Annotated in this window: 51 protein-coding genes and 1 pseudogene (2 of these 52 cut by a window edge); 31 read left to right on the top strand and 21 right to left on the bottom strand. The window is 61.8% G+C overall.

Annotated features, from left to right (window positions below):
* Positions 1–552, top strand: the 3' end of a protein-coding gene (locus tag AC6I6U_RS29770) for a glutamine synthetase family protein (RefSeq protein ID WP_497883134.1). It extends 690 nt beyond the left edge of the window; only the last 552 of its 1242 coding nucleotides appear in the window; its start codon lies off the left edge, out of view; it ends in the stop codon at positions 550–552.
* 70 nt (positions 553–622) lie between these two features.
* Entirely contained in the window at positions 623–1987 is a 1365-nt protein-coding gene (locus AC6I6U_RS29765) for an MFS transporter (protein ID WP_497879527.1), read from the top strand.
* Positions 1988–2056: 69 nt separating this feature from the next.
* Here AC6I6U_RS29765 and AC6I6U_RS29760 read toward each other — a convergent pair whose 3' ends face one another.
* From AC6I6U_RS29760 to flgA, 4 genes are all read right to left on the bottom strand, one after another.
* Positions 2057–2800, bottom strand: coding sequence for a flagellar brake protein (locus tag AC6I6U_RS29760; protein ID WP_497879526.1), 744 nt, complete (start codon positions 2798–2800; stop codon positions 2057–2059).
* 95 nt (positions 2801–2895) lie between these two features.
* Positions 2896–3363: a flagella synthesis protein FlgN gene (locus tag AC6I6U_RS29755; protein ID WP_497879525.1), complete on the bottom strand. Its 468-nt coding sequence runs from the start codon at positions 3361–3363 to the stop codon at positions 2896–2898.
* Positions 3364–3411: 48 nt separating this feature from the next.
* On the bottom strand, positions 3412–3732 hold the full coding sequence (gene flgM, locus AC6I6U_RS29750) for a flagellar biosynthesis anti-sigma factor FlgM (RefSeq protein WP_497883133.1): 321 nt from the start codon (positions 3730–3732) through the stop codon (positions 3412–3414).
* Positions 3733–3899: 167 nt separating this feature from the next.
* On the bottom strand, positions 3900–4661 hold the full coding sequence (gene flgA / locus AC6I6U_RS29745) for a flagellar basal body P-ring formation chaperone FlgA (RefSeq protein WP_497879524.1): 762 nt from the start codon (positions 4659–4661) through the stop codon (positions 3900–3902).
* An 80-nt stretch (positions 4662–4741) separates the two neighbouring features.
* Between flgA and AC6I6U_RS29740 the strand changes: the two genes are divergently transcribed.
* From AC6I6U_RS29740 to AC6I6U_RS29700, 9 genes are all read left to right on the top strand, one after another.
* Entirely contained in the window at positions 4742–5668 is a 927-nt protein-coding gene (locus tag AC6I6U_RS29740) for a chemotaxis protein CheV (RefSeq protein WP_497879523.1), read from the top strand.
* Between the two features lie 53 nt (positions 5669–5721).
* Positions 5722–6549: a protein-glutamate O-methyltransferase CheR gene (cheR, locus tag AC6I6U_RS29735; RefSeq protein ID WP_497879522.1), complete on the top strand. Its 828-nt coding sequence runs from the start codon at positions 5722–5724 to the stop codon at positions 6547–6549.
* Positions 6550–6786: 237 nt separating this feature from the next.
* On the top strand, positions 6787–7197 hold the full coding sequence (gene flgB / locus AC6I6U_RS29730) for a flagellar basal body rod protein FlgB (RefSeq protein WP_497879521.1): 411 nt from the start codon (positions 6787–6789) through the stop codon (positions 7195–7197).
* Between the two features lie 3 nt (positions 7198–7200).
* On the top strand, positions 7201–7644 hold the full coding sequence (gene flgC / locus AC6I6U_RS29725) for a flagellar basal body rod protein FlgC (RefSeq protein WP_186685104.1): 444 nt from the start codon (positions 7201–7203) through the stop codon (positions 7642–7644).
* Positions 7645–7659: 15 nt separating this feature from the next.
* Positions 7660–8397 (top strand): flagellar hook assembly protein FlgD, encoded by a 738-nt coding sequence (flgD, locus tag AC6I6U_RS29720; RefSeq protein ID WP_497879520.1) that lies wholly within the window; start codon positions 7660–7662, stop codon positions 8395–8397.
* Positions 8398–8429: 32 nt separating this feature from the next.
* On the top strand, positions 8430–9758 hold the full coding sequence (gene flgE, locus AC6I6U_RS29715; protein WP_497879519.1) for a flagellar hook protein FlgE: 1329 nt from the start codon (positions 8430–8432) through the stop codon (positions 9756–9758).
* Positions 9759–10001: 243 nt separating this feature from the next.
* Positions 10002–11741: a type I secretion system permease/ATPase gene (locus AC6I6U_RS29710; RefSeq protein ID WP_497879518.1), complete on the top strand. Its 1740-nt coding sequence runs from the start codon at positions 10002–10004 to the stop codon at positions 11739–11741.
* Positions 11738–13051: an HlyD family type I secretion periplasmic adaptor subunit gene (locus AC6I6U_RS29705; protein WP_497879517.1), complete on the top strand. Its 1314-nt coding sequence runs from the start codon at positions 11738–11740 to the stop codon at positions 13049–13051. The genes AC6I6U_RS29710 and AC6I6U_RS29705 overlap by 4 nt, the downstream gene beginning before the upstream one ends.
* 55 nt (positions 13052–13106) lie before the next feature.
* Entirely contained in the window at positions 13107–17318 is a 4212-nt protein-coding gene (locus AC6I6U_RS29700) for a beta strand repeat-containing protein (RefSeq protein ID WP_497879516.1), read from the top strand.
* Between the two features lie 191 nt (positions 17319–17509).
* On the opposite strand, the gene AC6I6U_RS29695 is transcribed toward AC6I6U_RS29700, so the two are convergent.
* Positions 17510–20416 (bottom strand): ribonucleoside-diphosphate reductase subunit alpha, encoded by a 2907-nt coding sequence (locus tag AC6I6U_RS29695; RefSeq protein ID WP_497879515.1) that lies wholly within the window; start codon positions 20414–20416, stop codon positions 17510–17512.
* Between the two features lie 737 nt (positions 20417–21153).
* Between AC6I6U_RS29695 and AC6I6U_RS29690 the strand changes: the two genes are divergently transcribed.
* Entirely contained in the window at positions 21154–21876 is a 723-nt protein-coding gene (locus tag AC6I6U_RS29690; protein ID WP_497879514.1) for a response regulator, read from the top strand.
* Entirely contained in the window at positions 21873–23483 is a 1611-nt protein-coding gene (locus AC6I6U_RS29685) for an ATP-binding protein (RefSeq protein WP_497879513.1), read from the top strand. The genes AC6I6U_RS29690 and AC6I6U_RS29685 overlap by 4 nt, the downstream gene beginning before the upstream one ends.
* Before the next feature lie 31 nt (positions 23484–23514).
* Here AC6I6U_RS29685 and AC6I6U_RS29680 read toward each other — a convergent pair whose 3' ends face one another.
* The gene (locus AC6I6U_RS29680) at positions 23515–24240 is read right to left on the bottom strand and encodes a 4'-phosphopantetheinyl transferase family protein (protein WP_497879512.1); all 726 of its coding nucleotides are present in this window, start codon (positions 24238–24240) and stop codon (positions 23515–23517) included.
* A gap of 212 nt (positions 24241–24452) precedes the next feature.
* Between AC6I6U_RS29680 and AC6I6U_RS29675 the strand changes: the two genes are divergently transcribed.
* Entirely contained in the window at positions 24453–25130 is a 678-nt protein-coding gene (locus tag AC6I6U_RS29675) for a response regulator (protein ID WP_497879511.1), read from the top strand.
* On the top strand, positions 25127–26473 hold the full coding sequence (locus tag AC6I6U_RS29670) for an ATP-binding protein (RefSeq protein ID WP_497879510.1): 1347 nt from the start codon (positions 25127–25129) through the stop codon (positions 26471–26473). The genes AC6I6U_RS29675 and AC6I6U_RS29670 overlap by 4 nt, the downstream gene beginning before the upstream one ends.
* Here AC6I6U_RS29670 and AC6I6U_RS29665 read toward each other — a convergent pair.
* Positions 26470–27468 carry an AraC family transcriptional regulator gene (locus tag AC6I6U_RS29665; protein WP_497879509.1) on the bottom strand — a complete coding sequence of 333 codons (999 nt, stop codon included), beginning with the start codon at positions 27466–27468 and terminating at the stop codon, positions 26470–26472. The two genes, AC6I6U_RS29670 and AC6I6U_RS29665, sit on opposite strands and share 4 nt — an antisense overlap.
* 333 nt (positions 27469–27801) lie before the next feature.
* Here AC6I6U_RS29665 and AC6I6U_RS29660 point away from each other — a divergent pair, with 333 nt between their 5' ends.
* The gene (locus tag AC6I6U_RS29660) at positions 27802–29133 is read left to right on the top strand and encodes a dicarboxylate/amino acid:cation symporter (protein WP_497879508.1); all 1332 of its coding nucleotides are present in this window, start codon (positions 27802–27804) and stop codon (positions 29131–29133) included.
* A 153-nt stretch (positions 29134–29286) separates the two neighbouring features.
* Complete coding sequence (locus tag AC6I6U_RS29655) at positions 29287–30492, top strand: CaiB/BaiF CoA transferase family protein (protein ID WP_497879507.1); 1206 nt, start codon at positions 29287–29289, stop codon at positions 30490–30492.
* A gap of 55 nt (positions 30493–30547) precedes the next feature.
* On the opposite strand, the gene AC6I6U_RS29650 is transcribed toward AC6I6U_RS29655, so the two are convergent.
* Positions 30548–31042, bottom strand: a complete 495-nt coding sequence (locus AC6I6U_RS29650) for a SprT family zinc-dependent metalloprotease (RefSeq protein WP_497879506.1) — start codon at positions 31040–31042, stop codon at positions 30548–30550.
* Positions 31043–31173: 131 nt separating this feature from the next.
* Positions 31174–31776 (bottom strand): Yip1 family protein, encoded by a 603-nt coding sequence (locus tag AC6I6U_RS29645; protein ID WP_497879505.1) that lies wholly within the window; start codon positions 31774–31776, stop codon positions 31174–31176.
* A gap of 310 nt (positions 31777–32086) precedes the next feature.
* Here AC6I6U_RS29645 and ttcA point away from each other — a divergent pair, with 310 nt between their 5' ends.
* A complete protein-coding gene (gene ttcA, locus AC6I6U_RS29640; RefSeq protein ID WP_497879504.1) occupies positions 32087–32911 on the top strand; it encodes a tRNA 2-thiocytidine(32) synthetase TtcA in 825 nt (274 codons plus the stop codon).
* A gap of 10 nt (positions 32912–32921) precedes the next feature.
* Positions 32922–33593, top strand: coding sequence for a DNA-3-methyladenine glycosylase I (locus tag AC6I6U_RS29635; protein ID WP_497879503.1), 672 nt, complete (start codon positions 32922–32924; stop codon positions 33591–33593).
* Between the two features lie 84 nt (positions 33594–33677).
* On the opposite strand, the gene AC6I6U_RS29630 is transcribed toward AC6I6U_RS29635, so the two are convergent.
* The 3 genes from AC6I6U_RS29630 to arsC are packed head-to-tail and all read right to left on the bottom strand — an operon-like array spanning position 33678 to position 35051.
* On the bottom strand, positions 33678–34103 hold the full coding sequence (locus AC6I6U_RS29630; protein ID WP_497879502.1) for a DUF2069 domain-containing protein: 426 nt from the start codon (positions 34101–34103) through the stop codon (positions 33678–33680).
* Complete coding sequence (wrbA, locus tag AC6I6U_RS29625; RefSeq protein WP_497879501.1) at positions 34096–34701, bottom strand: NAD(P)H:quinone oxidoreductase; 606 nt, start codon at positions 34699–34701, stop codon at positions 34096–34098. The genes AC6I6U_RS29630 and wrbA overlap by 8 nt, the downstream gene beginning before the upstream one ends.
* Positions 34698–35051 (bottom strand): arsenate reductase (glutaredoxin), encoded by a 354-nt coding sequence (gene arsC / locus AC6I6U_RS29620; protein ID WP_497879500.1) that lies wholly within the window; start codon positions 35049–35051, stop codon positions 34698–34700. The genes wrbA and arsC overlap by 4 nt, the downstream gene beginning before the upstream one ends.
* Positions 35052–35166: 115 nt before the next feature.
* Here arsC and AC6I6U_RS29615 point away from each other — a divergent pair, with 115 nt between their 5' ends.
* On the top strand, positions 35167–35628 hold the full coding sequence (locus tag AC6I6U_RS29615; protein ID WP_497879499.1) for a TlpA disulfide reductase family protein: 462 nt from the start codon (positions 35167–35169) through the stop codon (positions 35626–35628).
* 56 nt (positions 35629–35684) lie between these two features.
* On the opposite strand, the gene AC6I6U_RS29610 is transcribed toward AC6I6U_RS29615, so the two are convergent.
* The 4 genes and pseudogenes from AC6I6U_RS29610 to AC6I6U_RS29595 form a co-directional block, all read right to left on the bottom strand.
* The gene (locus AC6I6U_RS29610; RefSeq protein ID WP_497879498.1) at positions 35685–36089 is read right to left on the bottom strand and encodes an META domain-containing protein; all 405 of its coding nucleotides are present in this window, start codon (positions 36087–36089) and stop codon (positions 35685–35687) included.
* The gene (locus AC6I6U_RS29605) at positions 36086–36523 is read right to left on the bottom strand and encodes a hypothetical protein (RefSeq protein ID WP_497879497.1); all 438 of its coding nucleotides are present in this window, start codon (positions 36521–36523) and stop codon (positions 36086–36088) included. Before AC6I6U_RS29605 ends, AC6I6U_RS29610 begins: the two co-directional genes overlap by 4 nt.
* 98 nt (positions 36524–36621) lie before the next feature.
* Positions 36622–37611 carry a 2-hydroxyacid dehydrogenase gene (locus tag AC6I6U_RS29600; protein ID WP_497879496.1) on the bottom strand — a complete coding sequence of 330 codons (990 nt, stop codon included), beginning with the start codon at positions 37609–37611 and terminating at the stop codon, positions 36622–36624.
* Between the two features lie 67 nt (positions 37612–37678).
* Positions 37679–40432, bottom strand: a pseudogene (locus tag AC6I6U_RS29595) (response regulator).
* A 279-nt stretch (positions 40433–40711) separates the two neighbouring features.
* Here AC6I6U_RS29595 and cysM point away from each other — a divergent pair.
* The 5 genes from cysM to AC6I6U_RS29570 all read left to right on the top strand — a co-directional run bounded on the left by cysM (position 40712) and on the right by AC6I6U_RS29570 (position 46873).
* Positions 40712–41614, top strand: a complete 903-nt coding sequence (gene cysM / locus AC6I6U_RS29590; protein ID WP_497883132.1) for a cysteine synthase CysM — start codon at positions 40712–40714, stop codon at positions 41612–41614.
* Positions 41614–42984 carry a 23S rRNA (uracil(1939)-C(5))-methyltransferase RlmD gene (gene rlmD, locus AC6I6U_RS29585; RefSeq protein ID WP_497879495.1) on the top strand — a complete coding sequence of 457 codons (1371 nt, stop codon included), beginning with the start codon at positions 41614–41616 and terminating at the stop codon, positions 42982–42984. Before cysM ends, rlmD begins: the two co-directional genes overlap by 1 nt.
* 103 nt (positions 42985–43087) lie before the next feature.
* A complete protein-coding gene (gene relA / locus AC6I6U_RS29580) occupies positions 43088–45328 on the top strand; it encodes a GTP diphosphokinase (RefSeq protein ID WP_497879494.1) in 2241 nt (746 codons plus the stop codon).
* A 139-nt stretch (positions 45329–45467) separates the two neighbouring features.
* Complete coding sequence (mazG, locus tag AC6I6U_RS29575; protein WP_497879493.1) at positions 45468–46301, top strand: nucleoside triphosphate pyrophosphohydrolase; 834 nt, start codon at positions 45468–45470, stop codon at positions 46299–46301.
* A 26-nt stretch (positions 46302–46327) separates the two neighbouring features.
* A complete protein-coding gene (locus AC6I6U_RS29570; RefSeq protein WP_497879492.1) occupies positions 46328–46873 on the top strand; it encodes a DUF2058 domain-containing protein in 546 nt (181 codons plus the stop codon).
* 101 nt (positions 46874–46974) lie between these two features.
* Here the strand turns inward: AC6I6U_RS29570 and AC6I6U_RS29565 are convergent, their stop codons facing one another.
* The 4 genes from AC6I6U_RS29565 to purM form a co-directional block, all read right to left on the bottom strand.
* Entirely contained in the window at positions 46975–47163 is a 189-nt protein-coding gene (locus AC6I6U_RS29565) for a hypothetical protein (RefSeq protein WP_186685163.1), read from the bottom strand.
* Between the two features lie 267 nt (positions 47164–47430).
* Positions 47431–48144: a DUF3108 domain-containing protein gene (locus AC6I6U_RS29560; RefSeq protein WP_497879491.1), complete on the bottom strand. Its 714-nt coding sequence runs from the start codon at positions 48142–48144 to the stop codon at positions 47431–47433.
* Between the two features lie 8 nt (positions 48145–48152).
* Positions 48153–48815 carry a phosphoribosylglycinamide formyltransferase gene (gene purN / locus AC6I6U_RS29555; RefSeq protein ID WP_497879490.1) on the bottom strand — a complete coding sequence of 221 codons (663 nt, stop codon included), beginning with the start codon at positions 48813–48815 and terminating at the stop codon, positions 48153–48155.
* On the bottom strand, positions 48815–49873 hold the full coding sequence (purM, locus tag AC6I6U_RS29550; RefSeq protein WP_497879489.1) for a phosphoribosylformylglycinamidine cyclo-ligase: 1059 nt from the start codon (positions 49871–49873) through the stop codon (positions 48815–48817). The genes purN and purM overlap by 1 nt, the downstream gene beginning before the upstream one ends.
* A gap of 375 nt (positions 49874–50248) precedes the next feature.
* On the opposite strand from purM, the gene AC6I6U_RS29545 reads away from it, so the two are divergent.
* The 6 genes from AC6I6U_RS29545 (at position 50249) to AC6I6U_RS29520 (ending at position 55713) form a co-directional block, all read left to right on the top strand.
* Positions 50249–51307 (top strand): DUF2066 domain-containing protein, encoded by a 1059-nt coding sequence (locus tag AC6I6U_RS29545; protein WP_497879488.1) that lies wholly within the window; start codon positions 50249–50251, stop codon positions 51305–51307.
* A gap of 37 nt (positions 51308–51344) precedes the next feature.
* Positions 51345–52418 carry an AI-2E family transporter gene (locus AC6I6U_RS29540; protein ID WP_497879487.1) on the top strand — a complete coding sequence of 358 codons (1074 nt, stop codon included), beginning with the start codon at positions 51345–51347 and terminating at the stop codon, positions 52416–52418.
* Between the two features lie 266 nt (positions 52419–52684).
* A complete protein-coding gene (gene hda, locus AC6I6U_RS29535; protein WP_054060433.1) occupies positions 52685–53389 on the top strand; it encodes a DnaA regulatory inactivator Hda in 705 nt (234 codons plus the stop codon).
* A 232-nt stretch (positions 53390–53621) separates the two neighbouring features.
* The gene (locus AC6I6U_RS29530; protein WP_497879486.1) at positions 53622–54257 is read left to right on the top strand and encodes a C40 family peptidase; all 636 of its coding nucleotides are present in this window, start codon (positions 53622–53624) and stop codon (positions 54255–54257) included.
* A gap of 234 nt (positions 54258–54491) precedes the next feature.
* Positions 54492–55028, top strand: a complete 537-nt coding sequence (locus tag AC6I6U_RS29525; RefSeq protein WP_497879485.1) for a C40 family peptidase — start codon at positions 54492–54494, stop codon at positions 55026–55028.
* 22 nt (positions 55029–55050) lie between these two features.
* Positions 55051–55713, top strand: a complete 663-nt coding sequence (locus tag AC6I6U_RS29520) for a class I SAM-dependent methyltransferase (protein ID WP_497879484.1) — start codon at positions 55051–55053, stop codon at positions 55711–55713.
* Positions 55714–55725: 12 nt separating this feature from the next.
* Here the strand turns inward: AC6I6U_RS29520 and AC6I6U_RS29515 are convergent, their stop codons facing one another.
* Positions 55726–56379, bottom strand: the 3' portion of a protein-coding gene (locus AC6I6U_RS29515) for a PQQ-dependent sugar dehydrogenase (RefSeq protein ID WP_497879483.1). It continues 660 nt past the right edge of the window; the window shows 654 of its 1314 coding nt (coding positions 661–1314); its start codon lies beyond the right edge, outside the window — the gene reads right to left on this strand; the stop codon is at positions 55726–55728.

Here is a 56379-nt window from a genome sequence, read left to right as displayed (position 1 = left end):
GGCAGCGGCAAAAACGTCTTCAGTGATGCCGCTGGCGAGCCGACCGCAATGTTCCGTCATTTCATCGGTGGTCAGCAGGCGTGCATGGCGGACTTCACCGCGTTGTTTGCGCCGAACGTCAACTCCTACCAGCGTCTATGCCATCCGTACGCGTCGCCGAACAATGCCTGCTGGTCCCACGACAACCGGGCTGCCGGCCTGCGTATCCCGGCCAGCTCGCCGGTGGCACGGCGCGTGGAGAACCGCCTGCCGGGAGCGGATGCCAACCCTTACCTGGCGATTGCCGCCAGCCTGGCCGCAGGCCTGCACGGTATCGAGCAGCAACTGGAGCCGACACCGGCGATCCAGGGCGAGTTCGAAGTAGCGGATGAGTTGTCACTGCCCTGCACCCTGCATGCGGCCCTGGAGCGGCTCAAGCGCAGCCACTTGGCCAAGGAACTGTTCGGCACCGAGTTCATCGAAGGCTACGTGGCTTCGAAGACCATGGAGTTGACCAGCTACCTCGATGAGATCAGCCCCTGGGAGCGCCGTGTTCTGGCCGCCCAGGCTTAGACGTAACGTCCGCATCGGGCTATCTTCCGGGTAGCCCGACATCTTATTCAAAGAGCCGCCAGGAACGTCAATGCGCCAAATCTGGAAATCCTTTAGAGCGCTGTATTTCGCCTCGCTGATGATGCTGATCGGCTCGGGCCTTCTGAGTACCTACCTTGCCCTGCGCCTGGCAGCCGACCATGTCGATGGCCTGTGGGTAGGCGCCTTGATGGCGGCCAACTACTTCGGTCTGGTGCTGGGCGGCAAGATCGGCCACCGGCTGATTGCCCGCGTCGGACATATCCGGGCCTATGCCACTTGTGCCGGGATCGTCGGTGCCGCCGTACTGGGCCATGGCCTGATCAATTGGCTGCCGGCCTGGCTGTTGCTGAGGATGATCGTTGGCCTTGGCATGATGTGCCAGTACATGGTTATCGAGAGCTGGCTCAACGAGCAGGCCGAGGCCAAGCAACGCGGTTTGGTCTTCAGTGGCTACATGATCGCTTCCTATCTGGGCCTGGTGCTCGGGCAACTGATCCTGGTCATGCACCCGGCCCTCGGGCCCGAATTGCTGATGCTGGTCGCACTGTGCTTTGCGTTGTGCCTGGTACCGGTGGCCATGACCCGGCGGATTCACCCGGCACCCCTGCATCCGGCTCCGCTGGAACCACGCTTCTTCATGAAGCGCGTACCGCAATCGCTGACCACCGTATTGGGTGCGGGGCTGATCGTCGGCTCGTTCTATGGCCTGGCGCCGCTCTATGCTGCTCAACAGGGGCTTTCCACCGAGCTGGTCGGTCTGTTCATGGGCTGCTGCATCTTTGCCGGCTTCCTGGTGCAGTGGCCGCTGGGATGGTTGTCTGATCGCTACGATCGGGCCGTGCTGATCCGCAGCGTCGCCCTGCTGCTGATGCTGGCGTCCTTGCCGCTGGCGATCTTCTCCTCGGCGCCGATGGAGGTGCTGTTTGCCTCCGGATTCGTGGTTTCGCTGCTGCAGTTCTGCCTGTATCCGCTGGCGGTAGCATTTTCCAATGACCATATCGAGGGCGATCGCCGTGTTTCGCTGACCGCCATGTTGCTGATGACCTACGGCATTGGTGCGAGCATCGGGCCGCTGGCGGCCGGGGTGCTGATGAAGCTGTTCGGCAGCCATATGCTCTACGCGTTCTTCAGCTTCTTCGCATTGGTCCTGGTATTGCGTATCCGGCCAAAGGCCGTGACCAACCTGCACCAGGTCGAGGATGCGCCGCTGCAGCACGTGGTCATGCCGGAAGCCATGTCGCCCCTTGGCGCGGCGCTCGATCCGCGGGTCGACGAGCAGGTGGTACTGGACCAGATGTGCGACACCTCTGTGACACCGCCGCCAGCCGATATTCAGCCCTCCGAGACGCAGGCAGGGGCTGCTACCCAGGTCGATGAATCGGATCCGGAACCGGCAAACAAGTCGAGCAATTGAGAGAGCGAATAAAAAACGGGCCACCTGATGAGAGTGGCCCGTTTTTCTTGGGTGAAGGCAGCGTCTGACTCAGTAGTCGTCGTCCTTGTCGAAACGCCGTGCTTCACGTTGCAGTTGGTAGACGAAGCGCTCGACCTGGCGTTGTACCAGCCCGCTCATATTGTGGAAGCGTACCCCGGCGAAGGTGGTGTTGATCCTTTCTTCGAAGTGCAGGTGGCGCAACTCCACCGGAGCAGTCATCGGGCCGAAGGGCAGGGCAGCGATAAAGCGTTCGTAGACTTGGCCCAATTGCAGGCGGTCGGAGATATCGCCTTCGAAACGCAGCTTGCAACCGCTGGCGGAGATGTCCAGCAGTTTGCCGTTGACCGGTGCCTTGAGCTTGTCGCCACCCATTTCGATGTTCACCAGGGCGGTGAGTTTCAGGGCAGCGCGAAACGCGTTACGGCGCTGGTGGTAGACCACTTCCTCGGGAATCGCCCCGCGGTAGCATCCGTTGGTCTCGTCCACGGTCATCGGCTGGGGTTGTTCCCAGGTGATGCGTACGCCGTCATGGAAACCTTCGACACGGAACGGTTCGCCTGCCGCCAGGAAACGTTCGCCGTCGCGCGGCATCATTTCGTCCAGGGCCAGAGTACCAGCGTCTCGGTCGATATCGATGACGAAACTCTGGAAGCGCTGGCTACGTTCGTGGAACGTGATGATCAACGGGTCATGGCTATCCTGCAGCATCCGCAGGTTGGCGGAAATTTCCAGAGGCGTGGTTAGCACCTTAGGTGGCTGCGGAGCATCGTCCGCGCTTGGGGCATTGGACACGGTTCATCAATCTCCAGACAAAATACGACTACACGCAAAGCCAGCATTTTGCCAGCATGATACGCGCCTTGGATAGAGCGCGCAGCAGTTCGGGGTCAAGCCTGACTCAGAGGGCGCGGCTTCGCAAGCCTCGCCGTCGAGCCGCGGGCATCATACAGTGCGGGTGGCTCGCCGCCGGTCAGGATCTTCAACTGATTTGCGGTAGTTGCTTGCTGAACCTGGATATTGCGCCCATTGAGTTCATTGGCAGCCTGGCAGTCGGCCAGGAGACGGGTGAGTTCTTCGCTCTGGCTCAGCAACTCGGCACCCACGCTCGACTGCGCGGCCAGTTGTTCCAGGCCGGAGTGGTTGAGGGGCAGGTTGAGGCTGGCGAGAATCTGGCTGCGCTTGCGGCCATGTTGTTCCAACAGGATGATCAACGCTTGCTTGCGCGCCAGAATGTCTTCGAGCTCGACCATGTTGCGACCATGCAGCGCCAGCGATTCGGCGCGCAACAGCTCAAGCAGATCTTGAGCTGGAGCAAAATCTTCGGTGATCAGTTGCAGTAAATTGGTGTCGTGCATGGCTGGCCTTGGGTTTTAAGCGTCCAAAAGCCTCGCGCCGGCAGATGCCTAGCGCTGGGCTTCGAAGTTGAGCAGTTTGCTTGCGACTCGGTTGCTATCGACCTTGTAGCTGCCATCGGCGATTGCCTGTTTCAACTCGGCCACGCGGGCGCTGTTGACTACAGGCTGCTGCTGCAGCTTGTCAGTGATCTTTTGCAACTGCTGAGCCTCATTGCTGAGGTGTACCGATTCCCCGCTCTGGCCGACTGAATCGGCCTGGCTGTTCACGGCGGCAGACTTGCCGGCGCCGTCGGCTTCCTTGTTGGCGCTGGTGCGCGTACTGCCTGTCAGTGACGGGGCGTTATTCAAACGACTGAAATCGATGACCATGATAAAAACCTCTGGGTATTTGGACGCTTGCCTTGTTTTCGGCCATACCCGGAAAAACTTTAGGCTCATCTGAAAATGAGTCTGCATTTCGGCTGTAGCCCTGTCTGGGCCACAGTTTAGGAAAAGTGTTGGCTCGGCGCCAGTTATCTACAGAGTGGTTTTTTTCTCTATAAGGCCACTTCCACCTGACCAGGGGCAGTGACCCGGGCCTTGATGACCCGCTGCGAGTTGAGGTTCTTGATGCGGATCTGCTCGTTCAGGCCGCCATCGGAGAGCGCTTCGCCGGGCATCTTGACCACCAGGCCACCGCTCGTCGCGCTGATGACCACCTGATCACCCTTGCGCACCACTTCTGCCTGCTCCAGGTGAACCAGGGTGATGACCTGGTCCATGACCATTGGTCGGACAAGTTTCTGCCCGATCGCCTGGTCGGGCGAGGTCAGGAACCCCTGGTTGATCAGACTGATATCCCGTTCACGCAGGGCCACGTCTTCTGGCTCGATGATTCCGGCGCGCTTGAGTGGGCGAGTAGTGACGACCACGTCGCGGAACAGCTTGACCTGGGCTGGTACGAACACCGTCCAGGGCGAACTGCCTTCGCAGCGGATCTTCACGGTGACTCGGCCGATCGGGGTTGCCGGGCTCTCGAGGCTGGCTGTCAATTCCTTGTCGCAGGCAGCCATGCGCAGGCGCGGGTCTAGTTGGTTGACCTGGATTTCGTAGCGACCTTCGGTTTGACTGGTAGCCAGATAGTCTTCTACCGTGAATTCAAGAAAGCCTTGGGTCACGCCGATAAGCTGATCAGGCAGGGTCGCCGATTCCGCAAAAGCAGGGTTGCTTGGGTTCAGGCAGCATAAAACCGACACTACCGCGAGTAATCTGCGGTACTGTGATGTAAGGCGTCGAAAAAATGTCGTTTGTGCTTTCATAACGGTATAAAAAGCAAGGCTCGTGCCGTTTGCGCCTGAACGGGCGTCGAATCGTGAAGCTTTGATCAGAGAGGGCAGTCATGGCTGGTGTGATGGATTCGGTGAACCAGCGTACGCAACTGGTGGGGCAGAACCGCCTCGAGTTGCTGTTGTTCCGTCTCGACGGACAGCAGCTCTACGGGATCAACGTGTTCAAGGTACGCGAGGTGCTGCAATGCCCCAAGCTGACCCTGATGCCCAAGTCCAATCCGGTAGTGTGCGGTGTAGCGAACATTCGTGGAGCAACCATTCCGATCCTCGATCTGGCAATGGCCACCGGTTCCGGTGCACTCAAGGATCAGAGTAATCCGTTCGTGATCATTACGGAGTACAACACCAAGACCCAGGGGTTCCTGGTCAAGTCGGTGGAGCGCATCGTCAACATGAACTGGGAAGAGATCCATCCGCCACCCAAGGGGACCGGACGTGATCACTACCTGACGGCGGTGACGCGGATTGACAACCAGTTGGTGGAAATCATCGACGTGGAGAAGATCCTCGCCGAGGTTTCGCCCATGTCCGAGTCGGTTTCCCTGGGCGTGGTGGATGTCGAGACGCAAACCAAGGCGGTGTCCCTGCGTGTGCTCACCGTCGACGATTCGTCGGTGGCGCGCAAGCAGGTCACGCGTTGCCTGCAGACGGTCGGTGTCGAGGTGGTGGCGCTGAACGACGGCCGGCAGGCACTGGATTACCTGCGCAAGCTGGTCGACGAGGGCAAGAAGCCGGAGGAGGAATTCCTCATGATGATCTCCGACATTGAAATGCCCGAGATGGACGGCTATACCCTCACTGCTGAGATTCGCAGCGATCCGCGCATGCAAAAGCTGCACATCACTCTGCATACTTCCTTGTCAGGGGTTTTCAACCAGGCGATGGTGAAGAAGGTCGGCGCCGATGACTTCCTTGCCAAGTTCCGACCTGATGACCTGGCGGCCCGGGTGGTTGACCGGATCAAGGCTGCAGGATAACAGCCGGGGACCGATGGTCCCTGGCGCTACAGACGATTTAAGAGGCGGCACCATTGTCTACGGGTAATTTGGATTTCGAACAGTTCCGGGTCTTCCTGGAAAAGGCCTGTGGCATTCTGCTCGGTGAAAACAAGCAATATCTGGTTTCCAGCCGTCTCAACAAGCTGATGGAGCAGAATGGCATCAAATCCCTGGGCGAGCTGGTCCAGCGGATCCAGACCCAGCCACGCAGCGGCTTGCGTGAGCAGGTGGTGGATGCCATGACGACCAACGAAACCCTGTGGTTTCGTGACACCTATCCGTTTGAGGTGCTCAAGAGCAAGGTATTGCCGGAAGCGATCAAGGCCAGTCCCGGGCAACGCCTGCGGATCTGGTCGGCCGCTTGTTCATCGGGGCAGGAGCCTTACTCGATCTCGATGTCGATCGACGAGTTCGAGCGGACCAACATTGGCCAGTTGAAGGCCGGTGCGCAGATCGTCGCCACCGACCTGTCGGGTCTTATGCTGAACAACTGCAAGACCGGCGAGTACGACAGCCTGGCGATTGGTCGCGGCCTGTCGCCCGATCGCCTGCAGCGCTACTTCGATACCAAGGGGCCGGGGCGCTGGGCGGTCAAGGCGCCAATCCGCAACCGGGTCGAATTCCGCTCGTTCAACCTGCTCGACAGTTATGCCAGCCTGGGCAAGTTCGACATCGTGTTTTGCCGCAACGTGCTGATCTACTTCTCCGCGGAGGTGAAGAAGGACATCCTCATGCGCATCCACGGCAGTCTCAAACCAGGCGGTTATCTGTTCCTGGGGGCATCCGAGGCCCTCAACGGCCTGCCGGACCACTACCAGATGGTGCAATGCAGTCCGGGCATCATCTACAAGGCCAAATAGCCAACAGTTCGACACCCAGCGGGAGCCCACAAGGCTCCCGCTTTTTTTTGCCGCCGGTGTTGCCGCTTTGCTGGCGCTTAGCGGAAATGCCTTGCCGCTTTTCTGGCATTGCCAGCGGCAGCCACCTGGCAAAGCCTTGAATTACGGGGGGTGAGGAAATTGGCATGGGGCTTGCTATGGCTCTGTCAACGAAAAACCTGTTCCGACGATCAGGTCAACTCTCGAAGGTTTCCCGACATGAGCATCAGTTTCGACAAAGCGCTCGGCATCCACGAACAGGCCCTGAGCTTCCGTGCCCAGCGTGCCGAAGTCCTGGCCAACAACATCGCCAACGCCGATACCCCGAACTACAAGGCCCGGGACATGGACTTTTCCTCCGTGCTCGCCGAGCAGAGTGAAAAGGCCAGGAACAACGGCACCTTCGCGCTCAACACCACCAACAGCCGCCACATCGAAGCCCAGGGCATGAGCAATGGCGACGCGGCGTTGCAGTACCGCACACCGATGCAGCCGTCGATCGACCAGAACACCGTGGATGCGCAGATCGAGCAATCGAACTACGCGCAGAACGCGGTCGATTTCCAGGCCAGCTTCACCCTGCTCAACAGTAAATTCAAAGGGCTGGTGTCAGCCCTTCGTGGAGAATAAGCCATGTCCCTCGCCAGCGTTTTCAACATTGCCGGTAGCGGCATGAGTGCCCAGACCACTCGACTGAACACCGTCGCCAGTAACATCGCCAACGCCGAGACCGTCTCGTCGAGCATCGACAAGACCTACCGTGCGCGTCACCCGGTGTTCGCCACCATGTTCCAGAACGGCCAGGCCGGTGGCAGCGATTCGCTGTTCCAGGACCAGAACGCTGCCGGACAGGGCGTGCAGGTGTTGGGCGTGGTCGAAGACCAGAGCAACCTGGAAGCCCGCTACGAGCCGAACCATCCGGCGGCCGACGCCAAGGGGTATGTCTACTATCCGAACGTCAACGTCGTCGAGGAAATGGCCGACATGATCTCCGCCAGTCGTTCGTTCCAGACCAACGCGGAAATGATGAACACCGCCAAGACCATGATGCAGAAGGTCCTGACCCTCGGTCAGTGATAAGGGGCGACAGACATGAGCGTTACCGACTCCACCAGCACCTCCGTCCTCAACGACATCTTGACGGCCTCCAATGCCAAGGTGACGAACAAGACCAGTACCGACTCGCTGGGCAATGCCATCAGCAGCGCGGCCGGTGGCCAGACCCTGGGCAAGGACGCGTTCCTGCAACTGCTGGTAACCCAGCTGAAGAACCAGAACCCGCTGGACCCGCAGGACAACAGCGCCTTCGTTGCGCAGTTGGCCCAGTTCAGCAGCCTGGAAGGCATCACCACGCTCAACACCAGCGTCAACAACATTGCCAGCGCGTTCCAGTCTTCCCAGGCGCTGCAGGCATCGTCGCTGGTCGGTCGTTCGGTCATCGTGCCGACCGACAGGGCGGTGGTCGACACCAGCAAGAGTTTTACCGGCACCGCGGTCGTTACCGGTGCCACCGATACCACCACGCTGAAGATCAGCGATTCCAGCGGGAAGGTGGTTCGCACCATCGACCTGGGCGCCCAGACTGCCGCCGGCAACGTGGCCTTCGTCTGGGATGGCAAGGATGATTCCGGGACCCTGTTGTCCAGCGGTACCTACACCTTCAGTGCGGCCGCCAACCTCAAGGGCTCCACCAACTCGACGGCACTGGTGACCAACCTGCCGGCAACCGTCAGCAGCGTCAGCCTGTCGCAGAGCGGCGGTGAAATGATGCTCAACCTGGCTGGCCTGGGCAGTATTGCTCTGTCCAAAGTCCAGACCATTGGCCTGTAAGAGCCGACCAACGCGAAACAAAGGAGAGATACATGTCTTTTAATATCGGTTTGAGCGGTCTCAATGCGGCCCAGAAACAGCTCGACGTAACCGGCAACAACATCGCCAACGTCAACACCACCGGCTTCAAATCGTCCCGTGCGGAATTCGAGGACGTCTACTCGGCGACCAAGCTCGGCGTATCGTCCAAGACCATCGGTAACGGTGTGCGCCTGGCCAACGTTTCGCAGAACTTCGGCAACGGCGGCATGAACGTCACCGGTAACGCGCTGGACCTGGGTATCCAGGGCAACGGCTTCTTCACCCTGAGCGACAGCGGTTCGCTGATGTACACCCGCGCCGGTACCTTCAAGACCGACAAGGACGGCTACATCACCAACTCCGATGGTACCGCGCGTCTGCAGGGCTTTGCCGCCGACTCCAACGGCAATGTCATTCCGGGCGTGCTGACCGACCTGCGCATCGACGTGTCGAACCTGCCACCGCAGACCACGACCACCATCGGCGCGACGATCAACCTCGACTCCAAGTCGGCGGTGATCAACCAGGCGACCACGCCGTTCGATCCATCGAACACTGCCAGCTACACCACGCCATTCAGCTCCGATATCTACGATACCCAGGGTAACAAGCACTCGCTGGACCAGTATATGGTCAAGACCGGTGCCAACACCTGGAACGTCTACACGCTGATTGACGGGCGCAACCCGAACGGTACGGCACCGACTGTGGCGACGGTACCTCCAACGGTTCCAGCTGCTGCGACTGATCCTGTTCCGGTGGCAATGACCTTTGACTCCTCCGGCAAGCTGACCTCGATCGGTGGTACCACCGGCAAAACCAGCATCACCGTTACCGGCTGGGTTCCTGGCACGGTGACCAATGGTGTATGGGCCGCGAACGGTGCGGGTGCCAACACTGCCGGTATTCTTACCGACTGGGCGAAAACCACCCAGTTCAACGCCGATACCTCTCGCGCAGCCATCATTGGCGACGGTTATGCTACTGGCCAGATCACCGACATCAGCATCGATGGCACCGGTATCATCTTTGCCAACTTCAGCAACAACCAGCACAAGGCGATCGGCCAGGTGGCGGTCGCCAGCTTCACCAACGAACAGGGCCTGCAGCCTGCCGGCGGCACCAACTGGAAGCAGACCTTCGCCTCGGGCCAGCCTGCCTATGACGGCGGAGAGGTCGGCACCAACGGTTCCATCGTTTCCGGCTCCCTGGAAGGTTCCAACGTCGACCTGACCAGCGAACTGGTGGACCTGATCAAGGGCCAGAGCTACTACCAGGCCAACGCCAAGACCATCTCCACCCAGAGCACCATCATGCAGACCATCATTCAGATGACCTGATGGCTGGTTCGGGGTTTCGAAAGTCCGGCGCCTTTGGGCGCCGGATTTTTTTTGCCTGGTTTTTGCGCTGAATCAATTTGCAACTCTTTTCCCCCTGTGTGTCCCGACAAGCTGGTGCAGAACTTGCTCGCCCAGCCCGCGCTAACGAATGACGTCAATTTTTCGTTATACCCGCATCATCAGGACAGAGCCTTCGTTCTGACTGCATGGACGCTATGCAAGCTCACAGGGACGGAACACGAATTGAAGAGAAGTAACGCCCTCAATACGCCTGTCGTTTCGGCGTCGTTGCAAACCCTCCTGCGTAAAAGCCTGGTCGGTGCCGCCCTGTTTTCAGGGGTTATCAATATCCTGGCGCTGGTCGGTCCGTTGTTCATGCTGGAGGTCTACGACCGGGTCATTCCCAGCCAGAGCATCCCGACGTTGGTGGCCCTGGCATTGTTGGTCCTGGGGGTCTACGGGTTTTCCGGCTTGCTGGATATTGTCCGTTCCCGCCTGATGGTGCGGATCGCCTCCGCCTTTGACCTGGCACTGTCTCCCCGCGTGTTCAAGGTGATTGCAGGGGTGTCGCTGAAAACGGCGATTACCGGCGATGCCCTCAAGCCTGCCCATGAGCTGGACCAGATTCGCGGGTTCATCGGTGGCCCGGGACTGGTGACCTTTTTCGACCTGCCCTGGATGCCGGTGTACCTGGCCGTCTGCTTTTACATCCATCCCTTCTTCGGTCTGCTGACGAGCGGGTTGATTGTCGTGCTGGTGGCACTGACCTTCATCACTGACCGACAGTCACGTCAGCTGGCACAGGCCAGCGCCGAGGCGCAGAACAAACGCAATTACCTGGGGCAGCAGGCTCACCAGAATGCCGAGGCGTTGGCGGCGATGGGAATGGCGCAACGTGCCTCGTCGCTCTGGCAGGTGCATCACTCGACCTATACCACCCTGCAACGCCAGACCCTCGATATCGGCTCCTTCTTTGGTGGCATTTCCAAATCCCTGCGTCACCTGGTCCAGTCCGGCTCCCTGGCACTGGGTGCCTACCTTGTGATTCAGGGCGACCTGAGTGGCGGTACCATCGTGGCGGCCTCGATCATCGTGTCACGGACCCTGGCGCCGGCCGAGCAGGTGATTGCCACCTGGCGCAGCCTGCTTGGCGCCCATCTCGCCTGGAAGCGGTTGCTCGAAGTGTTTGCGCTGTTTCCCGATGAGCAGGGCAGAACCGAATTGCCGCAGGCACATCGCACACTTCAGGTCGACAACCTCTTTACCGCACCACCGGGCAGCCAGCGCCTGACCTTGCAGAATGTCCATTTCACGATGGCGGCGGGGAGTGCGCTCGGCGTTGTGGGGCCGAGTGCATCCGGTAAGTCGTCACTGGCCCGGGCCCTGGTCGGTGCCTGGCAGCCGGCTCGCGGTCAGGTCAAGCTGGACGGTGCGCCACTGGAGCTGTTGGGCGAACAGTCCCGAGGCAAGCTCATCGGCTACCTGCCGCAAAGCGTCGGGCTGTTCAGCGGCACCGTCGCCGAGAACATTGCACGGCTGGATCCTGATGCCGATGACCGCGCGATTGTGTCCGCCGCACAACTGGCGGGCGTGCATGAGTTGATCCTGCAATTGCCCGAGGGGTATCAGACCCAGGTGAGCGAGGGCGGGCTCAACCTTTCGGCCGGGCAACGGCAGCGTATAGCACTGGCCCGAGCCTTGTTCGGTGATCCGTTCCTGGTGGTGCTGGACGAACCCAACTCCAATCTCGACGCCGAAGGTGAGCAGGCTCTGTCGCGGGCGATCCTGTCGATCAAGGCCCGCGGGGGGATCGCGGTGGTGATCGCTCATCGCACCAGCATTCTTTCGGTCATCGACCAGGTGTTGATTCTCGAACATGGTGTCCAGGCGGCATTCGGCGCCAGGGATGTGGTCCTCAGGAAACCGCCCGTACAAGCACCTCGGCCGGCGCCAAGCGTCGTGGAAATGGGAGTGGCCCAATGACCGTTCATGATCAGGAAAACATCCTGGCCGGTTCGCTGAACCGACATCTGCGACTCGGCACTTTCAGCCTTTTGGTCCTCCTGGGGGGCGGGTTGTGCTGGGCGATCGGCACTGACTTGTCCGGTGCCGTGATCGCCACCGGTAGCGTGGCAGTGGAAAGCAATGTCAAGAAGATCCAGCACCCCACGGGCGGCATCGTCGCGGAACTGCTGGTCAGCGAGGGGCAACAGGTAACCGCGGGCGACGTGTTGATCAGGCTCGATGCGACGTTGCCGAAAGTTGGCGAGGCCATTGTGTCCAAGTCACTGAGCCAGGCCCTGGCGCGCCAGGCACGCCTGGAGGCCGAGCGCGATGGCGCGGCCGAACTGGTAACGCCAGCTTCGTTGATTACACGCCTGGGAGACGATGCCGCACAGGTGCTGATGAGCAGTGAACGGCGCTTGTTCGAGGACCGCCGCTCATCCCGCGAGGGGCAAAAGAAGCAGTTGCGTGAACGAATCCGGCAACTCAACGAAACGATTGCCGGCCATGATCTCCAGCAGAAGACCAAGACCGAAGAAATCGAGTTGATCGACAAGGAGTACCAGGCGGTCCGCAAGCTCTACGAGAAAGGGATGATGACGATCGATCGGGTCAACGCCCTGGCTCGCGGCATTGCCCGTTTGCGTGGCGAGCGCGGGCAGTTGATCGCGTCCATTGCCGAAGCCCGCGGCAAGATTGCCGAGACCGAGTTGCAGCGTCTGCAGATCGACCAGAGTTTCCGTAGCGAGGTGTCCCTGGAGCTGCGCGAGTTGGAAGCTCGACAAGGGGAATTGGTCGAGCGCGATATCGCGGCCAATGACCAGCTCAAGCGCATCGATATAACCGCCCCGGTTTCCGGGCGAGTCCAGCAATTGGCCGTGCACACCCTGGGTGGGGTGATTTCGCCGGCGGAAAACCTGATGCAGATCGTGCCCTTCGATGACGAGTTGTTGGTCGAGGCGCGAATCAGCGCCCAGGACATCGACCAGGTATCGCTGGGGCAGGATGCGGTGTTGCGGCTCAGCGCCTTCAATCGCAGCACGACGCCCGAGTTGAAGGGACAGGTGGTCCGGCTATCGGCGGACCTGGTCCAGGACGAGCGCACCGGCATGGGGTTCTATCGTGCCGGGATCAAAATACCGCACAGCGAATTGACGCAACTGCAAGGGCTGACCCTCGTACCCGGAATGCCGGTGGAATCGATGATCCAGACCGGCACACGCAGCGTCATTTCCTATCTGCTCAAACCTATCAGTGATCATGCCCAGCGCGCCTTCCGCGAAGGATGAAGAACGAACGAGTTCACCGTGGTACCCATGACTCAACAAGGAGCAAGGAAGAAAAATGGCAGTGATCAACGGAACATCAGGAGCGGATACGCTGGTAGGAACGACGGCTGCCGATGAGCTTTACGGCTTTGCCGGCAACGACTCGCTGGATGGCGGGGCGGGAAATGATCTGCTCGATGGCGGGGCTGGGGCGGATGTGCTCAATGGTGGGGCGGGAACCGATACCGCCTCTTATGCCAATTCGACGGCTGGGGTTACCGTCAACCTGGTTAGCGGGACGGGGGTTGGTGGTGATGCGCAGGGCGATACGCTGATTGGTATCGAGAGGGTGGTGGGGTCTGCGTTCAACGACACGCTGACCGCCCAGACCAACGGGCACAGCCTGGTGGGCGGTCAGGGCAACGATACCTACTTCGTTAACGGCACTGGCGTCTCGGTAGTTGAAGCCGCAGGTGAGGGGGACGATGAAATCAAGACCACGCTGAGCAGCCTGAGCTTGGCGGCGAACGTCGAACGGCTGACCTACACCGGTACCGGCAATTTCGTCGGTTACGGCAATGGCCTGGACAACATCATCACTGGCGGTGCCGGCAACGACACCCTGCTGGGCGGTGCCGGCGCCGACCAGTTCATCGGTGGCGCGGGGATCGATACCGTCAGCTACACCGATGGTAACAGCGTCACGATCAACACCAAGACCGGTATCCATACAGGCATCGCCGCAGGCGACACCTATGTGGGTATTGAAAATATCCAGGGCTCGAACACCAACGACATCTTTATCAGCGGCTCGGCTGCCGACCAGTTCGATGGTGCCTCGGGGACCGACACGATTGACTACTCCGGCTCTTCGGCAGGCGTGACCGTCAGCCTGGTCAACGGCAGCGTAGGTAGTGGTGGCGATGCCGAGGGTGACAAGCTGTCGAACTTCGAAAAGGTGATCGGTTCGGACTTCAACGACACGCTGACGGCACAGACATCCGGCCACACCTTGGCAGGTGGTGCAGGGGATGACGTCTACATCATCAACGGGACCAACGTGTTCGTCACCGAGCTGGCCGATGGCGGCGACGATGAGATGCGCACGGCAATGAGCAGCCTGAGCCTGGCGGCGAACGTCGAACGGCTGACCTACACCGGTACCGGCAATTTCGTCGGTTACGGCAATGGCCTGGACAACATCATCACTGGCGGTGCCGGCAACGACACCCTGCTGGGCGGTGCCGGCGCCGACCAGTTCATCGGTGGCGCGGGGATCGATACCGTCAGCTACACCGATGGTAACAGCGTCACGATCAACACCAAGACCGGTATCCATACAGGCATCGCCGCAGGCGACACCTATGTGGGTATTGAAAATATCCAGGGCTCGAACACCAACGACATCTTTATCAGCGGCTCGGCTGCCGACCAGTTCGATGGTGCCTCGGGGACCGACACGATTGACTACTCCGGCTCTTCGGCAGGCGTGACCGTCAGCCTGGTCAACGGCAGCGTAGGTAGTGGTGGCGATGCCGAGGGTGACAAGCTGTCGAACTTCGAAAAGGTGATCGGTTCGGACTTCAACGACACGCTGACGGCACAGACATCCGGCCACACCTTGGCAGGTGGTGCAGGGGATGACGTCTACATCATCAACGGGACCAACGTGTTCGTCACCGAGCTGGCCGATGGCGGCGACGATGAGATGCGCACGGCAATGAGCAGCCTGAGCCTGGCGGCGAACGTCGAACGGCTGACCTACACCGGCACCGGCAATTTTGTCGGCTACGGCAATGGCCTGGACAACATCATCACTGGCGGTGCCGGCAACGACACCCTGCTGGGCGGTGCCGGCGCCGACCAGTTCATCGGTGGCGCGGGGATCGATACCGTCAGCTACACCGATGGTAACAGCGTCACGATCAACACCAAGACCGGTATCCATACAGGCATCGCCGCAGGCGACACCTATGTGGGTATTGAAAATATCCAGGGCTCGAACACCAACGACATCTTTATCAGCGGCTCGGCTGCCGACCAGTTCGATGGTGCCTCGGGGACCGACACGATTGACTACTCCGGCTCTTCGGCAGGCGTGACCGTCAGCCTGGTCAACGGCAGCGTAGGTAGTGGTGGCGATGCCGAGGGTGACAAGCTGTCGAACTTCGAAAAGGTGATCGGTTCGGACTTCAACGACACGCTGACGGCACAGACATCCGGCCACACCTTGGCAGGTGGTGCAGGGGATGACGTCTACATCATCAACGGGACCAACGTGTTCGTCACCGAGCTGGCCGATGGCGGCGACGATGAGATGCGCACGGCAATGAGCAGCCTGAGCCTGGCGGCGAACGTCGAACGGCTGACCTACACCGGTACCGGCAATTTCGTCGGTTACGGCAATGGCCTGGACAACATCATCACTGGCGGTGCCGGCAACGACACCCTGCTGGGCGGTGCCGGCGCCGACCAGTTCATCGGTGGCGCGGGGATCGATACCGTCAGCTACACCGATGGTAACAGCGTCACGATCAACACCAAGACCGGTATCCATACAGGCATCGCCGCAGGCGACACCTATGTGGGTATTGAAAATATCCAGGGCTCGAACACCAACGACATCTTTATCAGCGGCTCGGCTGCCGACCAGTTCGATGGTGCCTCGGGGACCGACACGATTGACTACTCCGGCTCTTCGGCAGGCGTGACCGTCAGCCTGGTCAACGGCAGCGTAGGTAGTGGTGGCGATGCCGAGGGTGACAAGCTGTCGAACTTCGAAAAGGTGATCGGTTCGGACTTCAACGACACGCTGACGGCACAGACATCCGGCCACACCTTGGCAGGTGGTGCAGGGGATGACGTCTACATCATCAACGGGACCAACGTGTTCGTCACCGAGCTGGCCGATGGCGGCGACGATGAGATGCGCACGGCAATGAGCAGCCTGAGCCTGGCGGCGAACGTCGAACGGCTGACCTACACCGGCACCGGCAATTTTGTCGGCTACGGCAATGGCCTGGACAACATCATCACTGGCGGTGCCGGCAACGACACCCTGCTGGGCGGTGCCGGCGCCGACCAGTTCATCGGTGGCGCAGGTACCGACACGGTCAGTTACGGCGACAGCGCCGAAGGTGTGACCATCAACATGCAGACAGGTATCAATACCGGCATTGCGGCGGGCGATACCTACGACAGCATCGAGGTGATCCAGGGTTCCAGTTACTCCGACGTCTTTGTCGGCAGTTCCGGAGTGGACCGTTTTAACGGCGGCGCCGGTATGGACATGCTGAGCTTCGCCAGCGAGACCTCCGGCATCGTGCTCGACTTGAGTACTCCAGTGCTGACCGGTATCGCCGCAGGCGACACCTACACCTCCATCGAGATTTTCCAGGGTACTGATCATGCCGATACCTTTACCGGCAGCCTGGCCAATGCCGAAAGCTTCATTGGCGGAGTGGGTGCCGATACCTTCAACGGTATGGGACGAGGCGACGGTGCCTGGTACCTGACCAGCAGCGATGCGGTACAGATCGACCTGCAAAATGGCACGGCCACCGGGGGTGATGCCCAGGGCGATGTCCTCAACAACATCGATAACCTGATGGGGTCGGATTTCGATGACACGCTGACCGGCAATGCCTATTCCAACCGGCTGGAAGGCGGTGCCGGTAATGACATCATCTACGGCGGAGACGGCAACGACTTCATCTATGGTGGCACCAGTACCGATACTTCGGCCGTGAAACCGGCATCGGGGCTGAATGTTGCCCAGGCCGACATGCTCTACGGCGGTAATGGCAACGACACCATGGTCAGCAGCACCAATGACACCGGAAGCATCCTCTATGGCGAATCCGGGAACGACAACATCACGGTGTACTCCGGCACAGCCGTGGGTGGTGATGGCAGCGACACCCTGACAGGTCTCGGCTATGGCTATGAGCTTCATGGCGGCGATGGCTTCGACACGCTCAACCTGCACAACTCGGGGGATGCTTATGGTGGTGAAGGTGGCGATGCCTACATCGTCTACTCGAAAACCATGGTGGCCATCCTGGATACCGGTACCACGGGCGTCGATACGGTGACTTTGAAAAACATCCAGAGTGTCAGCGACGTGCAGGTCGTCAGGACGGACCTGGGGGCCTACATCTTCTCGGCGACCGACGTGAAGAACGGCAACCTGGACTCCGGTGTGTTCCTGAAGGACTGGTACAACGGCAGCAATACTATCGAGCTGTTCTACACCAACAATGGAGACTCGTTCACCATTCCAGCCTGATAGAGGGTAGGTAAAGCCCGGTGTAAGGGGCTTTGCCGATATGATGAAAACGGCACCCCGGCTTTTGAGTCGGGGTGCCGTTTTTTATGGTGCGGGAAAATTTTTCCAATAGGCAAAAGAAAACCCCCGCCAGATCCAGGACCTGGCGGGGGTTTATCAGGCGTGCGTCGCTAGACGCTCACCGGCTCAGCTTACTGGCAAGCTTCGCAATCCGGCTCGTCGATGGCGCATGCCTTCGGTACTGGAGCCGGGCCGGCTGGTGCTGCCGCGGCAGGAGCTGCCAGGACCGAATCGTCGCCGTGGTTGCCGCCGCTGGAAACAGCGTTCAGCTTGCCGGTGTTGATGGTCGATTTCTCGGTGCTGGTCGCAGCCAGGGCACGGAGGTAGTAGGTGGTCTTCAGGCCACGGTACCAGGCCATGCGATAGGTCACGTCCAGCTTCTTGCCCGAGGCGCCGGCGATGTACAGGTTCAGCGACTGAGCCTGGTCGATCCACTTCTGGCGACGGCTGGCAGCATCGACGATCCACTTGGTTTCCACTTCGAACGCGGTCGCATAGAGCTCCTTGAGCTCCTGCGGGATGCGCTCGATCTGCTGTACCGAACCGTCGTAGTACTTCAGGTCGTTGATCATGACCGAGTCCCACAGGCCGCGAGCTTTCAGGTCGCGAACCAGGTACGGGTTGATCACGGTGAATTCGCCCGACAGGTTCGATTTCACGTACAGGTTCTGGTAGGTCGGTTCGATCGACTGCGACACGCCGGTGATGTTGGCGATGGTCGCGGTCGGTGCGATGGCCATGATGTTCGAGTTACGAATGCCTTTCTGCACGCGGGCACGAACTGGCGCCCAGTCCAGGGTTTCGTTCAGGTCGACATCGATGTACTTCTGGCCACGGGCCTCGATCAGGATCTGTTGCGAATCCAGCGGCAGGATGCCCTTGGACCACAGCGAACCCTGGAACGTCTCGTAGGCGCCACGCTCGTCGGCCAGGTCGCAGGAAGCCTGGATCGCGTAGTAGCTGACCGCTTCCATCGACTGGTCGGCGAACTGCACGGCAGCATCGGAACCGTAAGGGATGTGCTGCAGGTACAGCGCATCCTGGAAGCCCATGATGCCGAGGCCAACCGGACGGTGCTTGAGGTTGGAGTTCTTCGCCTGTGGCACCGAGTAGTAGTTGATGTCGATGACGTTATCGAGCATGCGTACGGCGGTGTTTACGGTGCGCTGCAGCTTGGCGGTGTCCAACTGGCCGTTGACGATGTGGTTCGGCAGGTTGATCGAGCCCAGGTTGCAGACGGCGATTTCGTCCTTGTTGGTGTTCAGGGTGATCTCGGTGCACAGGTTCGAGCTGTGGACCACGCCCACGTGCTGCTGCGGGCTGCGCAGGTTGCACGGGTCCTTGAAGGTCAGCCATGGGTGGCCGGTCTCGAACAGCATCGAGAGCATCTTGCGCCACAGGTCCTTGGCCTGGACCACCTTGAACAGCTTGATCTTGTTGTACTCGGTCAGGGCTTCGTAGTACTCGTAGCGCTCTTCGAAGGCCTTGCCGGTCAGGTCGTGCAGGTCCGGCACTTCCGAAGGCGAGAACAGGGTCCACTTGCCGTCATCGAAGACACGCTTCATGAACAGGTCGGGGATCCAGTTGGCAGTGTTCATGTCGTGGGTACGACGACGATCGTCACCGGTGTTCTTGCGCAGCTCGATGAACTCTTCGATGTCCATGTGCCAGGTTTCCAGGTAAGCACAGACCGCGCCCTTGCGCTTGCCGCCCTGGTTGACCGCAACAGCGGTGTCGTTGACCACTTTCAGGAACGGTACGACGCCCTGGGACTTGCCATTGGTGCCCTTGATGTACGAACCCAACGCACGAACCGGCGTCCAGTCGTTGCCCAGGCCACCGGCGAATTTCGACAGCATGGCGTTGTCGTGGATCGCGCCGTAGATGCCCGACAGGTCGTCCGGCACGGTGGTCAGGTAGCAGCTCGACAGCTGTGGACGCAGGGTACCGGCGTTGAACAGGGTTGGCGTCGAAGCCATGTAGTCGAAGGACGACAGCAGGTTGTAGAACTCGATGGCGCGCTCTTCACGCTGCTTCTCTTCGATCGCCAGGCCCATGGCCACGCGCATGAAGAAGATCTGCGGCAGTTCGAAGCGGATACCGTCCTTGTGGATGAAGTAACGGTCGTACAGGGTCTGCAGGCCCAGGTAGGTGAACTGCTGGTCGCGCTCGTGGTTGATCGCCTTGCCCAGTTTCTCCAGGTCGAACTCGGCCAGTACCGGGTTCAGCAGCTCGAACTCGACGCCCTTGGCCACGTAGGCCGGCAGGGCCTTGGCGTACAGGTCGGCCATCTCGTGGTGGGTGGCGCTCTCGGCCACGTCGAGGAAGCCCAGGGCTTCGGCACGCAGGGTGTCCATCAGCAGGCGGGCGGTCACGAACGAGTAGTTCGGCTCGCGTTCCACCAGGGTACGGGCGGTCATCACCAGCGCGGTGTTGACGTCTTTCAGGGCCACACCGTCGTAGAGGTTCTTCAGGGTTTCGCGCTGGATCAGGTCGCCGTCGACTTCTTCCAGGCTTTCGCAGGCTTCGCTGACGATGGTGCTCAGGCGGCCCATGTCCAGGGGGGCGAAGCTGCCGTCGGCGCGGGTGATGCGGATCGATGGGTGAGCGTTGACCGGCTCGTCGGCTGGCGTGCGGGTGGCACGTTCCTTGGCGCGCGAGTCACGGTAGATCACGTAGTCGCGGGCGACTTTCTGCTCGCCGGCACGCATCAGGGCCAGTTCGACCTGGTCCTGGATTTCCTCGATGTGGATGGTGCCGCCCGAAGGCATGCGGCGCTTGAAGGTCGCGGTGACCTGTTCGGTCAGGCGCGCGACGGTGTCGTGAATGCGCGACGAGGCAGCGGCGGTGCCACCTTCAACTGCAAGGAACGCTTTGGTGATGGCGACGGTGATCTTGTCATCGGTGTAAGGAACGACAGTGCCGTTACGCTTGATCACACGCAGTTGGCCCGGTGCGGTAGCAGACAGATCCAGGTTCGAATCGGAAGCCTGCGGCACGGTGCCCTGCGGGTTCTCGCGAGTTGTGTCGGTTTGCATGGGTGTCTCCACGTTCTCTATGTTTGTTTGGGCACCATGAAGGTGCCCACCGTTCCGTCCTGAAGCACTACAACCGACGAATGTCGTCGGGCATAACCACTTCGGGACAGTAGGAAAGGGGGCTGTTGGCTCCGCTTCCTTGCCGAAGTTTCGCTGGCGGCGGGTCATGGACCCGCTACCGAATTCTGGGTGGGTGACAGTCTGCTACTGCAACACCCGTACCGTTTTCCCACGCAACAGGGGAAACGGCTGCCATCCGCAGGCGCGGTTTGGTCTTCTGGAAATCTGTTTAGTTCAACCCCTCGGGAGCAAGAAAAAAGCTTGAGTTTTTCGTCCGGAATGTGTTTGGGGTTTTGGGTGGAAAACCCTACATGTAGGGTTTTTTTTCCACGGGGGTACAAGATAATGCGTTTTTGGGGGGGATTGCAACGTACTACCTGTGGATAAGACTGTGCGTAATTTGTGTATGAAAGCCTGAATTCGCGCGTAGGCCGCAGCCGTACTGGATCGGACCGTTTGTCACTGTTTTTTACAGTCTGCGCGCACCCGAGGCGGATTTTTGCGGGCGCGAACCCTATCACAGAAAAGGCCGGTTACCGAGTGCGATTCCTGGCATGTGTGCTAATGCTGCACCGTTGCTACAATCGGCCGGTCACACGCTTCGATCATCCGCCCGAATCATTACAAAAAGACGAGCGGAGCCTTTCCCAACCGATCTTCGTTCGTAGAGGTAGCCCGTGGAGCAACAGGCCTGGCAGGTATTGATAGTCGAGGATGACGAGCGTCTGGCCGAACTGACCCGCGAGTACCTCGAGGGCAATGGCCTGCGGGTTTCCATCGAGGGCAACGGTGCCCTGGCGGTCGAGCGGATCGTGCGCGAGCAGCCGGATCTGGTGATCCTCGACCTGATGTTGCCCGGCGAAGATGGCCTGAGCATCTGCCGCAGGGTGCGCGAGGCATATGAGGGGGTCATCCTGATGCTCACCGCACGCACCGATGACCTCGACCAGATCCAGGGCCTGGACCTGGGCGCCGATGATTATGTCTGCAAGCCGGTACGCCCGCGCCTGTTGCTGGCGCGAATCCAGGCACTGCTGCGCCGCAGCGAGCCGCTGGAAAGCAGCGCCCAGCCGGTGCGCCGCCTGCAGTTCGGCGCGCTGGTGATCGATGAAGCGCTGCGTGAGGCCTGGCTGAACGAGGCCGGCATCGAACTGACCAGCGCCGAGTTCGACCTGCTCTGGCTGCTGGTGGCCAATGCCGGGCGAATTCTCTCCCGCGAGGAAATCTTCACTGCCCTGAGAGGCATCGGTTACGACGGCCAGGATCGCTCCATCGATGTGCGTATCTCGCGCATCCGCCCGAAGATCGGCGATGACCCCGAGCACCCGCGGTTGATCAAGACCATTCGCAGCAAGGGCTACCTGTTCGTGCCGGAAGCGGCGGCAGAACTGCTCGCGTGAACTCGATCTTCCTGCGTATCTATGGCGGCATGTGCGCCGCCCTGGTGCTGGTGGCGCTGCTCGGCGTGCTGGCGCTGCACCTGCTCAACGAGGTGCGGGGCGAGCAGTACCGCGAGCGGCTGGCCCATGGCACTTTTTCGCTGATGGCCGACAACCTGCAGCCGATGGCCGACATCGAGCGCCGCCGGGCGCTGGTGTTGTGGGAGCGGCTGCTGGGTATCCCGTTGTCACTGCAGTCGGTCAGCGCCGCCGGTCTCGACCTCGGGCAGCGTACCCGGGTCCTGCGCGGCCAGGCCCTGGTGGTGCAGAGTGGGCCCTATGCCGCGCGGGTCTATCGGCTGGTCAGCGAGCAGGAGCAACTGTTGCTGGCTGGCGATGTGCAGCAGATCAGCGAACAACTGGCGCGGGCAACCATCTACCTGCTGGCCGACGAACTGGTGCGCTACCCGCTGGCCGAGCAGCCGGCTCGGCTGGCCGCATTGAAGAAAGACAAGGGGTTCGGCTTCGACATGCGTCTGGTGGCCCTGGACCAGGCGGACATGGATGAAGATCAGCGCCGGCGTATTACCGAGGGTGATACGGTCATGGCCCTGGGCAAGGGCGGTGATTCGATTCGGGTTTTCGCCGGGATGGCGGGCACTCCCTGGGTTCTGGAAATCGGTCCGCTGTACCAGATGAGTCCCTATCCGCCGCAGTGGCTGGTGTTGATCGCGGTGTTGGGCCTGAGCCTGATCGGCCTGATCGTCTACCTGCTGGTCCGCCAGCTGGAGCGGCGCCTGCGTGGCCTGGCTTCAGCCGCTACGCGAATCGCCCAGGGCAGCCTGGAAACCCGTGTGCCGGCCGGTGGCGCAGACTCCATCGGGCGGCTGGCCGGTGCCTTCAACGATATGGCCGAGCACTTGCAGCGCTCCTTGATGATCCAGCGCGAACTGGTGCGGGCGGTGTCCCATGAGTTGCGTACACCGGTGGCGCGGTTGCGCTTCGGCCTGGAAATGGTCGGCGACGCGACCACCGAGCAGGCTCGCATCAAATATTTGGAAGGCATGGACAACGATATCCAGGACCTTGATCGCCTGGTGGATGAAATGCTCACCTATGCGCGGCTGGAGCAGGGCTCGCCGGCGCTTAACTTCCAGCGTATCGATCTCGACGCGCTGGTGAACCAGGTGATCGCCGAGCTGGCGCCACTGCGAGCCGAGGTGCGGGTATCGAGGGGAATCTGCCTGTCGGCGGCCGATTGTGATGACGCCTGGGTCGAGGCCGAGCCGCGTTACCTGCACCGTGCGCTGCAGAACCTGGTGAGCAACGCCATGCGCCATGCGCAATCGCAGGTCAGTATCAGTTACCAGGTCGGCCAGCTGCGTTGCCGGATCGATGTCGAGGACGACGGCCCCGGCGTGCCGGAGAGTGCCTGGGAGCGGATCTTCACGCCGTTCATGCGCCTGGACGACAGCCGCACACGGGCTTCGGGCGGACATGGACTGGGGTTGTCCATCGTGCGGCGGATCATTCACTGGCACGATGGCCGGGCGTTGATCGGCAAGAGCAAGAATCTGGGCGGGGCCTGTTTCAGCCTGAGTTGGCCGCGTAATCAGGAGAAAGCCTGAGGCTCCACCAAGCCCTTGGCTTCCTGAGGCCTCAGGCGGGAACGCTGACCAGGCTCAGCAGGTGTTCACCCTGCACGACATACTGCGCATCCAGTTCGACACCATGGCGCCATTCGCTGGACAGGTCGGTCAGCAGGCGCATCCGCACATGCCCCTGCGCATCCCATTCCAGCACTTCGGCGTGCTCGAAATAGAAGCGCTGCAACACCAGCGGGTAGAGCGCCTTGAACAGGCTTTCCTTGATCGAGAAGGTCAGGGTCACCGCCAGGGATATCTGTTCGGCGGGGCCGGCGGCCATGCGTTGCAACTCGGCCGGGGTGAGGATTTCGCCGGCCAGGCGTTCGGCCCGTTCGTGGGGCAGCAGGTTCTCCAGGTCCATCCCCAGGGCACGCCAGTGCTGTTTGTCGGCAACGATGGCGGCGGCCCGGCCGGTGCCGTGGGTGATAGAGCCGCAGGCATGGCCTGGCCAGATGGGCGCACGGTCTTCGCCGATGGCTGGCACACAATCGGTGCCGTCCAGCTTCAGCAGTGCGGCGCGGGCACAGAACCTGCCGGCGAGAAATTCGGCCTGGCGCTTGGCGACCGAGCGCTGGATGCTCGCCGGCGCTTCGATCCGGCTGCGCGGGAAATCATCCGGGGCCAATCGTGCCGGGTCGAAGTGGGTGCCCAGCAGCACGCTGTGGGGCATGGCCACCGGCAAGGGCCAATGTTCGTCGAGTGGAGTGCAGCAGGCGGGGAGGGCGTAGGGCTGGTTCATGCCGGACATTCTGCCGACTCGTATCGGGACTGAACAGTGGCGAATTCGATTCGGGCTGTGTTCAGGGGGAGTTCAGGGCCGCTTGGGTACTCTGTAGCGGTGATGATGCGCCGGGTCCGCAAGTGCTGGTTGGCGGTATCTTTTACGAAACACTTTGGCAGAACTGAGTTACCGTTAGTGGTGATGCGATGCCCGTATCGTTGGAGAGCGTTATGAAGTTGCTGGTGGTAGAGGATGAGGCGCTGTTGCGCCATCACTTGCAAACCCGGCTGAGCGACAGCGGCCATGTGGTCGAGGCGGTGGGTAATGCCGATGAGGCGCTGTACCAGACCGAACAGTTCAATCACGACCTGGCGGTGATCGACCTTGGCCTGCCCGGCATGGGCGGGCTGGACCTGATTCGCCAGTTGCGCAACCGTGGCAAGGTGTTCCCGATCCTGATCCTGACCGCCCGTGGCAACTGGCAGGACAAGGTCGAGGGGCTGGCCGCCGGTGCCGATGACTATGTGGTCAAGCCCTTCCAGTTCGAGGAACTGGAGGCGCGGATGAACGCGTTGTTGCGTCGTTCCAGTGGCTTTACCCAGTCGACGATCACTGCGGGCCCGTTGCTGCTCGATCTCAATCGCAAGCAGGCCTCGCTCGAAGAGCAGCCCCTGGCGCTGACGGCCTACGAATACCGGATCCTCGAATACCTGATGCGCCACCATCAGCAGGTAATCGCCAAGGACCGCCTGATGGAGCAGTTGTACCCGGACGACGACGAGCGTGATCCGAACGTGATCGAAGTACTGGTCGGTCGCCTGCGTCGCAAGCTGGAAGGCCCGGTCGGCTTCAAACCGATCGATACCGTGCGTGGCCTGGGCTACATGTTCAACGAGCGCTGCCGATGATTCGTTCGCTGCGGGTGCGGCTGATGCTGGCCGCGACGACCCTGGCGATCCTGTTCATGCTTGCGCTGCTGCCGGCGATGCAGGGGGCTTTCAGCCTGGCCCTGCAGGACGCCATCGAGCAGCGCCTGGCCTCGGATGTCACCACGCTGATTTCCGCAGCACGGGTCGACAACAAGAAACAGCTGCAGATGCCCAACCTGCTCCCCGACGAGCAGTTCAACCTGCCGGACAGCCGCCTGCTCGGCTACATCTATGACCGCGACGGTCGCCTGGTCTGGCGCTCGCGGGCGACCCAGGAAGAAAACATCAACTACAAGCCGCGTTATGACGGGCGTGGCAACGAGTTCGCGAAGATCCGCGAGGACAACGGTAACGAGTTCTTCGTCTATGACGTAGAGGTCAAGTTGCTGGGCGGCAAGAGCGCGGCCTATAGCTTCGTTGCCCTGCAGCCGATGCGTGAGTACAAGATGACCCTCGCCGGTCTGCGCGAGAAACTTTACCTGGGCTTCGGTGCCGCGTTGTCAGTGCTGCTGGCGTTGCTCTGGATCGGCCTGACCTGGGGCTTGCGGGCGTTGCGCCGGCTGAGCCAGGAGCTGGACCAGATTGAAAGCGGTGAACTGCAGAGCCTCAGTGAGGAACACCCGCGCGAGCTGCTGCGTTTGACCGGCTCGCTCAACCGCCTGCTGCGCAGTGAGCGCGAGCAGCGCAGCCGCTATCGCGACTCCCTGGATGACTTGGCCCACAGCCTGAAAACCCCGCTGGCGGTGTTGCAGGGCGTCAGCGAAGGCATGGCGCAGCGGCCTCAGGATCGTGACCAGGCGTGGATCCTGCAAAGCCAGATCGAACGCATGAACCAGCAGATCAGCTACCAGTTGCAGCGCGCCAGCCTGCGCAAGAGTGGCTTGGTGCGGCATCAGGTCGAGTTGCAGCCGGTGCTCGACAGCCTCTGCAGCACTCTGGACAAGGTCTATCGTGACAAGCGGGTGCGGGTCGCCATCGATGTGCCCGAGTTCAGCCACGTACCGATCGAGCAGGGCGCCCTGCTGGAACTGCTCGGCAACCTGCTGGAGAACGCCTACCGGCTATGCCTGAGCCAGGTGCGCATCAGCCTGCGTCGTGGCTTGCAGGGTATCGAGGTATATGTCGAGGATGATGGCCCGGGCGTACCGCCGGACCAGCGGGCGCGGATTCTCCAGCGCGGCGAGCGCCTGGATCGCCAACATCCGGGGCAGGGTATAGGGCTGGCGGTGGTCAAGGACATCATCGAAAGCTACGACGCCGAATTGACCTTGGGCGATTCGCCCCTGGGCGGCGCGTCGTTCCGTATCCATTTCCCGAGCTAGAGTTCCTGGGCGCGATAGGCGCCCGGGGTCAGCCCGGTCCATTTCTTGAACGCCCGGTGAAATGCCGAGGGTTCGGAGAAACCCAACTGTTCGGCGATCTGCTGCAATGACAGGTCGTTGCGGCCCAGATGATAGATGGCGATATCCCGCCGCAGCTGATCCTTGAGTTCCTGGAAACTGGTGCCTTCCTCGCGTAGATGCCGCCGCAACGTCTGGGCACTGATGTGCAGGTGCTGGGCCACGGCTTCCAGGTCTGGCCAGCGGCTGGCATCGCGGCTGAGCAGGCGGCGCAGTTGACTGCTCAGGCTGTCGCCGTCGTCGGGGCGGGCCAGCAGGTCGGCAGGCGCCCGCCGCAGGAACTGCTTGAGGGTCCGTTCGTCCTGCAACAGCGGCATTCCCAGGTAGCGGCTGCTGAACAGCAGGCTGCTGGTGGGCGCGGAAAACTCCAGCGGGCAGGGAAACAGCAGGTCGTACTCGCTGGCATGGGCGGGGCGCGGGTAATGGAAGGTGGCCTGCTCCAGACGAATACGCTGGCCGACCAGCCAACTGCCGAGACGATGCCAGATCACTAGCAGGCATTCGCAGAGGAAATGCTCCGGATCCCAGAGATTCGATGCGTCAAGGCTCAGGCGCACCTTGTCACCTTCGCGCTCGAGGCTCAGGCGTGGACCGTCGGGAAACAACCGATAGAACAGCAACCCGCGATTCAGGGCCTTTTCCAGGTTGCTGCAATGGATCAGCGCGTGGCACATCATCGCGAAGGTGCCGCGGTGGCTGCGGCTCTGGCCGAACCCCAGGTATTCGTCATCCAACTCTAGCCACAAGCCTTGCAGCAATTGGGTGAATTGCTCCGGCGCCAGGCGTGCCCTGGGCTCGCCCAGAAGCTCTGGCGCGATGCCCAGCCGTTGCAGCAGGCCGGCGTAGGCGTGCCCCCGGCGTCGGGCGCCATCCAGGGCGGCATTGGCAAAGTGGCTGGCGATGCTGCGTTCACGCATGGGGCGTTCCAGGTTCATTGAATGACGAATCTTAGTCAGGGTGCTGGATGCGGAACAAGGCGGATATCCGCCAAAATCCATGGCTGCCACGAGTGGAAGGGCGGAAATCCGCCATCTATTCTGTAGGTGCTGGCTGACAGAAAAACACTGAAGGCCTGATGGCTAAAGGCTTTTATCGAATTTTCCGAAAGTGGCACGCAGTTTGCGATAGGGGAGCAGTCTGCCCACGCAGTTCGACAAACAACAAATCCCTCCGGTGCAGGAGGGTTCGTGCTTCAGGTTGTGCATCTGTCAGATGGAGGACAGTTGCGTGATCTCTTGAGGAACTTTGCAATGACGACTCGTCAGCCACTCTACAAATCGCTGTATTTCCAGGTGATCGTAGCGATCGCTATCGGTATCCTGCTCGGCCATTTCTACCCACAGACCGGCGTGGCCCTCAAGCCACTGGGTGACGGCTTTATCAAGCTGATCAAAATGGTCATCGCTCCCATCATCTTCTGCACCGTGGTCAGCGGTATCGCTGGCATGCAAAGCATGAAATCGGTTGGCAAGACCGGTGGTTATGCACTTCTGTACTTCGAGATCGTTTCGACCATCGCGCTGCTGATCGGCCTGATCGTGGTCAATGTCATCCAGCCGGGCAACGGCATGCACATTGACGTCGCGACCCTGGACGCCAAGAAAGTCGCGGCCTACGTCACTGCCGGTGCTGACCAGAGCGTGGTCGGCTTCATCCTGAACGTGATCCCGAACACCATCGTCGGTGCCTTCGCCAACGGCGACATCCTGCAAGTGCTGATGTTCTCGGTGATCTTCGGTTTCGCCCTGCATCGCCTGGGCGACTACGGCAAGCCGCTGCTGGACCTGATCGATCGCTTCGCCCATGCGATGTTCAACATCATCAACATGATCATGAAGCTGGCGCCGCTGGGCGCGCTGGGCGCCATGGCCTTCACCATCGGTGCCTACGGTGTGGGCTCGCTGGTCCAGCTCGGCCAACTGATGATCTGCTTCTACATCACCTGCGTGCTGTTCGTGGTACTGGTATTGGGCGCCATCTGCCGTGCCCACGGTTTCAGCGTGCTGAAACTGGTTCGCTACATCCGTGAAGAGCTGCTGATCGTACTGGGTACTTCCTCCTCGGAATCGGCCCTGCCACGCATGCTGGTGAAGATGGAGCGCCTGGGCGCGAAGAAATCGGTCGTGGGCCTGGTGATTCCAACCGGCTACTCGTTCAACCTTGACGGTACCTCGATCTACCTGACCATGGCGGCCGTGTTCATCGCCCAGGCGACCGACACCCACATGGACATCACTCACCAGATCACCCTGCTGCTGGTGTTGCTGCTGTCTTCCAAGGGCGCTGCTGGCGTGACCGGCAGTGGTTTCATCGTACTGGCTGCCACCCTGTCTGCCGTCGGCCACCTGCCGGTTGCCGGCCTGGCACTGATCCTCGGTATCGACCGCTTCATGTCCGAAGCCCGTGCCCTGACCAACCTGGTGGGTAACGCGGTAGCGACCGTGGTCGTGGCCAAGTGGGTCAAGGAGCTGGACGAAGACAAGCTGCACGCGGAACTGGCTTCCGGCGGTCGCGGCATCGAAGACGAGCGTCCTCGTGATGACCTGGGCGTGGCCGAAGGCCAGGCTCCAAGCGTCAAGTAAACGTCTGCGCTGACTGAAAAAACCCATCTCCGGATGGGTTTTTTTATGCCTGTCGGTGAGCGTTTGCGTCACTGGCACCGAGCGTTGCGGTAATTGCCGCGGGGCAATGAGCTGCCTACTCTTTGAGGCATTGCGCTGATCAGGAAGGTGGCTATGCAAGAGTCTGGAAAGCAGCCGGCACAGGGCCCGCTGGCCTCGTTGAAGATCCTCGATTTCTCGACACTGCTGCCGGGGCCGTTCGCTTCGTTGCTGCTGGCGGACATGGGGGCCGAGGTCTTGCGTGTCGAGTCGCCCACTCGCCCGGACCTGTTACGTGTGCTGCCACCCCACGACCGGGGCGTTTCTGCCAGCCATGCCTATCTCAATCGCAACAAGCGCAGCCTGGCCCTGGACCTGAAGCAGGCCGAGGCGGTGGCGATCATTCATCAACTGGTGGGTGAGTACGACATCCTGCTGGAGCAGTTCCGCCCTGGGGTGATGGATCGCCTTGGCCTCGGTTATGACACCCTCAAGCGCATCAACCCACGGCTGATCTATGTGGCGATCACCGGCTATGGCCAGACCGGGCCCTACCGTGATCGTGCCGGGCATGACATCAATTACCTGGCGTTGTCGGGGCTGGCCAGTTACACCGGGCGCGCGCAGGACGGGCCGCTGCCGCTGTCGATGCAGGTCGCGGACGTGGCGGGAGGCTCGTTGCATGGGGTGGTCGGCCTGCTGGCTGCGGTGATCTCCCGGCAGCAGACAGGGCAGGGGCAATACGTCGATGTCAGCATGACCGATTGCGCGTTCAGCCTGAATGCCATGGCCGGCGCCGGATTCCTGGCTTGTGGCGTGGAACCGGGGCGGGAGGGGCAGGTGCTCAATGGCGGCAGTTTCTATGACTATTACCGCAGCCGTGACGGCCGCTGGTTTTCGGTGGGCAGCCTGGAGCCGAACTTCATGGGCGCGTTGTGTGGCGCGCTGGCGCGTCCGGAGTTGTCCCGTCATGGATTGTCGCCCGATCCTGCCCGGCAGCAGTGGCTCAAGCAACAGTTGCAGCTCGAGTTCGAGAAGCATGACTACGAGTTGCTGTGTGAGTTGTTTGCTGGTATCGATGCCTGCGTCGAGCCGGTGCTGGAACTGGCCGAGGCGGTCGAGCACCCGCAATTGGAGGCGCGCGGGCTAGTGGTGCAGGTGCCTTGTGGGGAGGGCGACAGCCAGGCGCAGATGGCTTGTCCGTTGAAGTTTTCCCAGGGGCTGCCGCAGCCGAGGCATATCGGTGCTGGAGTGGGGGAGCATGGGGATGAGGTGTTGCGTGAGTTGGGGTACAGCGAGGAGCGGATCGTGGGGCTGCGCAGGGGAGGGGTACTGGGCTGAGCCTTGTAGTGGCTTGCCCGCGAAGACATACCTGGGGCCACCACCAAAGGCGGGCCTACTCGACCCGCACCTCGCCGCTGAACACCAGTGTCTGCCGGCAGCGCCGGCACAGATAACGGCGCCCCTGGCCGACCAGCCGATGCCGCTGGGCGGAAAACGGGAAGTCGCTGTCGGCACACGGGCATCGGTAGATGTAGCGCGTCACGCTGCGTCGCTGCACTTCGTAGGTGTGGCAGCGGTTGGGCGGCAGTTCATAGACGCCGCGCATGATCAGTTGCCATTCCTCGCCATGGGGCTGGATACGGTCACCGAACAACTGGTGGGCAATCAGGTGGGCGACTTCATGGGGCACGGTCTGGCGCAGGAAGTCTTCGCTGTTCTCCCGGTACAACTGTGGATTGAAGCGCAGCAGGTTCTCGTGCAGGTGGGCGACACCGGCTTTCTGGCCGCGCAGCTTGAGGCTGATGGCCGGGCGTTTGAAAGGTCGTTTGAAAAAGGATTCGGCTTGCAGGAAACAGTCTTCGACGCGGGTGTTGAGTTGCTCGGGCATGCTGTACGTTTCTCCAGAGACGTCGAGTATGCCGCAAACCTCGCCGATTCCGAATCCGCCAGGCGCCGAATGGTCGTGCCGGAATAAAGAGGCCGCCTTGCGGCGGCCCGTGTCGGCAGATTTCTGGTTATCTAGTTGGTATAGACCGGGCCGACTCCCAGGCCCCAGACGACCACGGTGAACGCCATGATCGCCACCAGTACGACCAGCCCAACGGCCAGTACCGAACTGGAGAACAGGAAACCCTCGTCCGAAGGTATGTTCATGAACGTCGGCAAGCCGACATAGAGCAGGTAGACCGTGTAGCAGATCGCCGCGGTGCCGACGACCATGCCCAGCCACATGTGCGGATAGAGCGCGGCCAGGCCGCCGATGAACAGCGGAGTGGCGGTGTAGGTGGCGAAGGCGACACAGCGCGAGAGGCTGGGGTTGGCGTCATAGGTGCGGGCCATCCAGTGGATGAAAGCGCCCATCACCGCTACCCCGCCGAGCATGGCCAGGTAGGACATGAGGGTCATCCAGATCGCGCTTTCCTGGGTCAACATGACGGGGGCGCGGTTGCCGATGACCCAGCCGACTTGAGTGGTGCCGATAAAGGCCGAAATCGCCGGGATCGCGGCGAGAATCAGGGTGTGGGTGAAGTACATGTGGCCGATGCTTTCCTCGGCGTCGCCACGAATTTCCCGCCATTCCTGATCAGGGTGGGTGAACAGTCCCACAACATGATGGATCATCTGAGTCACTCCTCTCGTTATTGCCATCGCCCCCCAGAATGGAGCGCCGGGACAGACGGCCAGAGTCAGCGCAGGTCTGGATATGTCTGTGACCTTATGTCGCAGTATAGGAAGGGCTGGGGCCAATAAAACCGGGGTTTTAGAGCAAATTGCACTGTCGGGGAGGGCTGTAATCGCCTTGTAGCATTTGCAGGTATCTCTGCCAGGAGCTTCGCGGGCAAGCCCGCGTCCGTCCGCTCTACTCCCCCCGCGACCTGTTTGTGCGTAAAATGGCCGCCTTTTTCGACACACCGCGCGGATTTCAAGGGCTATGGGCACTCTTTCGGTCAATCAGAACAAACTGCAGAAACGCCTTCGCCGGCAGGCGGGCGAGGCGGTCGCCGACTTCAACATGATCGAGGACGGCGACAAGGTGATGGTCTGCCTGTCGGGTGGCAAGGACAGCTACACCATGCTCGACGTTCTGATGCACCTGCAGAAAGTGGCGCCGATCAAGTTCGACATCGTTGCCGTGAACATGGACCAGAAGCAGCCCGGCTTTCCCGAGCACGTGCTGCCCGCCTATCTGAAAGAGCTGGGCGTGGAGTACCACATCGTCGAGAAGGACACCTACTCGGTGGTCAAGGAGCTGGTTCCGGAAGGCAAGACCACCTGCTCGCTGTGCTCGCGCCTGCGCCGCGGCACGCTGTACACCTTCGCCGACGAAATCGGCGCGACCAAGATGGCCCTGGGGCACCACCGCGACGATATCGTCGAGACCTTCTTCCTCAACATGTTCTACAACGGCTCGCTCAAGGCCATGCCGCCCAAGCTGCGGGCCGACGATGGCCGTAACGTGGTGATCCGGCCACTGGCGTACTGCAGCGAGAAGGACATCCAGGCCTACTCGGACTTCAAGCAGTTCCCGATCATTCCGTGCAATCTCTGCGGTTCCCAGGAAAACCTGCAGCGCCAGGTGGTCAAGGAGATGCTGCAGGAGTGGGAGCGCAAGAATCCGGGGCGTACCGAGAACATTTTCCGTGGCCTGCAGAACGTCATCCCGTCGCAGTTGGCCGACCGCAACCTGTTCGACTTCACCAGCCTGCGCATCGACGAGACGGCCGCTTCGCGTTTCGTCAATGTCGTGAACCTGTAAGGGCAGCGGCATGCGCGACTACAAGTGGCTGCACGAGTACTGCCTGAACCGCTTTGGCTCGGCGGCGGCACTGGAAGCGCATTTGCCGGAGCCCCGCACCCCGGAGCAACTGCGTGCGTTCGGCGATGACCGCTACCTGTCGATGATCGCCCTGCGGGTGTTCCGCGCCGGGCTCAAGCATAGCCTGGTGGATGCCAAGTGGCCGGCCTTCGAGCAGGTGTTCTTCGGCTTCGACCCGGAAAAGGTGGTTCTGATGGGCGCCGAGCACCTGGAGCGGCTGATGCAGGACACCCGCATCATCCGTCACCTGGGCAAGCTCAAGAGCGTGCCGCGCAATGCGCAGATGGTGCTGGACGTGGCCAAGGAGAAGGGCAGTTTCGGCAACCTGATCGCCGACTGGCCGGTGACCGAAATCACCGCGCTATGGAAGTACCTGGCCAAGCACGGCCATCAGCTCGGCGGCCTGTCGGCGCCGCGGCTGTTGCGGATGGTCGGCAAGGACACCTTCGTTCCGAGCAATGACGTGGTGGCGGCGCTCAACGCCCAGGACATCATCGACAAGGTGCCGACCAGCCTGCGTGACCTGGCGATTGTCCAGGATGCCTTCAACCAGTGGCATGCCGAGAGTGGCCGGCCGATGTGCCAGCTCTCGATGATGCTGGCGTTCACCGTCAACCACTGAGCCTGTGGGAGCAGGATCTATCCGCGAAGCTTTTCGTCGCCTCAAGGCCGCTTCGCGGATAAATCCTGGTCCCACAGTGCTTCACTAAGCCGTTTGTGGTTGGCCTTCCCCGGCCAGGCGCCGATTCAACTGGTGGCGCCAGCGCACATACAGCATCGCACTGCAGAACACTGCCAGGCTCGCGCCTATCTCCAGTACACCGAACACCTGCCGATTCGGGTCGAAGGCCGCCAGCGCGCCCTTGATGAAGTACAGGTTCACCACATAACAGGTGAACGAGTGCCCGCGTGCGCTACCGGTCAACATCCCCGGTACCAGTGGCAGCAGGGGCACCAGCTCGACCAGCAGGATCACCCAGGGCCGGGCGCCGTGCAGGTCAGCGAAGACCAGATAGTAGGCACACAGCAGGCCGATCAAGCCGAAAAAACACGCCAGGGCCAGCCAGCGGCTGAATCTGACGCGCGGTTCCAGCCACTCCTGGCTGGGCAGCACCTTGGGCTTCCTAGCCACGGCCTTTCTCCAGTTGCAGCGCGGTCGTCGCCAGGCGCTGTCCGAGGGCGCGGCACAGGGCGATTTCATGTTCGTCCAGCGGGCGCTTGCCGTCGCTGCCGGTGTGATGGCTGGCGCCATAGGGCGTGCCACCACCGCGGGTGTCGAGCAGTGCCGATTCGCTGTAGGGCAGGCCGGTCACCAGCATGCCGTGGTGCAGCAATGGCAGCAGCATCGACAGCAGGGTGCTTTCCTGGCCGCCATGCAGGCTGGAGGTCGAGGTGAACACCGCGCCGGGCTTGCCGACCAGGGCGCCGGTCAGCCACAGGTTGCTGGTGCCATCGATGAAGTACTTCAACGGCGCCGCCATGTTGCCGAAACGGGTCGGACTGCCGAGGGCAAGGGCCGAACAATGTTTCAGGTCATCGAGGCTGGCATACAGCGCGCCTTCCTCGGGGATGGCCGGCGCCACCGCCTCGCATTCGCTGGAGATCGCTGGAACGGTCCGCAGGCGGGCCTCCATTCCGGCCTGTTCGACGCCCCGGGCAATCTGCCGGGCCATTTCGCGAGTGGAGCCGTTGCGACTGTAGAACAACACCAGGACGTACGGTTCGCTCACGGCAGGATCTCCAGCACCTTCTCCGGTGGACGACCGATGATCGCCTTGTCTCCGGCAACCAGGATCGGCCGCTCCATGAGCTTGGGATGGCTGGCGATGGCGGCCACCAGTTGCTCTTCGCTGAGCTGGCTGTCGGCCAGGTTCAGGCTCTGGTACTCGTCCTCGCCAGTGCGCAGCAGTTGCCGGGCGCTGATACCGAGCGCGTCCAGCAAGGTACGCAACTGGGCCGCGTCGAGCGGGTTTTCCAGGTAGCGTACGACGGTCGGGGCCAGGCCACGGGCTTCGAGCAGTTCCAGCGCACCACGGGATTTCGAGCAGCGCGGATTGTGATAAAGCGTCAGATCGGTCATGTGCGGGTCGCATCTTGCGTAAGGTGGCGGGTATTCTACCTGCCTGGCGAGCGCTCCTGAACCGTACGAGGTAAATGGTCGCAGTCGATGACTCATTTGACGGGGGATGGCACACATGGCAAGGCAATTGGCAGCCATATTGGCGATGATGGGCGCGCTGCTGCTCAGTGGCTGCGGTAACGACTACGGGGTTGACCAGCACGGTCAGAAAGTTTCGGCCGAGCGCCTCGACAAGCACTGGAAGGTAGTCAACTACTGGGCGGAATGGTGTGGCCCGTGTCGCACTGAAATTCCTGAACTCAACGCCTTGTCCGAGCAGCTCAAGGGGCAGTCGGTCGGCGTGTTCGGGGTCAACTTCGACGGTCTGCAGGGCGATGACCTGGCCAAGGCCGCCGAGGCGCTGGGGATCAAGTTCACGGTGCTGGCGCAGGACCCGGCCGATCTCTTCGAATTGCCGCGCAGCGAGGCGCTGCCGGTGACCTACATCATCGACGACAAGGGCAAGGTGCGCGAGCAACTGATGGGTGAGCAGACCGCTGCCGGTGTGCTGGAGAAACTCAAGGCCCTCAAGGGCTGAGTGGCCGAGGAGAAATCACGGCGCCTTGAAGCAGGCGCCGTGTAGCGACAGGGCCGTCAGCCTTCTTCCGACCACAGGCGCAGCGGCTGGCCTTGGGCCGGCCAGAAACGGACCTGTTCGACCGGGGAGATATCCCAGCGCTGGACGTTTTCCAGTGCCTGCAGGAAGCGTTTTTCCTGCTCCATCAGTGCCGGCGCACACAGTTTGCGGGTACTGCCGACCTTGCCGAAGCTCAGGCTGTCACCGTCCAGGGTGTAGGGGGCGAACCAGTGGTTGCAACCACCGTTGCCATAGGCCCGGCCGTCATTACCCAGGGTGACGGTCAGGTGGCTGCTGTCGATCAGCGGCCGTTCGCCGATCCACTCCAGCACATAGCTGTGATCCTGCTGCAGTTGCACGCGGTCGCCGGCACAGCCCACCAGGCTGGTGGCCAGCATCCCCAGAATCACCGCTTGTTTCATCCTTTTGCCTCCTGGCATTTCGGGCAGAGGTGTTTCTCGCCCTGGGTGGTCCAGCCCAGCTCGGCGATGCGGGCCGTGGCTGCGGGTTTTTGGGCCGGGGTACCGAGCTTGGCGTCCACGGCGAATTCGAAGTCCAGTTGCTTGGCGCAGCTGTCGCAGTTGACCTGCCACTGATGAATCGCCAATTCGCCGAATACCGGCCCACGGGCCATTGCGGTCCATTGGCCTGGCGGGTTGATCAGGTGGCGTACGGTCTCGACGGTCAGGCGCATGGACAGGTCCTTGCTGCCCTTGAGGGTGACCAGCAGCACGTCGTCGATGCGGATCGAGCCACCGTTGCCGGTGACCTGGTAGCGACCCGGTACCAGCGCGCGGCATTCGGTCAGGGTGTGTTGCGGGTTCATCAGGTTGTAGCGGAAATCGTGTTCGACCATGGGTCCTCCAAATATGGCCGATATGCTAGCACGCAGAAGCCCGGCCAATGGCAGTCGCTTGCGACCTTCGATCCGGTTGGCCGGGCCATCCCTGCGGATCAGCCTTCCACCAGGTTCTGCGGTCGTCCGGCCTGCCAGGCGGCGATGTTGTCCAGGGTGGTCGCGGCGATCGCCGCCAGGGCCTCGTGGGTCAGGAAGGCCTGGTGCGCGGTGACGATCACATTGGGAAAGGTCAGCAGCCGCGCCAGCACGTCGTCCTGCAAGGGCAGGTCGGAGCGGTCCTCGAAGAACAGTTGTGCCTCCTCCTCGTAGACGTCCAGCCCGAGATAGCCGAGCTGGCCATCCTTGAGTGCATCGATCAGCGCCGGAGTGTCCACCAGGCCGCCGCGGCTGGTATTGATCAGCATGGCGCCGGGTTGCAGATGGGCCAGGGTCTCGCGGTTGATCAGGTAGCGGGTGCCGGCGGTCAGCGGGCAGTGCAGGCTGATGATCCGTGATTGGGCAAGCAGTTCCGGCAGTTCCAGGTAGCGTGCGCCCAGGGCCAGGACCTCCGGGTTGGGGTAGGGGTCGTAGGCCAGCAACTGACAGCCGAAGCCGGCCATGATCCGGGCGAAAGTCGCGCCGATCTGGCCGGTGCCGACGATGCCAACAGTCTTGCCGGCAAGGTCGAAGCCGGTCAGCCCGTGCAGGCTGAAATCGCCCTCGCGGGTACGGTTGTAGGCGCGGTGCAGGCGGCGGTTGAGCGCGAGGATCAGCGCCACCGCGTGCTCGGCCACGGCGTGGGGCGAGTAGGCGGGGACGCGGACCACGTTCAGCCCCAGGCGCCGGGCAGCGTTCAGGTCGACATGGTTGTAGCCGGCCGAACGCAGGGCGATCAGGCGGGTGCCGCCGGCGGCGAGCTGCTCCAGCACCGGGGCACTCAGGTCATCGTTGATGAAGGCGCAGACCACCTCGTGCCGTTCGGCCAGGGGCGCGGTATCCAGGCTCAGGCGTGCGGGCTGGAAGTGCAGTTCGAGGCCCGTGGGCAGGCTGCTGGCCAGGAAACTGTCGCGGTCGTAGGTCTGGCTGCTGAAAAGTATTCCACGCATGGCAAGGTTTCCTTGTGAGACTGACCGGCAGCGTAACGCCGGTCTCCTGGGCGTGTATTGTCGTGGATCAGGCGCTGACCCGGGCTTCGATGGCCAGGCGGGCAATCGCCATGTCCAACTCGTCGAGGGCCTTGTGGGCGTTGGCATCGTCCTGCTTGAGCAGGGTCTCGCTGCGCTGGCAGGCCGCGCGCAGTTGCGGTACGCCGCAATAGCGGGTAGCGCCGTGCAGGCGGTGGACCCGTTCGATCAGGCCGTTGCTGTCATGGGATTCGCGCGCCGAGCGGATCGCCTCGCGGTCGGAATCGAGCGAGGCCAGCAGCATCGCCAGCATGTCGGCGGCCAGGTCGGCCTTGCCGGCAGCCAGGCGCAGGCCTTCTTCCGGGTCGAGTACCAGCAGTTCGGTAGCACTGTTGCCAGGCTCACCGCTGCGCTCCTGGGCCTGGTTACGCAGGGCCAGTCCGGTCCATTTCAGCACCACCTGGGCCAGTTGGCGTTCACTGATCGGCTTGGTCAGGTAGTCGTCCATTCCGCTTTGCAGCAGGGCGCGCTTTTCGTTGGCCATGGCATGCGCCGTCAGGGCAACGACCGGCAGTGCGGCGCTTTGTCGTTCGTTTTCCCACTGGCGGATCGCCTCGGTCGCCTGGCGGCCATCCATGCCGGGCATCTGCACATCCATCAGCACCAGGTCGAAGCTGGCCTGCTGCACGGCGTCGATCGCCGCGTAGCCGCTGTCCACGGCGAGTACCTCGGCACCCATGTCTTCGAGCAGGGTCTGGACCAGCAACAGGTTGGCCGGGTTGTCGTCCACGCAAAGCACGCGTGGCGCCCGGCTGCCAAGCGGTTCGCTGGGCTCCAGGCGGGCGGGGCGAGGGGCGATGAGGTCCGCCAATGCCCGCCGCAGTTTGCGGGTGCAGGCCGGCTTGGCCTGGAGCTGGTTGTGCGGGTTGGGCACCGAGAGATGGAACAAGGTCTGTTCAGTCGTCGGGCACAACACCAGCACCCGGCAACCGAGGTGTTCCAGGTCTCAGATATTCTGGTTTAACCGCTCCGGCGGCATGTCCAGGGCGGTGACGCCGAGTACCGCCAGATCGATGGCCTGTTCGGTCTGGTGGGTACCGGTGACGCCGTTGACCAGGCCCGGCAGGCTGTTGAATGGAATCACTTCCAGGCCGCAGTCTTCCAACTGGTGCTGCAGGGCCTGGCGTGCCAGTTCGTGGTTTTCCAGCACGGCGACGCGCCGGCCGAGCAGCGGCGCGGCGGGCAGGTCCTCGATATCGTCGCGGGTCTTGGGCAGGCTCAGGCTGATCCAGAATTCGGAACCTTCGCCTGGCGTGCTTTCGACGCCGATTTCGCCCCCCATCTGCTCGATCAGGCGCTTGGAAATCACCAGCCCGAGACCGGTGCCACCCGGTTGCCGGGACAGTGAGTTGTCGGCCTGGCTGAAGGCCTGGAACAGCGCTCGCACGTCCTGGTTCGACAGGCCGATGCCGGTGTCCTGCACGCTGATGCGCAGTTGTACGCTGTCTTCGTGCTCTTCTTCGAGCATTGCCCGGGCGACGATGGTGCCTTCGCGGGTGAACTTGATCGCATTGCTCACCAGGTTGGTCAGGATCTGCTTGAGCCGCAGCGGGTCGCCGATCAACGACAGCGGGGTGTCGCGATAGACCAGGCTGACCAGTTCCAGCTGCTTGGCATGGGCGGCCGGGGCGAGGATGGTCAGGGTGTCCTGCAACAGGTCGCGCAGGTTGAAGGGAATGCTGTCGAGCACCAGCTTGCCGGCCTCGATTTTCGAGAAATCGAGAATTTCGTTGATGATGCCCAGCAGGCTGTCGGCGGACTTCTCGATGGTGCTCAGGTAATCCAGCTGGCGTGGAGTAAGCTCGCTTTTCTGCAGCAGGTGGGTGAAACCGAGGATGCCGTTGAGCGGGGTGCGGATCTCGTGGCTCATGTTGGCGAGGAACTCGGATTTGATCCGGCTCGCTTCCAGGGCCTCCTTGCGCGCCAGGTCCAGCTCGATGTTCTGGATCTCGATGGTTTCCAGGTTCTGGCGGACGTCTTCGGTGGCCTGGTCGATGCTGTGCTGCAACTCTTCCTGGGCGTTCTGCAGGGTCTCGGCCATGCGGTTGATGCCCGAGGCCAGTTGGTCCAGTTCCTGGCTGCCGAGGGGTGGCAGGCGGGTTTCCAGGTTGCCATCCTTGAGTTGGGCCACGGCCTGCTTGATTTTGCTGATCGGGGTGTTGATGGTGCGGCTCATGCGCAAGGCCAGGAGGGCGGTACCGAGCAGGCCGGTGGCGATCAGCAGCAGACTGGCGAACAGGCTGCGGTAGCCGCGCAGCAGCATGCCGTTGTGCGACAACTCCAGCTCGACCCAGCCGAGCAGCCGGTCGGCCTCGTCGGGGACCGGTTCGCCAGCCATGTTGCGGTGCCGGCCGAACACCGGCAGCAGGTAGCGGGTGGCGTCGTTGCCGCTGCGTTGCAGCATGTGGCTGCTGTTGCCGGTGGGCGGCTGGTTGAGCATGCTCGGGCCGGCATGGGCCAGTTGCTCGCGGTTGGCGCCGAGGAACGACACGGCGCGCACGTCGGTCTGCTCCAGGGCCTGGGTGGCGACGCGTTCCAGTTGGTCACTGTCATTGCGGCTCAGCGCCGGGGCCACCAGTGGGGCCAGTTGCTCGGCGATCATTTCCCCGCGCTGCAGCAACTGGCTTTGCAGTTCCGATTGCTGCAACCAGGTGAAATACCCTCCCAGCACCAGGGCCATCAGCGTGGTCGGCAGCAGGGTGAGCAATAGGACACGGCCTTTGATGCCCAGGTTTTTAAGCACGCAACATTCTCCATCAGATACGGCGTTTGGCAGACACGGCGATCTTCTGTTCCTGGCGCGCGCTTCCTGCGCGCGCTCCACCTGCGCAGTTTAGCCACATGAGGTGGGGGAAAGCTCGCAAAGTTCACTGCGTTGCCGGCGAGCGTACGGGCCATCCGCGCTCAAGCACGGGGGCACGCTTATAGCGATTAGCCATAAGCACCGCACTTTGCGTGATATGGGCCGCAGGCGTTTGCCGGTATGATAGGCGCCCCCCGCAGTCTGGATTGCGAATACGCCATGACCTTGCAGTATCCAACTATCGCCGATTGCATCGGCAACACGCCCCTGGTTCGTCTGCAACGCTTGCCCGGAGCCACCAGCAATACCCTGCTGCTCAAGCTTGAAGGGAACAATCCAGCGGGCTCCGTGAAGGACCGTCCGGCACTGTCGATGATCACCCGCGCCGAGTTGCGCGGGCAGATCCAGGCCGGTGACACGCTGATCGAGGCGACTTCGGGCAACACCGGGATCGCCCTGGCCATGGCCGCGGCGATCAAGGGCTACAAGATGATCCTGATCATGCCCGACAACTCCACGGCCGAGCGCAAGGCGGCGATGACCGCCTATGGCGCCGAGCTGATCCTGGTCAGCCGCGAGGAGGGCATGGAAGGTGCCCGCGATCTCGCCGAGCGGATGCAGGCCGAAGGCCGCGGCAAGGTGCTCGACCAGTTCGCCAACGGTGACAACCCCGAGGCGCACTACACCGGCACCGGTCCGGAGATCTGGCGGCAGACCCAGGGCACCATTACCCACTTTGTCAGTTCCATGGGGACCACCGGGACCATCATGGGTGTGTCGCGCTACCTCAAGGAGCAGAATCCTGAAGTGCAGATCGTTGGCCTGCAGCCGATGGAAGGTGCGACGATTCCGGGTATCCGTCGTTGGCCCCATGAGTACCTGCCGCGGATTTTCCAATCCGAGCGGGTTGATCGCGTCGTCGACATGGGCCAGGAAGAGGCGGAAGACGTCATGCGTCGCCTGGCTCGTGAAGAAGGCGTATTCTGTGGTGTGTCCTCGGGCGGTGCGGTGGCAGCGATGCTGCGCCTGTCGCGCGAGGTCGAGAACGCGGTGATGGTCGCGATCATCTGTGACCGCGGCGACCGCTACCTGTCGACCGGCATCTACGACTCTCCCAACTGATGGCCAGACAGCATAAAGGCCTGCGCTTCCAGCCCAGTGGCGGCAGCCGGGCCCCGCAAGTGCCCGTGGGCAAGAAACAACGCCTGACGATCGAGCGGCTGGCCAATGACGGCCGCGGGATCGCCTTCGTCGAGGGGCGTACCTGGTTCGTGACGGGGGCGCTCGCCGGTGAAGAGGTCGAGGCGCGCGTACTGGGAGCCCATGGCAAGGTGGTCGAGGCCCGCAGCGAGCGCCTGCTGCTTGCCAGCGAGCAGCGTCGCCAGGAACCGTGCGCCCATGCCGGCCGCTGTGGCGGCTGCAACATCCAGCATATGCCCCATGCAGACCAGCTCGTGCTGAAACAGCGCATGCTCGCCGAGCAGTTGTCCCGTGTCGCCGGTGTCGAACCCGAAGAGTGGGCGGCGCCCCTGAGCGGTCTGGAATTCGGCTATCGCCGACGGGCTCGGGTGGCGGTGCGCTGGGATGCCAAGGCGAAGCAGCTCGAGGTCGGTTTTCGCGCGGCGTCCAGCCAGGACATCGTCGCCATCGACGATTGCCCGGTACTGGTCGCCGCCCTGCAACCGATCATGAACGGCCTGCCGGCGATGCTCCGGCGTCTTGGCAAGCCCCAGTCGCTGGGGCATGTCGAATTGTTCAGCGGTTCCGCCGTGGCGGTGTTGTTGCGGCATATGTCGCCGTTGTCGGCTGACGACCTGCAGATCCTGCGCGAATTCTGTGAAACGCATCATGCGCAACTCTGGTTGCATGGCGAGAACGGTCCGCAGCCGATGGACGCGGAGCAGTCGCTGGGCTATCGCCTGGAGCGGTGGGACCTGGAACTGGCCTACCGGCCGGGGGATTTCGTCCAGGTCAATGCCGGAGTCAACGAAGCAATGGTGGCCCAGGCGCTGGACTGGCTCGACCCGGCCCCCGAGGAGCGGGTACTGGACCTGTTCTGCGGTCTGGGCAACTTCGCCCTGCCGCTGGCTCGGCAGGTCCGTGAGGTGGTCGCGGTAGAAGGTGTGCAGACCATGGTCGATCGGGCCGCCGCCAATGCCGTGGATAACAATCTGCATAACGCGAGCTTTTTTCAGGCTGATTTATCCCAGCCCCTGAACGATGCCGGTTGGGCCAAAGCAGGCTTTTCTGCGGTACTCTTGGACCCACCACGCGACGGCGCTTTCGACATGGTCGGCAAGCTTGCCGGCCTGGGCGCCAGGCATCTGGTTTACGTGTCGTGCAACCCCGCGACCCTGGCGCGCGACACGGTCGAATTGATCAAGCAGGGCTACCGGTTAAAACGTGCCGGGATCCTCGATATGTTTCCGCAGACAGCGCATGTCGAGGCCATGGCGTTATTTGAAGCGAGCCAGGATGCTCGTCTAGTCTGACTGGTCGCCCCCGCATTCCGACCGGCCTTGCCGGAGTGCAGGGGGCAATGTACGGCCAGCGATTCTGACGCATTGAATCTGCGTCGTAGGGAAGGTAAGCAAGATGGTACAGGTGAGAGCACACCAGCCGATCAACACCGACGGCAGTATCAATCTCGAGGCATGGCTCGACCATACGGTGAGCGTCGATCCGGCGCTGGACCGCGAAGCATTGAAGGAAGCCTGCGAATACGCACGGCTTGCCGAACAACAGACCCTGCCGACCCGGGATACCTGGCCGGAAGGGGGCAGTTTCAGTACCGGGCTCGAGATCGCCGATATCCTCGCCGACCTCAAGCTCGACCAGGATTCCCTGGTCGCCGCCGTGTTGTACCGTGGTGTGCGCCAGGGGCAGATCCTGTTGCCGGCGGTCAGCCAGAAGTTCGGCCCGGTGGTGGCCAAGCTGATCGATGGCGTGCAGCGCATGGCGGCCATCAGTGCCAGTCTCAGCCCGCGCCAGTCCCAGGTCATGGGGACGCAGGTGCAGGTGGAGAACCTGCGCAAGATGCTCGTGGCCATGGTCGATGACGTGCGTGTCGCGCTGATCAAACTGGCCGAGCGGACCTGCGCGATCCGGGCGGTGAAGAACGCCGACGAGGAGAAGCGCAACCGCGTCGCCCGCGAAGTCTTCGACATCTACGCGCCGCTGGCCCATCGGCTGGGTATCGGCCACATCAAGTGGGAACTGGAGGACTTGTCCTTCCGTTACCTCGAACCCGACCAGTACAAGCAGATCGCCAAGCTGTTGCACGAGCGGCGGCTGGATCGCGAGCGCTTCATCAGCGAGGTGATGTGCCAGCTGGAAAACGAGCTGTTGGCGACTGGCGTCAAGGCCGACATCAGCGGCCGGGCCAAGCACATCTATTCGATCTGGCGCAAAATGCAGCGCAAGGGCCTGGAGTTCAGCCAGATCTACGACGTGCGTGCGGTGCGCGTGCTGGTGCCGGAAATGCGCGACTGCTACACCGCGCTGGGCATCGTCCATACCCTGTGGCGGCACATTCCCAAGGAATTCGACGACTACATCGCCAACCCCAAGGAAAACGGCTACCGCTCGCTGCACACCGCGGTGATCGGCCCCGAAGGCAAGGTGCTGGAAGTACAGATCCGCACCCACGCCATGCACGAGGAAGCCGAGCTTGGCGTCTGCGCGCATTGGAAATACAAGGGCACCGACGTCAAGTCCGGCTCCAACCACTACGAAGAGAAAATCTCCTGGTTGCGCCAAGTGCTGGAGTGGCACGAGGAGTTGGGAGATATCGGTGGCCTGGCGGATCAGCTGCGGGTCGATATCGAGCCGGATCGGGTCTACGTGTTCACCCCGGACGGGCATGCCATCGACCTGCCCAAGGGCGCCACGCCGCTGGACTTCGCCTATCGGGTGCACACCGAGATCGGCCACAACTGCCGGGGCGCGAAGATCAACGGGCGGATCGTACCGCTCAACTACAGCCTGCAGACCGGCGAGCAGGTGGAGATCATCACCAGCAAGCACGGCACGCCGAGCCGCGACTGGCTGAACTCGAACCTGGGCTACGTGACCACTTCGCGGGCACGGGCGAAGATCGTCCACTGGTTCAAGCTGCAGGCCCGCGATCAGAACGTCGCGGCTGGCAAGACCCTGCTCGAGCGTGAACTGACGCGCCTGGACCTGCCCCAGGTGGACTTCGACAAGCTGGCCGACAAGGCCAACATGAAGACCGCCGAGGACATGTTCGCCGCCCTAGGTGCCGGCGACCTGCGCCTGGCGCAACTGGTCAACACCGCACAGCAACTGGTCGAGCCCGAGCGTGGCAATGAGCAGTTGGAACTGATCCCACGCAAGTCCGCCGGCTACAAGCCGGGCAAGCGCGGCGATATCCAGATCCAGGGCGTGGGCAACCTGATGACCCAGATGGCCGGCTGCTGCCAGCCGCTGCCGGGCGATGCCATCGTCGGCTATATCACCCAGGGGCGTGGGGTGAGCATTCACCGCCAGGATTGCGCCTCGGTGCTGCAACTGAGCGGGCGCGAGCCGGAGCGGATCATCCAGGTCAGTTGGGGGCCGGTGCCGGTGTCGACCTACCCGGTGGACATCATTATCCGTGCCTACGACCGTTCCGGCCTGTTGCGTGACGTGTCCCAGGTGCTGCTCAACGAGCGGATCAACGTGCTGGCGGTCAACACCCGCTCGAACAAGGAGGACAACACTGCGTTGATGTCCCTGACCATCGAGATCCCGGGGTTGGACGCACTGGGACGGTTGCTGGGGCGGATTTCCCAGCTACCTAACATCATCGAAACCCGCCGCAACCGCACGACTTGAGCTGTTGCACTCGGTCTGGCTTCGTTGGAGCCTGCAAGAAAATGCTCATTGACTACAGTCAACTCCGCTTTTTCGCGCAGGCTCCGCCTCGCCATACCTTCGCTTGCGACGCTCAATTCAATCGTACAGAGAGCAAACGATGTACAGCCTTCAAGACCTGCTTCACCTGATGGCCCGGCTGCGTGACCCGCACCACGGTTGCCCTTGGGATATCAAGCAAAGCTACGCCACCATCGTTCCTCATACCCTCGAGGAAGCCTACGAAGTGGCCGACGCCATTGAGCGCGAGGACTTCGAACACCTGCAGGGGGAATTGGGCGACCTGCTGTTCCAGGTGGTCTACTACAGCCAGTTGGCCCGGGAAGAGGGGCGTTTCGAATTTGACGGCGTGGTCGATGGCATCACTCGCAAGCTGATTCGTCGCCATCCCCATGTATTCCCGACTGGCGACCTGTATGCGCCAGTAGACCTGCCGCGCCTGAGCGAAGAGCAGGTCAAGCACCGCTGGGAAGAGATCAAGGCCGAAGAGCGCGCCGAGAACCACCGCGCCCCGGAGCAGTTGTCGCTGCTCGATGACGTGCCTGCCGCCCTGCCGGCGCTGTCCCGTGCAGCAAAGCTGCAGAAGCGCGCGGCCCAGGTCGGCTTCGATTGGCCGGCTGCGCTGCCGGTGGTGGACAAGATCCGCGAAGAACTCGATGAAGTCCTCGAAGCCATGGTCGACAACGACACGGCGGCCATGGCCGATGAGATCGGCGACCTGTTGTTCAGCGTGGTCAACCTGGCCCGCCACCTCAAGGTTGACCCGGAAAATGCCCTGCGCGGCGCCAATGGCAAATTCGATCGACGCTTCCGATTTGTCGAACAGGCATTGCGCAATACCCACCGTCCCATGGAAGATTGCACCCTCGAAGAATTGGACGCCTTGTGGGGCGAAGCCAAACGCCAGGAAAAGAATGCACCCAGCTGCGGCTGAGTCGTTGACCCAAGTGAGTAAGCATCATGAGCCTTTCCCTTCGCGACCAGTTGCTCAAGGCAGGTCTGGTCAATCAAAAGCAGGCCAAGCAGGTCAGCAAGGACAAACAGAAACACCAGCGGCTGGTCCACAAGGGCCAGGCCGAGGCTGACGATACCCAGGCGCGCCTGGCCCAGGAAGCACAGGCCGAGAAGGTCAAGCGCGACCAGGAACTGAACCGCCAGCAGCAGGAAAAGGTCGAGGCCAAGGCCCGTGCGGCCCAGGTCAAGCAACTGATCGAGACCTCGCGCCTGCCCAAGCTGACCACCGAGGACTACTACAACTTCGTTGATGACAAGAAGGTCAAGCGCTTGTCGGTCAACAACCTGATGCGCAACAAGCTCAGCAACGGCTCGCTGGCGATCGTCCACCACGGTGGCGGCTACGAGGTGATCCCGCGCGAAGCGGCGCTGAAGATCCAGGAGCGTGCTCCGGAGCGTATCGTCCAGCTCAACGCCCTGAGCGAGACCCAGGTGCCGGATGAGGATGATCCGTACGCCGCCTACCAGATCCCAGACGATCTGATGTGGTAACGCTTACCTGGTAAAAACGACAAACCCCGCTCGAAAGGCGGGGTTTGTTTTTAGTGGCTGCGCCGACTGCGTGGGCCGGCGGCACCGTTGAGGCTATGGCTTCAGGAGTGTTGTGCCTGGCGCTTCATTTCGAGGTTTTCCAGTTCGCTCTTGTATTGTTGAGCATCGGCCTCGTTGTGAAACATGCCTACCAGCAGGTCCTGTTGGTGTACATCCCAGATCCGGATACCGGCAGCCAGGCCTTCATGGGACATGTGTGCATCATCGCGTTCGGTCACTTTTACAGTCATCTGCAAGCTCCTGTTTCTGTTGAGCTGCGGCAATGCGTCGCAGGACTTTTTTATAAGTTTTATTAGCTTGCTATGTAAATCGCCTGGAATGCGAATACACCTTTGCCAGATTTGCAATAATTGGCAAAGGCCCGGTTTTACTGGACCGGATGTCTTGGGTTGAGAGTTTTATGACAAAAGTTTCATCTTGATACCGGCCTTGAGGGTGTTTGCAAGGCGAAAAAAAGCCCCGCTTTCGCGAGGCTTCGGGGGAGCAGGGGAGACGGCTCAGTTGCCCTTGACGGCCTTGCCGTCTACGGTACCGTCCTGGAGCATGATGTTGTACTCCTTGCCGTCGGTCTCGACCTGGCGCAGGGCGACCAGGATGTAACCCCAGTCCTTGGCGAACCACATCTGGGTGATGCGCTTGCTTTGTGTTGGATCACGTACGCGCTCGACCTTGATCGCGTCAATCGTGCCGGCCTTGGTCTGGACCTTTTCCGGGCCGATCACGCGGAAGTCGTAGGTGTCGGTGTCGGTGCCCTCGGCAACCCGGTAGCTCATGCTTTTCTTGCCGGCGGCCACGTCACGCTGCAGGGCCAGCTGGTAGGTGGACTTGTCCAGCATGCCGCTTTCCAGGGGCAGGTTGACCGAGTCCTTGCCTTCGAAACCGGTGACCTTGTTGCTCGCCCAGTCGAAGTCCAGGTTGATCTTCTTGGCCTTGCCCAGCCCGCCACGCTCGAAGGTGTAGGTCTGTGGCAGCAGCTTGTCCTTCTCGAGGCGAATGGTGCTTTCCTCGGTCAGGCTGGCAATCATCATGGAGGCCTTGAAATTCAGGGTCCAGGTGCCATTGGTGTTTTTCGTCAGGCTACGTTCTGCCGAACCGCTCATGGGCAGCTGTTTCCAGTCTGCGGTATAGCTGGCGGAGAACGGCTGAAGATCCGCCGCCTGCGCCATGGGCAGGGCGAGCAGGGTAAGAGCGAAGAGCAGGGCGCGACGCATAAAATCTCCTAGGTTCGAATCGAATGGCCGCTGGCCGCCAGTAGTTGGCCGTCCAGCAAGGCACCCTGTTCGCCAAGGCTCAAGCGTCCTTCGGCGAACCAGCGTACCGCCAGTGGGTAAATCCTGTGTTCCTGGGCATGCACCCGTTGCGCCAGACTCTGCGCCGAATCACCAGACTCTACCGTAACCACAGCCTGTACGACCAGAGGCCCGCCATCGAGTTCCTCGGTGACGAAATGGACGCTGCAGCCGTGCTCGCTGTCGCCGGCATCCAGGGCGCGCTGGTGCGTGTGCAGGCCCTTGTACTTGGGCAATAGCGAAGGGTGGATATTGAGCAGGCGCCCCTGATAGTGACGGACGAAGTCTGCACTTAGGATGCGCATGAAACCGGCCAGGACTACCAGTTGGGGGTTGAAGGCGTCGATCAGTTCGATCAGGGCGGCATCGAAGGCTTCGCGGCCTTCGAAGGCCTTGTGATCCAGGGAGCGGGTTTCGATGCCCGCATCCCTGGCACGTTGCAGGCCGTAGGCGTCGGCGCGGTTGGAGATCACCGCGGCGATATGGGCCGGGTTGCCCCCGGTCCGTACGTCATCGATCAGGGCCTGCAAGTTGCTGCCGGAGCCCGACAGCAACACCACGACGCTGCAGGTCGGGCTTATCGGCTCGGACATCAGTGAGCCTTGAGGTTGTTCAGCTCGACCTGGGCAGCGCCTTCGGCGGCCACGGCGATCTGGCCGATGACCCATGGCTGTTCGCCAGCTTCGCTCAGGACCTTCAGGGCGCTTTCAACGTGTTCCTGGGCTACGCAGATGACCATGCCAACGCCGCAGTTCAGCACGCGGTGCATTTCGGTTTCGTCGACGTTGCCTTTTTCCTGCAGCCAGTCGAAGACCGCCGGACGCTGCCAGCTGGCCACGTCGATCACGGCCTGGGCGCCGGCGGGCAGAACGCGCGGGATGTTGTCCAGCAGGCCGCCGCCGGTGATGTGGGCCATGGCCTTGACGGCGCCGGTGTCCTTGATCAGCTTGAGCAGCGGCTTGACGTAGATGCGGGTCGGCGCCATCAGCAGGTCGGTCAGCGGCTTGCCGTCGAGTTGGGTGTTCTCGATGTCGGCGCCGGAGACTTCGATGATCTTGCGGATCAGCGAGTAGCCGTTGGAGTGCGGGCCGGAGGATGGCAGGGCGATCAGGGCGTCACCGGTGGCCACTTTCGAGCCGTCGATGATTTCCGATTTTTCCACCACGCCAACGCAGAAACCGGCCAGGTCGTAGTCTTCGCCTTCGTACATGCCTGGCATTTCAGCGGTTTCGCCGCCGACCAGCGAGCAGCCGGACAACTCGCAGCCAGCGCCGATACCGGTGACCACCTGGGCGGCGGTGTCAACGTTGAGCTTGCCGGTGGCGTAGTAGTCGAGGAAGAACAGTGGCTCGGCGCCGCAGACCACCAGGTCGTTCACGCACATGGCGACCAGGTCGATGCCGATGCTGTCGTGCTTGTTCAGGTTCAGCGCCAGGCGCAGCTTGGTGCCGACGCCGTCGGTGCCGGAGACCAGGACCGGCTGCTTGTAACCGGCCGGGATCTCGCAGAGGGCGCCGAAACCGCCCAGGCCGCCCATGACTTCCGGACGCGCAGTGCGCTTGGCCACGCCTTTGATGCGTTCGACCAATGCTTCACCGGCGTCGATGTCTACACCGGCGTCCTTGTAGCTCAGGGAGGGTTGCTTGCTCATGATCCAGGCCTATAGGGGGGATTCTTGGGTATCGACCGGGAACGACGGAACCACCGCAAAGAACGAACACAGGTCGTGCTTTTCAGTTGTCCGGCCATTGCCGGTCTGCGAAGGCGCGCGATTTTATCAGGCTTGAGCAGCAGCGGCCATCCTCGGGCCGACGGGCAGGGCGATATCGATGAAAAAATCCCTGGGCGGCGACGCTGGCTGCATCGGGCGCGGCTGTATAAGGTATAGCCTCATCAGTCGCTGTCTTTCATGACAGCGGAAAAACTTTCGTGATGGTATGAATGATGGCACTGCGCTGTGGTCACACGCCTGTTCCTTTGTATTCATGCGGTCTTCAAGCCGTTTTCTGCCTGTCGGGAATTTTCCATGCGTTTGTTCAAGTTACTGAGTGCCGGTTGCCTGTCGCTGTTGAGCCTGGCGATCCATGCCGAAACCCTCAACGGTCTGTACCAGGTGCGCGAACCGGTCAGCAGCCAGTCTCCCGATGAGCGCAACCAGGCCACCCAGCGGGCGCTGGAAACTCTGGTGCTGCGCCTGACCGGCGACCCCAAGGCTGCGCAGAATGCAGGCCTGGCCGAGGTGCGCAAGGATCCGCAACAGATTATCAGCCAGTATGGCTACGACGCCGGGCCGCCGGAGAGCCTGCAGGTGGATTTCGATCCGGTCAGCACCGACCGGGCCTTGCGTGGTGCCGGGTTGTCGTTGTGGGGGCGCAATCGGCCAGCGATTCTTGGCTGGTGGTTGAGCGATTCCACCGAGGGTTCGAGCCTGGTGGGCGATGGCCAGTCGGCGGCGGAGCCGTTGCGCCGGGCGGCACAGCATCGTGGCCTGCCATTGCGCCTGCCGCTGGCTGACCTGGAGGAGCAGATTGTCGCCACCGCAAAGAACCTCGAGGGCTCCGATGCTTCGCCATTACAGGCGGCTTCCGAGCGTTACGGCGCTGATGCCCTGTTGGCGGTGCACGCTCGCCAGAACGGCGCACAGTGGGAAGCCAAATGGCGTCTGTGGCTGGGTGACCAGAAAGAGCAGGGCACTGTGCAGGGCGCGGATACCGCCGCGCTGGCCGATGCCGTGCTGCTGGCGGTGAGCGAGCGCCTGGCGCCACGTTTTGCCGTGAAGCCCGGGGTTGCCACGGAGCAGTTGCTGGAAGTCCAGGGAATGACCCTGGAGCACTACGGTGCGCTGGAGCGACTGCTCGAACCCTTTGGTGGTCGGCCGGTGAGCGTCGACGGTGATCGTATCGTCTACCAGGTCAGTGGCAGCGCGGAGCAGTTGCGTGCGCAGGTGGGGTTGGCGAAGTTGCAGGAGATCCCGCCTGGCGAAGTTCCTGCACCTGTGGCTGCACCGACCAGCGATCCGGCTGCGGCCAACAATGCGGCTCCGGCAGCGCCAGCGGTGACCCCGCAGTTGCGCTTCCGTTGGTAAACCATCTTTCCTTCTATATATAAGGCTGGAATCGTCCATGACCGACATTCGTCGATGGATTTGGCTTGGCGCGGCGTTCGTGCTGTGTTTGCTGGTGTATCTGCTGCACCCGATCCTGTCGCCGTTCCTGGTGGGGATCCTGCTGGCCTACCTGTTCGATCCGGTGGTCGACCGGCTGGAAAAAATCGGCCTTTCACGGACCTGGGGCGTAGTGACGGTGTTTGCCCTGTTCACCTTGATACTGATGACCCTGCTGCTGGTGCTGGTGCCGATGCTGGCCAAGCAGTTGTTTCGACTCTATGAGCTGGCGCCGCAGGTGCTCGACTGGCTGCAGCACACCGCGATGCCCTGGGCCCAGCACAAGTTCGGCCTGGCGGATGGCTTCTGGAAGTTCGACAAGGTCAAGGCGGCCATCAGTGAGCATATGGGCCAGACCACTGACATCGTCGGCGTGGTCCTTTCTCAGGCCACGGCATCGAGCCTGGCGCTGATGGGCTGGCTGGCCAACCTGGTGCTGATCCCGGTGGTGAGTTTCTATCTGTTGCGGGACTGGGACCTGATGATGGCGAAAATCCGCAGCCTGCTGCCGCGTCAGCAGGAAGGCAAGATCGTCGCGCTGGCCGAGGAGTGCCATGGCGTGCTCGGTGCCTTCGTGCGCGGACAACTGCTGGTGATGCTGGCGCTCGGAGGAATTTATGCCGGTGGCCTGATGCTGGTCGGGCTGGAGCTGGGGCTGTTGATTGGGCTGTTGGCAGGGCTGGCGGCCATCGTGCCCTACATGGGGTTCGTGATCGGGATTGGTGCGGCGATCACGGCCGGGTTGTTCCAGTTCGGTGGCGAGCTGTATCCGATGATCGGTATTGTCGCGGTGTTCATGGTTGGCCAGGCCCTGGAGGGGATGGTGCTGACACCGCTGCTGGTGGGGGATCGGATCGGCCTGCACCCGGTCGCGGTGATCTTCGCGATTCTCGCCGGTGGCGAGTTGTTCGGCTTTACCGGCGTGCTGCTGGCCCTGCCGGTGGCGGCGGTGATCATGGTGCTGGTGCGGCATGTTCACGATCTGTACAAGGAATCGGACATGTATGGTGGCCAGGAAGACCCGGAGTTGTGAGGCTGCCATGAGGTAGGGGAGGTCGGTCTGGGCGGGCAGCGTGTCGATGTCGTCTTGGGCACGGCCGACAGGTGGCTTGCGGGTATCATCGTCCGTAAGCCGGCACCGGCGGATGTCGCGCAAGTTTTGACGACGGTTTCCCTTGGTTAACGCAAACCTTTGATTTTGCTTGTGGTCTGCCGCATTGTGCGTCCGGCGTCACGGGTATAGACTTTGCAGACTTTACACAGAGGCCACTAACGGTTCCCGGGAACTGTTCAGTCAGCATGAAACCGATTCAGCTGCCCCTAGGTGTGCGTCTACGGGATGACGCTACCTTCATCAACTACTATCCAGGCGCGAATGCCGCTGCACTCGGCTATGTCGAGCGGCTATGCGAAGCCGACGCCGGGTGGACCGAAAGCCTGATCTATCTCTGGGGCAAGCACGGCGTGGGGCGTACCCACCTGTTGCAGGCGGCGTGCCTGCGTTTCGAGCAGTTGGGCGAACCGGCGGTGTACCTGCCGCTGGCCGAGTTGATGGACCGTGGTGTCGAACTGCTGGATAACCTCGAACAGTACGAACTGGTCTGCCTGGATGATCTGCAGGTGATCGCCGGCCGTGCCGACTGGGAAGAGGCGTTGTTTCATCTGTTCAACCGTTTACGCGACAGCGGTCGGCGCCTGCTGATCGCCGCCTCTACCTCGCCCCGTGAGCTGCCAGTGAAGCTGGCTGACCTCAAGTCGCGGTTGACCCTGGCGTTGATTTTCCAGATGCGCCCGCTGTCCGACGAAGACAAACTACGTGCTTTGCAACTGCGTGCTTCAAGACGCGGCCTGCACCTGACCGACGAGGTAGGGCATTTCATCCTGACTCGTGGGACCCGCAGCATGAGTGCGCTGTTTGAATTGCTTGAGCGCCTCGATCAGGCCTCCTTGCAGGCTCAGCGCAAGCTGACCATCCCTTTCCTGAAAGAAACCCTGGGCTGGTAAAACAGCGGTAAAGTCCCCTGTTATCGGGGGCCTCAGAGGGCATTAGCCAAATTCAAGACGTGGCAAAACCGGCGCTGAAGTCAATTTTCAGGCGCCTGAAAGGCGTTCGGGTATTAAGCCCTTAGATGTTTTCAGGAAGTGACCGAGTCACATTTTGGTTCATAAAATTTGCAAATAAGGGTGATAGAAGGCATAGTCGCACCTTCTAACAAACCCAGCCACGGTCGTGCCCATGCTAAATCGCTTCGCACCCCTCGTGCCTCTCGCACTCGTTACCTTGCTTTTTGGTTGCGCGGCGCATACGCCGGTTTCGCAACAGCAGGTAGATAATTCGGTTAAAACCGCTTCGGTTTCTGGCGTCAAGTCTTCCTCCGTACTGGACGATGAACTGGCCACCGAGAAAGAACTCGCCGAGTTCTCCGATAGCAAGCCATACCAGCTGCCAGTTCTTGCCGACAGCATTCTCGAACGCGGCATGTCCCTGATCGGTACCCGCTACCGTTTTGGCGGTACCAACGAGAGTTCCGGCTTTGATTGCAGCGGCTTCATTGGTTATCTGTTCCGTGAGGAAGCCGGCCTCGATCTGCCACGCTCCACGCGTGAGATGATCAACGTCAAGGCGCCACTGGTTGCTCGCAACAAGCTCAAGCCCGGTGACCTGCTGTTCTTCGCCACCAACGGTCGCCGCGGTCGCGTCAGCCACGCCGGTATCTACCTGGGTGATGACCAGTTCATCCATTCCAGTAGCCGTCGCAGTGGTGGTGTTCGGGTCGACAGCCTGGGTGACAGCTACTGGAGCAAGACCTTCATCGAAGCCAAGCGCGCCCTTGCAATGGCTCCAACCACGGTCACAGCCAGCAACAAGTAAAGACGCGGACGTTGTCGCTGCCGCCAGCCATGCTTGGCGGGCAAGCTGCTAAGCTTGATTGATCGCAGTGTTGTACAAAAAACGTCCGAAGTTAAAGTGATACTTGAAGTTTGGCGCGTAACCGCTAGAATTCTGACTTATTGTTGAGTGCCTGACCGCGCAAGCCCTGCTTGCGCGGTTTTGGTTTCTCCACGCCACGGCAGAGCAAGCCGCATTCAGTCAGGATTTCTGCATATGTCGATCTCGGCCCGCATCGCCCTCGTTGCCCTCACCGCATTGCTCGGTGCCTGTGCCAGCCATCCTCCACCCGCTCCGGCGCCCGTGGCTCGTCCCGTGGTATTCGCCTCGCCGCAACCCACCTCGCCGGAAGCCGAAGATGTGCTGTTCCGTGCGTTGGGCCTGGTCGGTACGCCATACCGCTGGGGTGGTAATACGCCGGATTCCGGTTTTGATTGCAGCGGCCTGATCGGCTATGTGTACCGTGACATGGCCGGCATCAACCTGCCGCGTTCGACCCGTGAAATGATCGTGATGCGTGCCCCGAACGTACCGCAGGATGCCCTGCAGACCGGCGACCTGATCTTCTTTGCCACCAATGGCGGGTCCCAGGTCAGTCATGCCGGGATCTACGTCGGCGAGGGCCGGTTCGTCCATGCCCCGGCTACCGGCGGAACGGTCAAGCTGGACAGTTTGTCCAAGGCCTATTGGCAGCGGGCCTACCTGAACGCCAAGCGGGTCCTGCCCGCCGAGCATCTGGCCCGCAATCCCTGAGGTCTGATCGCGCGAGGTTGTCATGACCGCCCGCACCCTGAAGCTTGACGATGCCCTCTATAGCTACCTGCTGGAGGTTTCCCTGCGCGAGACACCGCTCTTGCGGCGCCTGCGCGAGGAAACCCAGGCGCTGCCCATGGCACGCTGGCAGGTGGCGCCCGAACAGGGCCAGTTCCTTGCCTTGCTGGTGCGCCTGACCGGCGCCCGGCGTCTGCTCGAAGTGGGCACCTTTACCGGCTACAGCGCGCTGTGCATGGCCTCGGCGCTGCCGCAGGGCGGTTCGTTGCTGTGCTGCGACATTCCCGGCGACTACAACGCCACGGCGATGCGCTACTGGCGCGAGGCCGGATTGGAGCAATGCATCGAACTGCGCCTGGCGCCTGCCCTCGACACCCTGGCCGAACTGGAGCGCCAGGGGCAGGCTGGTTCCTTCGACCTGATCTTCATCGACGCCGACAAGGCCAACTACCCGCGCTACCTGGAGAGTGCACTGCATCTGCTGCGTGTCGGCGGCCTGGCGATTTTCGACAACACCCTATGGAGTGGCCGGGTGTTGGAGGTGGATGCGCAAAGCGAGGACACCCGGGCCATCCAGGCCCTGAATCGGGCCTTGAAGGATGACGCGCGGGTGGACCTGTCGTTGTTGCCGGTGGGGGATGGCCTGACGCTCTGTCGCAAGCGCTAGCTCGGGTCGAGGCTACTTGGCTGGCGAAACGCGCCAGATCTTGTTACCGACATCGTCCGCCACCAGCAGGTCGCCCTGACGGTCGATCACTACGCCCACCGGCCGGCCCATGGCATTTTCCTCCTTGTCGAGAAAACCGCTCAGTACGTCGATTGGCTGGCCATTGGGCTTACCGTTGGCAAAGGGTACGAAGATCACCTTGTAGCCGCTGTGGGGCTTGCGGTTCCATGAGCCGTGCTGGCCGATGAATGCGCCCTGGGTGAACGGTGCCGGCAGTCTGCTACCCTGGGCGAAGGTCAGTCCGAGGGAGGCGGTGTGAGGGCCGACGGCGTAGTCGGGGGCGATGGCCTTGGCCACCATGGCCGGGTCCGACGGTGATACCCGGACATCCACGTGTTGCCCGTAGTAGCTGTAGGGCCAGCCATAGAAAGCACCGTCCTTCACCGAGGTGATGTAGTCCGGTACCAAGTCACTGCCAATCGCGTCCCGCTCGTTGACCGCCGTCCATAGCGCTCCGCTCTGGGGTTCCCAGGCCAGGCCATTGGGGTTGCGCAAGCCGGAGGCGAAGATCCGCTGCTTGCCGCTCGCCGGGTCAACCTCCCAGATCGCCGCACGGCCCTGTTCCTTGTCCAGGCCGTTCTCACCGACGTTGCTGTTGGAACCGAC

It is taken from the genome of Pseudomonas sp. UTLPPB19802 (genome assembly GCF_059730225.1).
This window is presented reverse-complemented; position numbering and strand designations above follow the sequence as displayed.

Excerpts from the sequence above, each read along its gene's own strand:
- AC6I6U_RS29530 (WP_497879486.1), top strand. The coding sequence starts at position 53,622 with ATGCTAAATCGCTTCGCACCCCTCGTGCCTCTCGCACTCGTTACCTTG.
- AC6I6U_RS29610 (WP_497879498.1), bottom strand. The coding sequence starts at position 36,089 with ATGAAACAAGCGGTGATTCTGGGGATGCTGGCCACCAGCCTGGTGGGC.
- flgA (WP_497879524.1), bottom strand. The coding sequence starts at position 4,661 with ATGAAAGCACAAACGACATTTTTTCGACGCCTTACATCACAGTACCGC.
- AC6I6U_RS29765 (WP_497879527.1), top strand. The coding sequence starts at position 623 with ATGCGCCAAATCTGGAAATCCTTTAGAGCGCTGTATTTCGCCTCGCTG.
- AC6I6U_RS29755 (WP_497879525.1), bottom strand. The coding sequence starts at position 3,363 with ATGCACGACACCAATTTACTGCAACTGATCACCGAAGATTTTGCTCCA.
- AC6I6U_RS29540 (WP_497879487.1), top strand. The coding sequence starts at position 51,345 with ATGACCGACATTCGTCGATGGATTTGGCTTGGCGCGGCGTTCGTGCTG.
- AC6I6U_RS29655 (WP_497879507.1), top strand. The coding sequence starts at position 29,287 with ATGCAAGAGTCTGGAAAGCAGCCGGCACAGGGCCCGCTGGCCTCGTTG.
- AC6I6U_RS29740 (WP_497879523.1), top strand. The coding sequence starts at position 4,742 with ATGGCTGGTGTGATGGATTCGGTGAACCAGCGTACGCAACTGGTGGGG.
- AC6I6U_RS29680 (WP_497879512.1), bottom strand. The coding sequence starts at position 24,240 with ATGAACCAGCCCTACGCCCTCCCCGCCTGCTGCACTCCACTCGACGAA.
- relA (WP_497879494.1), top strand. The coding sequence starts at position 43,088 with ATGGTACAGGTGAGAGCACACCAGCCGATCAACACCGACGGCAGTATC.
- arsC (WP_497879500.1), bottom strand. The coding sequence starts at position 35,051 with ATGACCGATCTGACGCTTTATCACAATCCGCGCTGCTCGAAATCCCGT.
- AC6I6U_RS29705 (WP_497879517.1), top strand. The coding sequence starts at position 11,738 with ATGACCGTTCATGATCAGGAAAACATCCTGGCCGGTTCGCTGAACCGA.
- AC6I6U_RS29660 (WP_497879508.1), top strand. The coding sequence starts at position 27,802 with ATGACGACTCGTCAGCCACTCTACAAATCGCTGTATTTCCAGGTGATC.
- AC6I6U_RS29600 (WP_497879496.1), bottom strand. The coding sequence starts at position 37,611 with ATGCGTGGAATACTTTTCAGCAGCCAGACCTACGACCGCGACAGTTTC.
- purN (WP_497879490.1), bottom strand. The coding sequence starts at position 48,815 with ATGTCCGAGCCGATAAGCCCGACCTGCAGCGTCGTGGTGTTGCTGTCG.
- AC6I6U_RS29560 (WP_497879491.1), bottom strand. The coding sequence starts at position 48,144 with ATGCGTCGCGCCCTGCTCTTCGCTCTTACCCTGCTCGCCCTGCCCATG.
- AC6I6U_RS29615 (WP_497879499.1), top strand. The coding sequence starts at position 35,167 with ATGGCAAGGCAATTGGCAGCCATATTGGCGATGATGGGCGCGCTGCTG.
- AC6I6U_RS29645 (WP_497879505.1), bottom strand. The coding sequence starts at position 31,776 with ATGATCCATCATGTTGTGGGACTGTTCACCCACCCTGATCAGGAATGG.
- flgB (WP_497879521.1), top strand. The coding sequence starts at position 6,787 with ATGAGCATCAGTTTCGACAAAGCGCTCGGCATCCACGAACAGGCCCTG.
- hda (WP_054060433.1), top strand. The coding sequence starts at position 52,685 with ATGAAACCGATTCAGCTGCCCCTAGGTGTGCGTCTACGGGATGACGCT.
- AC6I6U_RS29665 (WP_497879509.1), bottom strand. The coding sequence starts at position 27,468 with ATGCGTGAACGCAGCATCGCCAGCCACTTTGCCAATGCCGCCCTGGAT.
- AC6I6U_RS29565 (WP_186685163.1), bottom strand. The coding sequence starts at position 47,163 with ATGACTGTAAAAGTGACCGAACGCGATGATGCACACATGTCCCATGAA.
- flgD (WP_497879520.1), top strand. The coding sequence starts at position 7,660 with ATGAGCGTTACCGACTCCACCAGCACCTCCGTCCTCAACGACATCTTG.
- AC6I6U_RS29520 (WP_497879484.1), top strand. The coding sequence starts at position 55,051 with ATGACCGCCCGCACCCTGAAGCTTGACGATGCCCTCTATAGCTACCTG.
- cysM (WP_497883132.1), top strand. The coding sequence starts at position 40,712 with ATGACCTTGCAGTATCCAACTATCGCCGATTGCATCGGCAACACGCCC.
- AC6I6U_RS29605 (WP_497879497.1), bottom strand. The coding sequence starts at position 36,523 with ATGGTCGAACACGATTTCCGCTACAACCTGATGAACCCGCAACACACC.
- ttcA (WP_497879504.1), top strand. The coding sequence starts at position 32,087 with ATGGGCACTCTTTCGGTCAATCAGAACAAACTGCAGAAACGCCTTCGC.
- AC6I6U_RS29700 (WP_497879516.1), top strand. The coding sequence starts at position 13,107 with ATGGCAGTGATCAACGGAACATCAGGAGCGGATACGCTGGTAGGAACG.
- AC6I6U_RS29545 (WP_497879488.1), top strand. The coding sequence starts at position 50,249 with ATGCGTTTGTTCAAGTTACTGAGTGCCGGTTGCCTGTCGCTGTTGAGC.
- AC6I6U_RS29650 (WP_497879506.1), bottom strand. The coding sequence starts at position 31,042 with ATGCCCGAGCAACTCAACACCCGCGTCGAAGACTGTTTCCTGCAAGCC.
- AC6I6U_RS29695 (WP_497879515.1), bottom strand. The coding sequence starts at position 20,416 with ATGCAAACCGACACAACTCGCGAGAACCCGCAGGGCACCGTGCCGCAG.
- flgC (WP_186685104.1), top strand. The coding sequence starts at position 7,201 with ATGTCCCTCGCCAGCGTTTTCAACATTGCCGGTAGCGGCATGAGTGCC.
- flgE (WP_497879519.1), top strand. The coding sequence starts at position 8,430 with ATGTCTTTTAATATCGGTTTGAGCGGTCTCAATGCGGCCCAGAAACAG.
- AC6I6U_RS29675 (WP_497879511.1), top strand. The coding sequence starts at position 24,453 with ATGAAGTTGCTGGTGGTAGAGGATGAGGCGCTGTTGCGCCATCACTTG.
- rlmD (WP_497879495.1), top strand. The coding sequence starts at position 41,614 with ATGGCCAGACAGCATAAAGGCCTGCGCTTCCAGCCCAGTGGCGGCAGC.
- AC6I6U_RS29635 (WP_497879503.1), top strand. The coding sequence starts at position 32,922 with ATGCGCGACTACAAGTGGCTGCACGAGTACTGCCTGAACCGCTTTGGC.
- AC6I6U_RS29670 (WP_497879510.1), top strand. The coding sequence starts at position 25,127 with ATGATTCGTTCGCTGCGGGTGCGGCTGATGCTGGCCGCGACGACCCTG.
- mazG (WP_497879493.1), top strand. The coding sequence starts at position 45,468 with ATGTACAGCCTTCAAGACCTGCTTCACCTGATGGCCCGGCTGCGTGAC.
- AC6I6U_RS29525 (WP_497879485.1), top strand. The coding sequence starts at position 54,492 with ATGTCGATCTCGGCCCGCATCGCCCTCGTTGCCCTCACCGCATTGCTC.
- purM (WP_497879489.1), bottom strand. The coding sequence starts at position 49,873 with ATGAGCAAGCAACCCTCCCTGAGCTACAAGGACGCCGGTGTAGACATC.
- AC6I6U_RS29570 (WP_497879492.1), top strand. The coding sequence starts at position 46,328 with ATGAGCCTTTCCCTTCGCGACCAGTTGCTCAAGGCAGGTCTGGTCAAT.
- flgM (WP_497883133.1), bottom strand. The coding sequence starts at position 3,732 with ATGGTCATCGATTTCAGTCGTTTGAATAACGCCCCGTCACTGACAGGC.